General features: G+C 68.9%; 67 protein-coding genes (1 of these 67 only partly in view). 20 read left to right on the forward strand and 47 right to left on the reverse strand.

Features of this window, described 5'->3' with window-relative positions:
- Window positions 1-797 (reverse strand): nitrogenase iron protein (nifH, locus tag YU1_RS0120795; RefSeq protein WP_029005725.1); only part of this gene is annotated, 797 nt, incomplete at its 3' end.
- Window positions 798-1219: 422 nt separating this feature from the next.
- Here nifH and YU1_RS0120800 point away from each other — a divergent pair.
- From YU1_RS0120800 to YU1_RS0120815, 4 genes are all read left to right on the forward strand, one after another.
- Window positions 1220-1654, forward strand: coding sequence for a response regulator (locus tag YU1_RS0120800; protein ID WP_029005726.1), 435 nt, complete (start codon window positions 1220-1222; stop codon window positions 1652-1654).
- 11 nt (window positions 1655-1665) lie between these two features.
- Entirely contained in the window at window positions 1666-2115 is a 450-nt protein-coding gene (locus YU1_RS0120805) for a thioredoxin domain-containing protein (protein ID WP_029005727.1), read from the forward strand.
- Between the two features lie 40 nt (window positions 2116-2155).
- Entirely contained in the window at window positions 2156-3814 is a 1659-nt protein-coding gene (locus tag YU1_RS0120810; protein WP_029005728.1) for a SagB/ThcOx family dehydrogenase, read from the forward strand.
- 65 nt (window positions 3815-3879) lie between these two features.
- Window positions 3880-4593: an ankyrin repeat domain-containing protein gene (locus YU1_RS0120815; RefSeq protein ID WP_029005729.1), complete on the forward strand. Its 714-nt coding sequence runs from the start codon at window positions 3880-3882 to the stop codon at window positions 4591-4593.
- A gap of 51 nt (window positions 4594-4644) precedes the next feature.
- Here YU1_RS0120815 and grxD read toward each other — a convergent pair whose 3' ends face one another.
- Together grxD and YU1_RS0120825 are read right to left on the reverse strand one after the other, a co-directional pair.
- Window positions 4645-4980: a Grx4 family monothiol glutaredoxin gene (gene grxD / locus YU1_RS0120820; RefSeq protein WP_029005730.1), complete on the reverse strand. Its 336-nt coding sequence runs from the start codon at window positions 4978-4980 to the stop codon at window positions 4645-4647.
- A 37-nt stretch (window positions 4981-5017) separates the two neighbouring features.
- Complete coding sequence (locus YU1_RS0120825) at window positions 5018-5251, reverse strand: BolA/IbaG family iron-sulfur metabolism protein (protein WP_029005731.1); 234 nt, start codon at window positions 5249-5251, stop codon at window positions 5018-5020.
- A gap of 272 nt (window positions 5252-5523) precedes the next feature.
- Between YU1_RS0120825 and YU1_RS0120830 the strand changes: the two genes are divergently transcribed.
- The 7 genes from YU1_RS0120830 (at window position 5524) to YU1_RS0120855 (ending at window position 9094) form a co-directional block, all read left to right on the forward strand.
- The gene (locus tag YU1_RS0120830) at window positions 5524-6006 is read left to right on the forward strand and encodes a tetratricopeptide repeat protein (protein WP_035716166.1); all 483 of its coding nucleotides are present in this window, start codon (window positions 5524-5526) and stop codon (window positions 6004-6006) included.
- A gap of 335 nt (window positions 6007-6341) precedes the next feature.
- The gene (locus YU1_RS0120835; RefSeq protein ID WP_029005733.1) at window positions 6342-6653 is read left to right on the forward strand and encodes a DUF59 domain-containing protein; all 312 of its coding nucleotides are present in this window, start codon (window positions 6342-6344) and stop codon (window positions 6651-6653) included.
- A 130-nt stretch (window positions 6654-6783) separates the two neighbouring features.
- Window positions 6784-7554: a dienelactone hydrolase family protein gene (locus YU1_RS0120840; RefSeq protein WP_029005734.1), complete on the forward strand. Its 771-nt coding sequence runs from the start codon at window positions 6784-6786 to the stop codon at window positions 7552-7554.
- Window positions 7555-7644: 90 nt separating this feature from the next.
- Complete coding sequence (locus YU1_RS0120845) at window positions 7645-7977, forward strand: hypothetical protein (RefSeq protein WP_029005735.1); 333 nt, start codon at window positions 7645-7647, stop codon at window positions 7975-7977.
- Between the two features lie 25 nt (window positions 7978-8002).
- Window positions 8003-8398 carry a hypothetical protein gene (locus YU1_RS30485; protein ID WP_156922322.1) on the forward strand — a complete coding sequence of 132 codons (396 nt, stop codon included), beginning with the start codon at window positions 8003-8005 and terminating at the stop codon, window positions 8396-8398.
- Window positions 8399-8568: 170 nt separating this feature from the next.
- Window positions 8569-8814, forward strand: coding sequence for a hypothetical protein (locus tag YU1_RS0120850; RefSeq protein WP_035716170.1), 246 nt, complete (start codon window positions 8569-8571; stop codon window positions 8812-8814).
- 40 nt (window positions 8815-8854) lie between these two features.
- Window positions 8855-9094 carry a hypothetical protein gene (locus tag YU1_RS0120855; protein WP_029005737.1) on the forward strand — a complete coding sequence of 80 codons (240 nt, stop codon included), beginning with the start codon at window positions 8855-8857 and terminating at the stop codon, window positions 9092-9094.
- Here the strand turns inward: YU1_RS0120855 and YU1_RS0120860 are convergent.
- From YU1_RS0120860 to YU1_RS0120900, 9 genes are all read right to left on the reverse strand, one after another.
- Entirely contained in the window at window positions 9091-9621 is a 531-nt protein-coding gene (locus YU1_RS0120860) for a GNAT family N-acetyltransferase (RefSeq protein ID WP_245263395.1), read from the reverse strand. The two genes, YU1_RS0120855 and YU1_RS0120860, sit on opposite strands and share 4 nt — an antisense overlap.
- Before the next feature lie 45 nt (window positions 9622-9666).
- A complete protein-coding gene (locus tag YU1_RS0120865; protein ID WP_029005739.1) occupies window positions 9667-10659 on the reverse strand; it encodes a GlxA family transcriptional regulator in 993 nt (330 codons plus the stop codon).
- Complete coding sequence (locus YU1_RS0120870) at window positions 10656-11222, reverse strand: isochorismatase family protein (protein WP_029005740.1); 567 nt, start codon at window positions 11220-11222, stop codon at window positions 10656-10658. Before YU1_RS0120870 ends, YU1_RS0120865 begins: the two co-directional genes overlap by 4 nt.
- Window positions 11223-11359: 137 nt before the next feature.
- Window positions 11360-11791: a group II truncated hemoglobin gene (locus YU1_RS0120875; RefSeq protein WP_029005741.1), complete on the reverse strand. Its 432-nt coding sequence runs from the start codon at window positions 11789-11791 to the stop codon at window positions 11360-11362.
- Window positions 11792-11801: 10 nt separating this feature from the next.
- Entirely contained in the window at window positions 11802-13913 is a 2112-nt protein-coding gene (locus tag YU1_RS30490) for a thioredoxin domain-containing protein (RefSeq protein WP_051357100.1), read from the reverse strand.
- A gap of 5 nt (window positions 13914-13918) precedes the next feature.
- On the reverse strand, window positions 13919-14086 hold the full coding sequence (locus YU1_RS34075; protein WP_198018999.1) for a hypothetical protein: 168 nt from the start codon (window positions 14084-14086) through the stop codon (window positions 13919-13921).
- Window positions 14087-14131: 45 nt separating this feature from the next.
- Window positions 14132-14470, reverse strand: coding sequence for a DUF6156 family protein (locus tag YU1_RS0120890; protein WP_245263396.1), 339 nt, complete (start codon window positions 14468-14470; stop codon window positions 14132-14134).
- Window positions 14467-14973: a Rieske (2Fe-2S) protein gene (locus YU1_RS30495; RefSeq protein ID WP_084540012.1), complete on the reverse strand. Its 507-nt coding sequence runs from the start codon at window positions 14971-14973 to the stop codon at window positions 14467-14469. The genes YU1_RS0120890 and YU1_RS30495 overlap by 4 nt, the downstream gene beginning before the upstream one ends.
- Before the next feature lie 19 nt (window positions 14974-14992).
- The gene (locus tag YU1_RS0120900) at window positions 14993-15301 is read right to left on the reverse strand and encodes a hypothetical protein (RefSeq protein WP_029005743.1); all 309 of its coding nucleotides are present in this window, start codon (window positions 15299-15301) and stop codon (window positions 14993-14995) included.
- Between the two features lie 174 nt (window positions 15302-15475).
- Between YU1_RS0120900 and YU1_RS30500 the strand changes: the two genes are divergently transcribed.
- Both YU1_RS30500 and YU1_RS0120910 read left to right on the forward strand, forming a co-directional pair.
- Window positions 15476-16156 (forward strand): glutathione S-transferase family protein, encoded by a 681-nt coding sequence (locus tag YU1_RS30500; RefSeq protein ID WP_051357102.1) that lies wholly within the window; start codon window positions 15476-15478, stop codon window positions 16154-16156.
- A gap of 68 nt (window positions 16157-16224) precedes the next feature.
- Window positions 16225-16509, forward strand: a complete 285-nt coding sequence (locus tag YU1_RS0120910) for a hypothetical protein (RefSeq protein WP_029005744.1) — start codon at window positions 16225-16227, stop codon at window positions 16507-16509.
- Between the two features lie 129 nt (window positions 16510-16638).
- On the opposite strand, the gene YU1_RS0120915 is transcribed toward YU1_RS0120910, so the two are convergent.
- The 19 genes from YU1_RS0120915 to YU1_RS0121005 all read right to left on the reverse strand — a co-directional run bounded on the left by YU1_RS0120915 (window position 16639) and on the right by YU1_RS0121005 (window position 30631).
- Complete coding sequence (locus YU1_RS0120915; RefSeq protein WP_198019001.1) at window positions 16639-18321, reverse strand: sulfite reductase subunit alpha; 1683 nt, start codon at window positions 18319-18321, stop codon at window positions 16639-16641.
- Window positions 18322-18407: 86 nt separating this feature from the next.
- Window positions 18408-18635, reverse strand: a complete 228-nt coding sequence (locus YU1_RS0120920; RefSeq protein WP_029005746.1) for a hypothetical protein — start codon at window positions 18633-18635, stop codon at window positions 18408-18410.
- Between the two features lie 167 nt (window positions 18636-18802).
- Window positions 18803-19105: a 2Fe-2S iron-sulfur cluster-binding protein gene (locus YU1_RS0120925; RefSeq protein ID WP_029005747.1), complete on the reverse strand. Its 303-nt coding sequence runs from the start codon at window positions 19103-19105 to the stop codon at window positions 18803-18805.
- Window positions 19106-19309: 204 nt separating this feature from the next.
- Complete coding sequence (locus tag YU1_RS0120930) at window positions 19310-20551, reverse strand: DegT/DnrJ/EryC1/StrS family aminotransferase (RefSeq protein ID WP_029005748.1); 1242 nt, start codon at window positions 20549-20551, stop codon at window positions 19310-19312.
- The gene (locus YU1_RS0120935; RefSeq protein ID WP_029005749.1) at window positions 20548-20817 is read right to left on the reverse strand and encodes a DUF6129 family protein; all 270 of its coding nucleotides are present in this window, start codon (window positions 20815-20817) and stop codon (window positions 20548-20550) included. The genes YU1_RS0120930 and YU1_RS0120935 overlap by 4 nt, the downstream gene beginning before the upstream one ends.
- Before the next feature lie 47 nt (window positions 20818-20864).
- Complete coding sequence (locus YU1_RS0120940; protein ID WP_156922324.1) at window positions 20865-21224, reverse strand: DUF3024 domain-containing protein; 360 nt, start codon at window positions 21222-21224, stop codon at window positions 20865-20867.
- 97 nt (window positions 21225-21321) lie between these two features.
- Window positions 21322-21561, reverse strand: a complete 240-nt coding sequence (locus tag YU1_RS0120945) for a nitrogen fixation protein NifZ (protein ID WP_029005751.1) — start codon at window positions 21559-21561, stop codon at window positions 21322-21324.
- 5 nt (window positions 21562-21566) lie between these two features.
- The gene (locus YU1_RS0120950) at window positions 21567-21872 is read right to left on the reverse strand and encodes a nitrogen fixation protein NifZ (protein ID WP_029005752.1); all 306 of its coding nucleotides are present in this window, start codon (window positions 21870-21872) and stop codon (window positions 21567-21569) included.
- Window positions 21869-22642 carry a 4Fe4S-binding leucine-rich repeat protein gene (locus YU1_RS0120955; RefSeq protein ID WP_029005753.1) on the reverse strand — a complete coding sequence of 258 codons (774 nt, stop codon included), beginning with the start codon at window positions 22640-22642 and terminating at the stop codon, window positions 21869-21871. Before YU1_RS0120955 ends, YU1_RS0120950 begins: the two co-directional genes overlap by 4 nt.
- A complete protein-coding gene (locus tag YU1_RS0120960; protein ID WP_156922326.1) occupies window positions 22632-23165 on the reverse strand; it encodes a tetratricopeptide repeat protein in 534 nt (177 codons plus the stop codon). The genes YU1_RS0120955 and YU1_RS0120960 overlap by 11 nt, the downstream gene beginning before the upstream one ends.
- 18 nt (window positions 23166-23183) lie before the next feature.
- Window positions 23184-23513, reverse strand: coding sequence for a HesB/IscA family protein (locus YU1_RS0120965; protein WP_029005755.1), 330 nt, complete (start codon window positions 23511-23513; stop codon window positions 23184-23186).
- A gap of 126 nt (window positions 23514-23639) precedes the next feature.
- Entirely contained in the window at window positions 23640-23864 is a 225-nt protein-coding gene (locus YU1_RS0120970) for a 4Fe-4S binding protein (protein ID WP_029005756.1), read from the reverse strand.
- A gap of 28 nt (window positions 23865-23892) precedes the next feature.
- Window positions 23893-25452, reverse strand: a complete 1560-nt coding sequence (gene nifB, locus YU1_RS0120975) for a nitrogenase cofactor biosynthesis protein NifB (RefSeq protein WP_029005757.1) — start codon at window positions 25450-25452, stop codon at window positions 23893-23895.
- Window positions 25453-25769: 317 nt separating this feature from the next.
- Window positions 25770-26633 carry an SIR2 family NAD-dependent protein deacylase gene (locus tag YU1_RS0120980; protein ID WP_029005758.1) on the reverse strand — a complete coding sequence of 288 codons (864 nt, stop codon included), beginning with the start codon at window positions 26631-26633 and terminating at the stop codon, window positions 25770-25772.
- Window positions 26634-26638: 5 nt separating this feature from the next.
- Window positions 26639-26857 carry a putative nitrogen fixation protein NifT gene (nifT, locus tag YU1_RS0120985; protein WP_029005759.1) on the reverse strand — a complete coding sequence of 73 codons (219 nt, stop codon included), beginning with the start codon at window positions 26855-26857 and terminating at the stop codon, window positions 26639-26641.
- A 46-nt stretch (window positions 26858-26903) separates the two neighbouring features.
- Window positions 26904-28055: a cysteine desulfurase NifS gene (gene nifS, locus YU1_RS30505; protein ID WP_035716172.1), complete on the reverse strand. Its 1152-nt coding sequence runs from the start codon at window positions 28053-28055 to the stop codon at window positions 26904-26906.
- A 7-nt stretch (window positions 28056-28062) separates the two neighbouring features.
- A complete protein-coding gene (locus YU1_RS0120995; RefSeq protein ID WP_029005760.1) occupies window positions 28063-28347 on the reverse strand; it encodes a NifU family protein in 285 nt (94 codons plus the stop codon).
- Between the two features lie 77 nt (window positions 28348-28424).
- Window positions 28425-28745 carry an iron-sulfur cluster assembly accessory protein gene (locus YU1_RS0121000; RefSeq protein WP_029005761.1) on the reverse strand — a complete coding sequence of 107 codons (321 nt, stop codon included), beginning with the start codon at window positions 28743-28745 and terminating at the stop codon, window positions 28425-28427.
- 170 nt (window positions 28746-28915) lie between these two features.
- A complete protein-coding gene (locus YU1_RS0121005; RefSeq protein WP_029005762.1) occupies window positions 28916-30631 on the reverse strand; it encodes an ATP-binding protein in 1716 nt (571 codons plus the stop codon).
- 213 nt (window positions 30632-30844) lie between these two features.
- On the opposite strand from YU1_RS0121005, the gene YU1_RS0121010 reads away from it, so the two are divergent.
- Window positions 30845-31453, forward strand: coding sequence for a hypothetical protein (locus YU1_RS0121010; RefSeq protein WP_029005763.1), 609 nt, complete (start codon window positions 30845-30847; stop codon window positions 31451-31453).
- An 81-nt stretch (window positions 31454-31534) separates the two neighbouring features.
- Here YU1_RS0121010 and YU1_RS0121015 read toward each other — a convergent pair whose 3' ends face one another.
- Together YU1_RS0121015 and YU1_RS30510 are read right to left on the reverse strand one after the other, a co-directional pair.
- Entirely contained in the window at window positions 31535-31951 is a 417-nt protein-coding gene (locus tag YU1_RS0121015; protein WP_029005764.1) for a Rieske (2Fe-2S) protein, read from the reverse strand.
- An 11-nt stretch (window positions 31952-31962) separates the two neighbouring features.
- Window positions 31963-33606: a flavin monoamine oxidase family protein gene (locus YU1_RS30510; protein ID WP_051357104.1), complete on the reverse strand. Its 1644-nt coding sequence runs from the start codon at window positions 33604-33606 to the stop codon at window positions 31963-31965.
- 305 nt (window positions 33607-33911) lie between these two features.
- Here YU1_RS30510 and YU1_RS0121025 point away from each other — a divergent pair, with 305 nt between their 5' ends.
- From YU1_RS0121025 to YU1_RS0121040, 4 genes are all read left to right on the forward strand, one after another.
- On the forward strand, window positions 33912-34370 hold the full coding sequence (locus tag YU1_RS0121025) for a hypothetical protein (protein ID WP_029005765.1): 459 nt from the start codon (window positions 33912-33914) through the stop codon (window positions 34368-34370).
- Window positions 34371-34452: 82 nt separating this feature from the next.
- Complete coding sequence (locus YU1_RS0121030) at window positions 34453-35307, forward strand: sulfurtransferase (protein ID WP_029005766.1); 855 nt, start codon at window positions 34453-34455, stop codon at window positions 35305-35307.
- Between the two features lie 14 nt (window positions 35308-35321).
- Window positions 35322-35570: a hypothetical protein gene (locus YU1_RS0121035; protein ID WP_029005767.1), complete on the forward strand. Its 249-nt coding sequence runs from the start codon at window positions 35322-35324 to the stop codon at window positions 35568-35570.
- 3 nt (window positions 35571-35573) lie between these two features.
- A complete protein-coding gene (locus YU1_RS0121040) occupies window positions 35574-35888 on the forward strand; it encodes a hypothetical protein (RefSeq protein WP_029005768.1) in 315 nt (104 codons plus the stop codon).
- A gap of 165 nt (window positions 35889-36053) precedes the next feature.
- Here YU1_RS0121040 and YU1_RS30515 read toward each other — a convergent pair whose 3' ends face one another.
- The 5 genes from YU1_RS30515 to YU1_RS33615 all read right to left on the reverse strand — a co-directional run bounded on the left by YU1_RS30515 (window position 36054) and on the right by YU1_RS33615 (window position 39888).
- Complete coding sequence (locus tag YU1_RS30515) at window positions 36054-36842, reverse strand: ATP-binding cassette domain-containing protein (RefSeq protein ID WP_084540013.1); 789 nt, start codon at window positions 36840-36842, stop codon at window positions 36054-36056.
- On the reverse strand, window positions 36839-37723 hold the full coding sequence (locus YU1_RS0121050) for an ABC transporter permease subunit (protein ID WP_084540014.1): 885 nt from the start codon (window positions 37721-37723) through the stop codon (window positions 36839-36841). The genes YU1_RS30515 and YU1_RS0121050 overlap by 4 nt, the downstream gene beginning before the upstream one ends.
- Window positions 37720-38667 carry a sulfonate ABC transporter substrate-binding protein gene (locus YU1_RS0121055; RefSeq protein ID WP_029005770.1) on the reverse strand — a complete coding sequence of 316 codons (948 nt, stop codon included), beginning with the start codon at window positions 38665-38667 and terminating at the stop codon, window positions 37720-37722. The genes YU1_RS0121050 and YU1_RS0121055 overlap by 4 nt, the downstream gene beginning before the upstream one ends.
- 178 nt (window positions 38668-38845) lie before the next feature.
- Window positions 38846-39418, reverse strand: coding sequence for a flavin reductase family protein (locus YU1_RS30520; RefSeq protein ID WP_051357106.1), 573 nt, complete (start codon window positions 39416-39418; stop codon window positions 38846-38848).
- A gap of 248 nt (window positions 39419-39666) precedes the next feature.
- Window positions 39667-39888 carry a hypothetical protein gene (locus YU1_RS33615; RefSeq protein WP_156922330.1) on the reverse strand — a complete coding sequence of 74 codons (222 nt, stop codon included), beginning with the start codon at window positions 39886-39888 and terminating at the stop codon, window positions 39667-39669.
- A 45-nt stretch (window positions 39889-39933) separates the two neighbouring features.
- Here YU1_RS33615 and ssuD point away from each other — a divergent pair, with 45 nt between their 5' ends.
- Window positions 39934-41124, forward strand: a complete 1191-nt coding sequence (ssuD, locus tag YU1_RS0121065) for an FMNH2-dependent alkanesulfonate monooxygenase (protein ID WP_035716174.1) — start codon at window positions 39934-39936, stop codon at window positions 41122-41124.
- 93 nt (window positions 41125-41217) lie between these two features.
- Here the strand turns inward: ssuD and YU1_RS0121070 are convergent, their stop codons facing one another.
- The 8 genes from YU1_RS0121070 to YU1_RS0121105 form a co-directional block, all read right to left on the reverse strand.
- On the reverse strand, window positions 41218-41769 hold the full coding sequence (locus YU1_RS0121070; RefSeq protein WP_035716176.1) for an MOSC domain-containing protein: 552 nt from the start codon (window positions 41767-41769) through the stop codon (window positions 41218-41220).
- Between the two features lie 56 nt (window positions 41770-41825).
- Window positions 41826-43673 (reverse strand): BatD family protein, encoded by a 1848-nt coding sequence (locus tag YU1_RS0121075; protein WP_029005773.1) that lies wholly within the window; start codon window positions 43671-43673, stop codon window positions 41826-41828.
- Window positions 43670-45820, reverse strand: a complete 2151-nt coding sequence (locus tag YU1_RS0121080) for a VWA domain-containing protein (RefSeq protein WP_029005774.1) — start codon at window positions 45818-45820, stop codon at window positions 43670-43672. The genes YU1_RS0121075 and YU1_RS0121080 overlap by 4 nt, the downstream gene beginning before the upstream one ends.
- Window positions 45817-46869: a vWA domain-containing protein gene (locus YU1_RS30525; protein ID WP_084540015.1), complete on the reverse strand. Its 1053-nt coding sequence runs from the start codon at window positions 46867-46869 to the stop codon at window positions 45817-45819. Before YU1_RS30525 ends, YU1_RS0121080 begins: the two co-directional genes overlap by 4 nt.
- Window positions 46866-47393, reverse strand: coding sequence for a DUF4381 domain-containing protein (locus YU1_RS0121090; protein ID WP_051357108.1), 528 nt, complete (start codon window positions 47391-47393; stop codon window positions 46866-46868). Before YU1_RS0121090 ends, YU1_RS30525 begins: the two co-directional genes overlap by 4 nt.
- Complete coding sequence (locus YU1_RS30530; RefSeq protein ID WP_051357110.1) at window positions 47390-48364, reverse strand: DUF58 domain-containing protein; 975 nt, start codon at window positions 48362-48364, stop codon at window positions 47390-47392. The genes YU1_RS0121090 and YU1_RS30530 overlap by 4 nt, the downstream gene beginning before the upstream one ends.
- Window positions 48365-48403: 39 nt before the next feature.
- Window positions 48404-49324: an AAA family ATPase gene (locus tag YU1_RS0121100; protein WP_051357113.1), complete on the reverse strand. Its 921-nt coding sequence runs from the start codon at window positions 49322-49324 to the stop codon at window positions 48404-48406.
- 376 nt (window positions 49325-49700) lie between these two features.
- Window positions 49701-51179, reverse strand: coding sequence for an alpha/beta hydrolase (locus YU1_RS0121105; RefSeq protein ID WP_035716178.1), 1479 nt, complete (start codon window positions 51177-51179; stop codon window positions 49701-49703).
- Between the two features lie 247 nt (window positions 51180-51426).
- Between YU1_RS0121105 and YU1_RS0121110 the strand changes: the two genes are divergently transcribed.
- Window positions 51427-52203 (forward strand): FkbM family methyltransferase, encoded by a 777-nt coding sequence (locus YU1_RS0121110; RefSeq protein WP_029005778.1) that lies wholly within the window; start codon window positions 51427-51429, stop codon window positions 52201-52203.
- 6 nt (window positions 52204-52209) lie between these two features.
- On the opposite strand, the gene YU1_RS0121115 is transcribed toward YU1_RS0121110, so the two are convergent.
- Window positions 52210-52803 carry the 3' portion of an ABC transporter ATP-binding protein gene (locus YU1_RS0121115; RefSeq protein WP_029005779.1) on the reverse strand. 108 nt of this gene lie beyond the right edge of the window, so 594 of the gene's 702 nt are visible here — the last part of the coding sequence; its start codon lies beyond the right edge, outside the window; it ends in the stop codon at window positions 52210-52212.

Raw genomic sequence — 52803 nt, forward strand, 5'->3', positions numbered from 1 at the left:
AGCTCGTCCATGGTGATGGGGGTCGGGATGATGCCCTTGCCGCCATTGCCGTGAACGCGCTGGGCGAGCGTGCGGTAGTGCTGGGCCTGGACGCTGTCCGGGGCNTATTCCAGCACGGTCATGCGGCGCAGCTCGGCGTGCTGGACGATGTTGTCGCGCGGCACGAAATAGATCAGCTGGGTGCCGAGCTTCTTGGCGAGAGCCTCGGCCAGTTCCAGTTCCTTGTCGGTCTGGCGCTCGTTGCAGACCAGCCCGCCCAGGCGCACGCCGCCGGAATTGGCGTATTTGAGAATGCCCTTGGAGATGTTGTTGGCCGCGTACATGGCCATCATCTCGCCGGACATGACGATGTAGATCTCCTGCGCCTTGTTCTCGCGGATGGGCATGGCGAAGCCGCCGCANACCACGTCGCCGAGCACGTCGTAGGAGACGTAGTCGATGTCCTCGTAGGCGCCGTTCTCCTCCAGGAAATTGATGGAGGTGATGACGCCGCGGCCGGCGCAGCCGACGCCGGGCTCAGGCCCGCCGGACTCGACGCANCGGATGTCGCGGTAGCCGACCTTCATCACCTCTTCCAGCTCCAGGTCCTCGACGCTGCCGGCGGCGGCGGCGAGGGAGAGGATGGTGTCCTGCGCCTTGGCGTGGAGGATGAGGCGGGTGGAGTCGGCCTTGGGGTCGCAGCCGACGATGAGGATGCGGTGCCCCATCTCGGCCAGCGCCGCCAGGGTGTTCTGGGAGGTCGTCGACTTGCCGATGCCTCCCTTGCCGTAAAACGCGATCTGTCTCAGTGACGACATCTCGGAATTCCTTCGAACCGTTGCCAATGACCACCTTGCCGGGGCTAAGGTGTTCCTCGCTCACAAACAGGCTCGCCGGTTACGGGAAGGAGCACATCGCTCGTCGTCGCGTCTGCGTGTGCTCAGCCCTCACTCGCCGTGCAGAATGTCCATCAGCAACGACCGTGCCAGTGGCGCGCGTTCCAGCAAGTGGCTGATTCAATGCTCGTTTCCGGATGTCGCCCGGGATGCGGCGCAATGTCTCGAATCTGACAGAGGCAGCCATGCTGTTCGAAACGAAACACGTTTCCCTCACGTGCCCCGGCCGCGCGCAGGCTTGATCCGCCGCGCCTAGCGACGGCGCCGGCCGGGCGGAACGGAACTTGCTTGAGGCAGGTTCGGGCTGCGGACGGCCAAGGCCCGGAGCTGCAAACGAGGCTGCCATGCAGATTGGTGTCGAGACGTCAAAGGCCGTGGATCAGCGGCGCGTGTTCGTTGTCGATCAGGATGAGATCACCCGTGCCGCATTGCAGTTCATGCTGCATGACGAGATCGAGACGCACGAACTCGCCACCCTCGACGAGGCGTATGAGAAGGGCACCGGTTGGCTGAAGCCGGACGTGCTGCTGCTCGGCGTTTCCTTCCTCGCCCAACAGGGCGCTGCGCTGATCTCCGAGATCAATGCCAAGTTTCCCGGCGTGCGCATCCTCATCGTCTGCGAGAAGGCCGACGAGGCGGTGGCGGTGGACGGCATGAAGGCCGGGGCGCATGGCGCGCTGGTGAAGCCGCTGACGCTGGAGAGTGTGCGCAAGAAGGTGGACACCATCCTCGGGCGCGGCGGGGCGGCGCCGCTCGTCCAGCTCGGCATGATGCGCTAGGCGCCGCGACCTTGGCCAAGATCATCTTCTACGAGAAGCCGGGCTGCGGCACCAATGCCCGGCAGAAGCGCCTGCTGGAGCAGGCCGGCCATCAGGTGGAGGCGCGCAGCCTTCTCGCTGAGCCGTGGACAGCCGAGCGCCTCGCCGGCTTCCTCGGCGACCTGCCGGTACCGGCCTGGTTCAATCCGGCCGCGCCGGGCATCAAGTCGGGCGCGGTGGAGCCGGAGCGGTTCAGCCCCGCCCAGGCGCTCGCTCTGATGCTGGACGAGCCGCTGTTCATCCGCCGTCCTCTGCTGGAGGTGGAGGGCGCGCGCTGTGCCGGCTTCGATGGCGTCCTCGTGGCGAGCCTGCTCGGACCGCGCGACGGCGACCTGCCGGACGCGTGCAGTCGCCCGGCCGCGCAGGGACCGTGTCCGACCCCCGAGGCGGCTCCCGAGCCGTCGGATCCGGTGCGCCCGTGAAGACGAGGCGGACCCGCGAGAGCCCACGCGCGAGGCGCACATGACGTCCGCGTCCGCCAAGCCGGCCGTGACAGGGGATTCCAGCGCGGTGGTGCTGGCCTATCATGCGCGCACCAAGCACACGCTGAAACGCTATGCCGCCGGCCCCGAGACGCTGGACTGGGACCTGCAGCCCAATCCGTTCCGTGAATTCTCAGGCTGCCCTCGCACGCCGCTGGAACCGGCGGCCGAGGGGCTGGCGACGCGCTTCGGCGAGGCGATCATGCCGGGCGGGGTTTCGGCCGCGCCGCTGACTTTGCCGTCCGTCGGCCTGCTGCTGGAACTCTCCCTCGGCCTTGCCGCCTGGAAGGAGCTGGGACCGGACCGCTGGGCGGTGCGCTGCAATCCGTCCAGCGGCAACCTCCATCCCACGGAGGCCTATGTCATCGCCCGCGGTGTGGCGGGGCTCGATGACGGCGTGCATCATTATCTCAGCCGGGACCATGTGCTGGAGCATCGCTGCCTGGGCGCCACCCCAGAAGGCGCGACACCAGGCCTGTGGATCGGCCTCTCCTCCGTCCATTGGCGCGAGGCGTGGAAATATGGCGAGCGGGCCTTCCGCTATTGCCAGCTCGACCTCGGCCATGCGCTCGGCGCGCTGCGCTATGCGGCGGGCGCCATTGGCTGGCGTGTGCGGATGGTGGAAGGGCTCGACAGTGCTGCTCTGGCCGCGCTGATGGGGCTCGACCGCACGGAGGATTTCGCCGGCGTGGAGGCGGAGGAGGCGGATGTCCTGCTCGCCGTCGACACGGGCCCTGGGCGCGCGCCGCCCGCTGCACCGCCCATGCCCGCCGGTCCCTGGACCGGACGGGCCAACCGGCTCGATGCCCACCCCATGTACCGCTGGCCGGTGATCGACGAGGTGAGCGCCGCCACCCGCAGCCTCGGCCTGCCGGCGAACCCGCCCCTTGCCGAGGCGGCGCTCGCGCCGCCGCCGGAGCGCGATGCACGGGCAGCCGATATCCTGTTGGGTCGGCGCAGCGCGCAACGCTTCGATGCGCGCTACCACATGCCGGCCGAGACCTTCTTCGCGCTGGCGGAGGCCCTGCTGCCGCGGGCGTCGGTGCCGTGGGACGTGTGGAACTACAGGCCGCGCCTCCACCCGGTGCTGTTCGTCCACCGCGTGGAGGGGCTCGCCCCCGGCCTCTATGCGCTGCCGCGCCATCCCGCTGCGCTCGGCGACCTTAAGGCGGCGCTGCGGACGGATTTCGCCTGGGCGCCGGTGGCGAACGCCCCGGCGCATCTGCCGCTCCACCGGCTGGTGGAGAGCGACGCGCGGGGCGTCATGCGTACGGTGAGTTGCCACCAGGCCATAGCCGGGGACAGTTGCTTCGCGCTCAGCCTGCTGGCGGAGTTCGCGCCGCGCGTCTCAGCCGATCCCTGGCGCTACCGCCAGCTCCATTGGGAGGCCGGCCTGATCGGCCACGTGCTCTATCTGGAGGCCGAGCGCGCCGGGCTGCGCGGCACCGGCATCGGCTGCTTCTTCGACGATGCCCTGCACGATCTGCTGGGGGTGGAGGGAGACCGCTTCCAGTCGCTCTATCATTTCACCGTCGGCCGTGCGCTCACTGACGCGCGCATCTCGACGCTGCCCGCCTATCCCGGCCGCCGCCCGCCGCCGGGTGCTTCCCCGTCCCTCAGCGAGGATCAGACCCCATGAGACAGCGCGTGCCCTTTCGACGCATTCATCCCGGTGAGGCGGATGTCCTGCTCACCCGCGAAGACCTGCTGATCTTCGATACGCGGGATCCTGATGCCTATGCGCGGGCCCGCATGGCCGGCGCGGTGCGGCTGTCGCAGATCAACCTGTCGGAGGTCATCACCGGGACGCCCAAGCACCGGCCGGTGCTGATCTATTGCTATCATGGCAATGCCAGCCAGGAATATGCCCAGACCTTCTCCGACTTCGGCTTCTGCGATGTCTCCAGCCTCGATGGCGGCTACGAGGGCTGGCGCCTGCGCCATGAAGTGCTGGCGACCCCGCCGCTCGATCCCGACCTGTCCGCCTGGCTTGCGGCCCACGGCTTCCCGCCGGACGATGTGGACGGGGTGATCGCCAATCTCACCACCCCGCTGATGACGGCGGCGCATGTGGGTGACGTGGAGGCGGTGTGCCAGTTGCTGGCGGCCGGCGCAGACATGAACGCGCGCAATGCGGACGGCAATACTGCGCTCTGGCTCGCCTGCGTCGGTCGGCACCTGGAGGTGATCGACCTGCTGGTGGCGGCGGGGACAGACATCGACAACCAGAACGACAATGGCGCCACCGCGCTGATGTACGCCGCATCCGCGGGCCTCGCGGGCGTGGTGGCGCGCCTGCTGGCACGCGGCGCGGATATGCGCGCCCAGACGCTGGATGGGTTCAGCGCGCTGGATCTTGCCGGCACGCTGGAATGCCTTGCCCTGCTGCGGCCCGCCCGCGAGGTGGTGGCCGGCTAGATGCGCGCCATGGCCAGCCCGTCGCCGGGCCGGCCATGGCCGAGGGATGTGTCAGAGCGCGCCGAGGGGGACGCCCTTCTCGCCAAGCATGGCGGTGAGCTCGCCGGTCTGCGCCATCTCGCGGACGATGTCGGCGCCGCCCACGAACTCGCCCTTGATGAACAGCTGCGGGATGGTGGGCCAGTTCGTATAGGCCTTGATGCCTTCGCGGATATCGTAATCGGCGAGCACGTCCACGCTGTGAAAGGGCACCTCGAGACGGCCGAGGATCTGCACCACGGCGCCCGAGAAGCCGCACTGCGGCGCGGCGGGGATGCCTTTCATGAACAGGACCACGTCGTTCTGGGAGATGATGCCGGCGATGCGGTCCGCGGTTGCATTGGACATGAGAAGAACCTCCAGGAATGGGCTGCTGATCAGCGGGTTAGGCGGGAACGAGGGTTTCGAGGGCGAGGGCATGCAGGGCGCCGCCCATGTGGCCCTGCAGGGCGTCGTAGACCATCTTGTGCTGCTGGACGCGGCTCTTGCCGCGGAACTGCTCGGAGGTGACACGGGCGGCGAAATGGTCGCCGTCGCCGGCCAGGTCCACCACCACCACATGTCCCTCGGGAAAGGCGTCCTTGATGAGGCGTTCGATTTCCGATCCGACCATTGCCATCATATTGCTCCGGTGCCACGCGGCCATGGCGGCGGGCGTGCGTCCGGCCGTTCCTTGCAATGTTCAAACCAGTTGTGTGGACGGCGGGGAAGGCGCTGTCGCGCGGGTTTTTCGATCCGGGCCGTGGCCGCGCTGTCGGACTTGCGACAGCGCGGCCACGGGCGCAGGTCGGACAAAGGACACGCCCGGGGCGGGGGCACGGCGCCTGCAGGCTTGATCCGGCCCGTTGCCGCGACGTGCCGCGCGGCCCCGCTCTTGCATCGTGGCGGGCCATGATTGTCGAGCTGTTCCCCGATCCCGATCTGATCAATTTCGGCGCGCTGCCGGAAGAGATCAATTCCCTCCTGCAACAGGGCGTGGCGGCCTATCGCCAGGACCATGTCCGTGCCGATGCTCTGTTCCGCCAGGCGCTGGCGGCGGCCCCGACCCAACTGCCCACCTATTTCTGCCTCTATAAGATCCACACCTACCGGGGCAACCTGGAGGATGCCGAGGCCGCCGCGGAAGGCGGGCTGAAGGAGGCGGCGCGGCAGGCGGGCTGGGATCCGGACTGGCGCGCCTGGCAGCCGGCGGATCCCCTGCCAGAGGGGCCGGGGCGGTTCGCGCTCTATACGCTCAAGGCCTTGGCCTTCATCCATCTGCGGCAGAGCCGGCCGGAGGAGGCCGAGCGCAAGCTTACCGCCTTGCGACGGCTCGATCCAACCGGTGCGGTTGGCTGGATGGTGGTGGCGGCGCTGGCCGAAGGCCTGGGCTGAGCCGCCGGCGGGCGGCGCGGGTGTGAAGGCCGTTCCGACGATCTGGCTCCGACCTTGCATGTCGCCTTCCAGAGACTGAATGGCGCGCCCGGGTCCAGGCGCATGCATCCCGGCGCGCGGAAGCGGCTCGGAGGCACCCGATGGACGCGCAGACCCACATGCCGGCAGGAGGCGGGATCAAGATGACGACCCCTGACCATTGGAGCGAAGCTCCGGAGCGTGCCTATGCCGACACGGCAGGCGAGCCGCCGCACGGTTCATATGAGGCCGATGTCGCCCATGCCCCGGTCGACCCGGGGGCGTCGCTTGCGGCGGCTTCCTCCGCCGGCGGCGTCATGGACGCCGGGAGCCTGATGGAAGAGGTGATCGCCGCCCTGCGCACTGTGCATGATCCGGAAATCCCGGTGAACATCTATGACCTGGGGTTGATCTACAAGATCGACCTTGCCCCCGTGGCGAACGTGGAAATCGACATGACGCTCACGGCTCCGGGCTGCCCGGTGGCGAGCGAGATCGTGACATGGGTGCAGAATGCGGTGAACGCGGTGGCCGGCATCGGCGCGGTGAAGGTAAACCTCGTGTTCGATCCGCCGTGGGACACCAGCCGCATGAGCGACGAGGTGAAGCTGGAACTCGGGCTTCTGTAAGGCTTGATCGCAAGAAAGTACCGGCAGCAGAGCCGACTGGCACTTTGTCTGCATTGCCTGTCGGACCGATCGCTTGAGATGCGGAATGTCTTGCCGCCCGCAAGACAAAGCGAAGCATTGCGAGGATGCCATGATCCAGCTGTCCACTGCCGATGGCCATACGCTTTCGGCCTATCGCGCCGATCCCCCAGGGGCTCCCAAGGGAGCGGTCGTTGTTCTCCAGGAAATGTTCGGTCTAACCGACCATATCCGCAGGACGGCGGATGATTTCGCCGCGCGCGGCTATGTGGCCGTGGCCCCGGCGCTGTTCGACCGGGTACAGCCGGACGTGGAGCTGAGTTATGACGAGGAAGGGTTCGCGCGTGGCGTGAGCTTGATGGAGGAAGTGGGTCGCGAGCGCGCGCTCAACGATATCCAGGCTGCGGTGGACGCGGTGAAGGACGCCGGCAAGGTGGCGATCGTTGGCTTCTCCTGGGGCGGCTATCTCGCCTACGAGGGCGGGAACCAGATCCGCAACGTGGCCTGCACGATCGGCTATTATGCCGCCGGCGTGGTCGCCGGCATGGCGGAGAAGCGACGGGTGCCGACGCTGCTGCACTTCGCCGAGAACGACCCGCTGCTGCCGATGGATTTGGTGGGCGAGTTCCGCCAGCGCCGGCCGGACGTGAGCGCCTTCGCCTATCCGGGCGCTACCCATGGCTTCACCTGCGCCGAGCGCCACACCTACCATGCGGAGGCGACCGGCAAGGCGTTGGACCGCACGCTGTCCTGGATCTCGCAATATGTGGAGGGCCAGTCGCCCGTCCTGCTCAAGAACGCCGGGGCTTATGCCCAGGCCAAGACCGAAAAGAAAAAGTCCAAGAAACCCGAGGCCGACGACCTCGGTCCGCCCATGGATTGAGGGGCCGGGCGGGGCGGCGTTTCGCCGCCCCTCTGTCCTTTCCGAGACCTGGGCCGCTGCCGGCCCGATCCGGCCTTCTCAGGAGGAGATATGAGCGTCATTCCGCATGATTTTGGCGCCGATGCTCTTTGGGCGGCGCGCCGACTGCGCGGGCAGCTCGGCCTCGATGCCCTCCACGAGGCCAATGTCAGAGCTAATCCGCTGCCTTACCTGGAGCGCGCCAGCGAACAGATCTATCAATTGGAGAAGGCGTTGTTCGAAGCTGCGGAAGCGGGCCGCGGCCGGCCGGAAGGTCCGTCTGTCGGGGCGAGCGTCACCATCGATGTCGTCGAGTATGATCGTCTTCTGGCTTGCCGCGCGGCGGTCGAGACGGCGCTGAAGGCATTGGTGACAACCCCGGACGAGGCAGGGGCGGACGCTTGATGATGATCGCTCGACCGCGACGGGCGTGATCGGGATCGATCCGAACTTGCTCAAAATATCCAAAGCCCTAGGCTGCGTTCCCGAAGTGGGGGGCGAAAGTCGAGAGTCGGGGCCAGCTTACGGCTGTTGGTCGCTCGTTTTCGCCAGGATCGAGCGCCGTGCCATGATCAAAATGTTTCCGATTGCGCTTTGCTGTTTTATACTTGTGTCCTGTTCTGAAAAGGTCCCCGACTATGATTATGAGCGGCTTCTGAGCAAGGTTCAGAACGTAAAGGACATCAAGGCGGTCAGCTCGGATTGGATTCGCTTCGCCTGTGGCGAGATCAAGAGACGCGAAGGTGAAAAGCTTGAGGTGGCGCGGAAGTCGGGCTCGTTCTACTCGCCGCCTCCGGCGCAGTCTGTCTGCCTTCAGGTAAGGTGAGATCTTCATCTGGCGGGCTCCGAGCCTGTCGCAATGGTGCCATCGCGACACGGCGCCCTGTTCCCTTCCCGACAGCAGTTCCCGGCGCCCAAGGCTTTCTCGTTCGGCAAGGATCTTGCTCCCCCTGAGCCGAGGCCCGGCGCCGCCGGGCGGAGCGGAAAGGTGCAGGGATGACGGTGGCAGAGGGCTTCTTCGTGGATTGGGACGGCAACGCGCGGGCCACGCAGGATCCCGGCGGCGGCTATCTGTGCGAAGCCGACAGCGTGGCGCGCTACGTGGCCATCACCACGCGCAACGGCACACTGGTGCATGAGGCGACATTCTACAAATCCCTCGCCGACATCGCCAAGGCCGGCATCACGGCGCCGCTGGTGCCGGGCTCCCACCCCTGGGGGTCGCAGCGCGACGGCTTCTGAGGACGCTGCATCCGATCTCGTTCAGCACAGGAGACTGGCGATGCTTCCCACCACCATCCTGATCGACGAAGCCCCGCGCTGCGTGGTGCGGCCCACCGACACCAAGGATCTCAACCGCTTCCTGCGCAACGGCAAGGCCTATCTGCTCGGCGACAAGCCGGGCGGGGTCATCTCCCATCGCACGGCCGAGCCGTCGGAACTGGAGAAATGGTCCAGCGGCCTCGCCCTGCACCGGGCCTGGGGCGGTTCCGAGGATGAGTTCTTCGGTATTCCGCTTTAGGGACGTTCATCGCCCGTGGCCGTCGGGCGGATCGGTTTGCGCATGTGGACGATCACGCCGCCGGCCCACGTCTCCTCGTGGTCGATGGCGTAGCCGGCGCTGGCGTAGAGCCGGATATTTTCGGCGAAGAGGCGGTTGGTGTAGAGCCGCATTTCGCCGAGCCCCCGCACGCGGGCCTGATCCTCCGTGTGGGCGAGCAGGCGGCGACCGAAGCCACGGCCCTGGAAAGCGGGGGAAACCGCGAGATTCTCGATCAGCAAATAGTCGGGTGCCGGGATCATCTCGACGAGCGCGGCGAGGGTGGCGCCCGCGAACAGCAGGTCAATGGCGTGCCGCTCCACCGCCGCGTGATAATCCGCCATCATGGGTCTGGGCTCGCGCCCGACGACGGGCACCCATTTGGCATAGGCCGCGCGGGTCAGGGTGCGGATGGCGTCGGCATCCGCAAGGCAGGCGGGCCTCAGGGATACGTGCTCTTCCTTCATCGTGCCCCCTTCCAGACGGCCCGTTCGGTGTCGGCAGGCCATCCCATGTCCGATGGATGCCTGTCCAGCGTGGGCGGCCGATGTGCTTCAGCCATCCGCGCGCAGGCGGCTCGGCGGGGTGTCATGGAGGCGGCTCCAGGCCCGGCGGAACTGCCGGGTGGAGCCGAAGCCTGCGCGCTCGGCGACGCGCTCCATGTCGAGGGTCGAGCCAGTGAGGAGTTCGCGGGCGAGCGCGATGCGCATGCGGTTCACATAATCCGTGACGGTGAGGCCGGTGTGGGCGTTGAACAGGCGCGAGAGGTTGCGCGGGCTGGCTCCGGCGATGCGGGCCAGCGTCTCCACCGGCCAATCACGCGACGGGTCCGCGGCTACCGCATCCTGCGCCCGGTGAATGGCGGGGTGGATGTGGTTGCGCCCTTCCAGCCAGGGCGACAGTTGCGGGTCGGCGCCGCCGCGCCGGAGATAGACGACGAGATAGCGCGCCACCTCCAGCGCGGTCGCCGGCCCCGCCGCCTCGGCCACGATGTGCAGCATGAGGTCGACCCCCGCGGTGATGCCGGCGCTGGTGAGGCGCTCGCCATCTTCCACATAGAGCCGGTTCTCCAGGATGCGGGCCGCCGGGGCGAGGCGGGCAAGGTCCGCCATGCCGGCGTGGTGGGTGGTGCAGGCGTGCCCGTCCAGCAGCCGGGCGCGGGCGGCGAGCAGGGCGCCGGAGCAGATGGAGACGAGGCGGATGCCCGGCCGCACCGCGCGCCTGAGCCAGTCCACGATGGCGGCTTCGTCCGTCGCATCCGCCGCCCGGTCCGGCGGCGGGCCGAGCGGCTCATCGGCGTTGCCGGATACCACCACCATGGCGTTGTCCGGCAGATGGTCGGGCAAGGGGGCGATACCGGCGAGGGCGATGCCGACGGAGCTGCCGACGGAGGGGGAAGGCCCCACATAGGCGATGGAGAAGTGCACCGCCGCCTGTTCCAGATTGGCCTTGCGCAGCACCTCCATCGGTCCGGCGACGTCGAGCAGCAGCACGCGCGGCGGCACCACCACGAAGACCGGAATGTCGCGCGGGACCGGGGCCGTCATGCGGCGATCTTCTCCGGCCTGCCGGCCAGGGCTTCCGCCACGGTGGCGATGCGGGCGAAGCGGCCGGCGAGCACCAGTTCGGTGCGGGCGCGGATTTCCGCCGGGCTCCACTCCCGGCCCGTGGCGTCGGTCATGGGGAAGGTCAGCGTTGCCGCGGCGACGAAATCCACCGCGTAGCCGAGATCGGAGGCGTGGCGGGTGGTGGTCTCGCAGCACTGCTCGGTGCGGATGCCGGACACGATGATGCGGCGGATGCCGTGCGCCACCAGCCACACGTCGAGCCCGGTACCCACCAGGGCACTGTGCCGGCGCTTGCGAAACACGGCATCGGCGGCGATGCGCAGCGGCTCCAGCACGGTGACGAAGCCGGAGGCCTCAGAGAAGGGGCCGGTGTCCTCCACGTGGAAGACCTGGAGGACGGGGATGCCTGCGGCCTTCGCGCCGTCCACCAGAGCCTGCTGCTGTTCCACGTAAGAGGCGAGATCGTCGGCACGGAAATAGGGCCGGTGGCGGAACGAGGTCTGGGCATCGATCACGATGAGGGCGGTATCGGCTACGGACATTTCGCGGTGCTCCCAATGGCTGACATTGGAGGAGCTTAGGGCCACGGTTTCAAGCCGAAATACCCGTTCCGGACGAAGAGGGGACAGTTTGCGCCATTCGGGCTGGCGGCTCGCGCGGCCTCCGCCCAGCGCCTGACTCAGGGGCGGTGGCCGTGGCCGGTGTCGTGCGGGTTGCCGGCAGTGTTGCGCATCCAGTCGGCCAGCTTGGTCATGGCGTCGTCGATACTCTGCCGGGCCTCCGCGTCAGCCACCGTCTCGGCCAGCGCGCCACGCATGCAATGCATCCAGGCGTCGCGCTCCGCATTGCCGATGGCGAAGCCTAGATGGCGCTGGCGCAGGCGCGGATGCCCCTTCTCCGCCGAATAGAGCTTCGGGCCGCCCAGCCATTCGGTGAGGTAGCGCTTGAGCACGCTCTTGGTGTTGGTGAGGTCCGGCGCATGCATGGTGCGGATGTGCGCGGCCTCCGCCTCGCTGTCCATGCGGCGGTAGAAGGCCTCCACCAGCCGGTCGATGGTCACCGGCCCGCCGATGCGTTCGAAAATGGACACTTGAACGTCTGCCTCGGACATCATGCGCTCCCTATCGGCTCTCATCTACCATGGCGCGCATGGCGGGTTCAGCATTCACATTGTCCCACCGGCGCGCCGGCCCAGGCAGGAGACGCAGCAGCGCCTGCGGGTCGGTGACCGGCAGCGAGCAGGTCTCGCCCCTGCAGACATAGGCGGTGGCCCGGCCCGCGACGGCGGCCTTGCCGGCGGCGGGATGGCCGCCCGGCAGCGGCGCATCGGCGGGCAGCACGGTGAGCACCAGGTTGGGCAGGCTCGCGCCCGCCACCATGTCCAGCAGCGCCTCCAGCCCGTCGCCCGCGCGGATCACCACCGCGACGGCGTTCAGCAGCATGTCGAAGCCTGACAGCAAGGCGGCGAACGGCACCGCCTGCCGGGTTAACTCGCCGGCGAAGGCGGCGACGATCGCGTCAGCCTTGTCGCGATAGGCGGCTTTGCCGGTGAGGTGGAACAGCGTGGCGAACACCTCCACCATCACGCCGTTGCCCGAGGGCGTTGCATTGTCGGTGGCGGTGCGGATGCGGGTGATGAGGTCTTCGGCATCGTCCGGGGTCAGGAAATAGCCGGGATGGCCGGCATGGGCGAAATGGGCGTCGAGGCAGGCGGGCCAGCCCTCGGCGCGGGCGAGATCGGCACCCTCACCGGTGGCCTGATGCAGCGCCAGCGCGGCGCGGGCCATGGCGGCGTAATCGTCCAGCGTGCCCGGATGGATGCGTCCATCGCACCAGGAATGGGCCAGCCGCCCGTCCGGCAGGCGCATGCGCGTGGTCACGAAGGCGAAGGCCCCACGTGCCGCCGCCAGCCACTCCGGCCGCCGGAAGGCGGTGCCCGCGCGGCAGAGCGCGGCGATGGCGAGGCCGTTCCAGTCCGCCAGCACCTTGTGGTCGCGGCCGGGCCGGACACGCCCCGCCCGCGCGGCGAGCAGGATGTCCCGCGCGGCTGCGAGCCGGGCTTCCACCTCCGGGGCGGCGCGCTCGGGTTTGTCCGAGCGATTGAGGATGGACTTGCCCTCCCAATTGCCGATGCGGTGGACATCGTAATGGCGCTTGAAGAGGGCGGCGTCGGCGCCGAGCAGCGCCTCCACCTCGGCCGCGGTCCAGACGTAGAACTTGCCTTCCTCATGCTCGCTGTCGGCATCGAGCGCGGCGGCGAAGGCGCCGCCGTCCACCCGCATCTCGCGCAGCAGGAAGCCGATGGTCTCGGCCACCCGTTCGGCGAACAGCGGGTTGCCGGTCTCCTGCCACGCCAGGGTCAGCAGTTCCACCAGCTGGGCATTGTCGTAGAGCATCTTCTCGAAATGCGGCACCAGCCATGCGGCGTCGGTGGCATAGCGGGCGTAGCCGCCGCCCAGATGGTCGTAGATGCCGCCCTGCGACATGCGCTCCAGCGTCAGCAGTACGGCATCGCGGAAGGTCGCGCGGCCGGTGCGGTGCCAGGCGCGCCACAGCAGCGACAGCACCGGCGAATGGGGGAATTTGGGCGCCTGCCCGAGGCCGCCGTCCACCGGGTCGATCAGGGCGCAGAGCCCCTCGCAAATGTCATCCAGCCGCTCGGGGGTGAGGGGGGCGTCGGGCGGCGGGGCGGAGAGCTGGCGCAGGCCCTCGCGCAGGGTCCGCATGTTCTTCTCCAGTGCCGGCCTCCGGTGGCGGTAGACTTCGGCGGTGCGGCGCAGGATATCGGGAAAGGCCGGGCGGCCGTAGCGGCGCTCCGGCGGATAATAGGTGCCGCCCCAATAGGGCTCGCCGTCGGGCGTGAGGAACATGGTGAGCGGCCAGCCGCCGCTCTGGCCGAGCAGCGCCAGGGCGTTCTGGTAGATGGCGTCGATGTCCGGCCGCTCCTCGCGGTCCACCTTCACCGGGATGAAAAGCGCGTTCATCAGCGCGGCGGTGGCCGGGTCCTCGAAGCTCTCGCTGGCCATGACGTGGCACCAGTGGCAGGCGGCATAGCCCACCGAGAGCAGGATGGGCTTGTCCTCGCGCCGCGCCCGCTCCAGCGTCTCCGACGCCCAGACCTGCCAGTGCACCGGATTGTCTTTGTGCTGGAGCAGATAGGGGCTGGTCTCGCTCCCCAGCCGGTTGCCGACGGGGCTGGCCTCCGAAGGCGTGGTGTCCGGCGCGGCATCCATGGGCGCTACTCCTCCAGGCTCGGCTGGAGGATGACTTCCGCAGGAGCGCCTGGGCCCTGGCCGGCGATGAAGTCGAGGCTGTCCACGCGCGAGAGGCCGCCGTCGCTGTCCATCAGCACCACGGCATCGTCCGGCAGGGTGGAGAGGGCGGCGATGAGCTGGGCGACCGTCATGCTGTGCCTCCTTCGGGGCGGGTTGGGGGCGGGTCCGTAAGGGAATCAGGCGGTGCCGGCGGGCTGGCCGGAGGGATCGAAGGCGAGTTCCGCCGGGTCTTCGTCCAGCATCACGATGGCCGCCCGGCTGAGCACGCCGTCGGCGTGATAGTCGTAGCGATGGGCGAGCTCGATCTCGCCATAGACCACCTTGTCGAAGCCGCGCAGCACGCCCGCCCCATCGAAATAGGCGCGGATGAAGGTGTTGCGGTTCGACAGCGCTCCGGGATCGATGGCGTTGACCAAGGTGAAGGGCAGCTTCACGCCGGTATAGGAGACGAAGAAGCGGCAATCGGGCCACAGCTCCTGCATCGGGGGGGCTTCGCTCGGCGACGCTTCGGTCATTGTCTCTCCGCCATTGGCGCGCCGCTTGACGCACTCCCGTTGATCAGCATTCGCTCATCACGGATGGATGTGATCTCCATGGTCTCGTCCGGCTCATCGAACGGATTGCGCGGCTGATCGTCCTCGGCCAGCGGCACGCCGCACAGGCAGACGTCGCCACCGATGACGGTGAGCGCCAGCGGGGTTAGGCTCTTGCCCTTGCAGCCGCCCTCGACGCACAGCCCGCTCTCGATGTCGAACTGTGCCTTGTGCCGCCCGCACTCCAGATGTGTGCGTGCGCGGTTGAAGAAGCCGCCCGTGCTGATGTTCAGCCAGGTGCCGTTGTGCGGGCAGGCGTTTACATAGCCGAAGAAGTCGCGGCCGCCCCGGCGCACCACGAAGATGGGGAAGGGCCGCACCTCGCCATCCTCGGTCCGGCGCGACAGGCGGAACGACCTGGCCTCGCCCGGCGCGATGGATTCCGCGTGGCAGATGGCGAAGACTTCGATCTGGTCCGCCGACATGCTGGCCTCGTATCGCGGCTCAGAGCGCCGAGAGCGTGCGTGCGCCCTTCAGCACCGGATAATTCTCCCGCAGGCTCCGCTCAAGCTTGCCGCAGAGCTGGCCGTCCGAGGCGGCGTCGGGGCCGACGAAATCGGTGCCGCACTCCCACACCTCGAAGAAGCAATGCAGCGCATCTTCATAGGCGGCGTCCGGCACGGTGGTGAGGTCGGTGAGCTGCGCGATGCCGCCCCCGGTGACCTCCAGCCGCCAGCTGCGGTCGTCCACCACAGAGGCCAGCAACGCGCTCACCTCCGCCTTGCCCCAGGGGCTGTTGAGATCGATGACCATGCTCGCTCCGTCGCAAAGCCGACGCGCCCCTGTCGCGCATGCGCCAGAAGGACCCGTCGAGACACCATCTGCGCCGATATTTGCATGAAGCATGCCGCGCGGCGGCAGAGGCGGCGCGGGGATGAGGCTGGCGCGGCATCCCGCGAGCGCCCTCCAGGCCCCAAAGGAGAGCCAATGGCCAACATCCAATTCTACATGACGCCCGGCTCGTGTTCCACGGGCATCCATGTCCTGTTGGAGGAGGTGGAGGACGTGTTCGAGGTCACGGTGGTGAACCTGCCGGCGGGCGACCAATTCAAGCCCGACTATGTCGCGATCAATCCAAAATCGACAATCCCGACACTGGTGCGCCGCGACGGCACCGCGCTGACCGAGGTGCCGGCCATCGCCTTCTGGCTGGCCCGCACCCACCCGCGCGCCGGCCTGTGGCCGCAGGATGCCGAGCGCGAGGCGCGGCTGATCGAGGCCATGGCCTATATGGCCGCTACCGTGCACGGCCAGGGTTTCGCGCGCATCTTCGCCACCGCCACCTTCGCCCGCAATCCCGCCGACCATCCCGCGGTGCAGGCGCTGGGCCGGGATATCGTGCGCCAGGGCTTTGCCGTGCTGGCGGCGGCGCTGGGCGACAAGCCCTATCTCGATGACGGATTCTGCGCCGCCGACCCTATCCTGTTCTATCTGGAATTCTGGGCGGACAAATTGGGCATGGCGCTGCCCGAGGCCATCGCGGGCCATTACCGGCGCATGCTGGCACGGCCCGCCGTGCAACGGGTGCTGCGGGAGGAGGGCTACAATCTGGCCACCCTCGGCAATGTTGCCATCCTTGGCGCGGAAGCAGCGGCGGCGATGGCATGATCGTCGCGCACGAATCTTGCACCGGTCCGTCCGGTGCCATGGCCGGCGCCCCGGCGGAGAGACAGACGATGAGCGAAATGGTGCTGGTGGAGGAACGCAACCAGGATGATCTCTCCCGCCTCGCAGGCTGCTATCTCTATACGGACACCAGGCTTTGGCTGGAGGGCCGGACGGTGCATCGCGGCGAGGGGCCGGCGATCATCGGCCCGGACGGCGTCGAGCGCTGGTACATCCATGGCCGGCACGTGACGCGCGACGTCAGCACCTTCTTCCTCACCCGCCGGTGGTCGCCGGCCAAGGGGCTCGACACGCCGGAGAAGCTGGCCGCGTTTCAGGCGGAGTTCCTCGTCTGAGATGGGGATGGATCCAAAGCACTGGCCAAGTCCGCCCTGCCTGCCTGAAGCGCACGTTCCGATCGGCCCGGAGGTCTGGACCGATCGGAACGGCCCTCGCTGCGGCGCCCCCCGCCGCCGCACGTCTGGTCAATAGACGTCGAGATGGCAGCGCCCGGCGGCCTTCATGCCGTCGAGATAGGCGCGGGCGGCATCCGGCTCACGGTCTCCCTGCTCGACGATGATGTCGATGATCGCCTGCTCCACGTCCGCGGCCATGCGCTGGGCGTCGCCGCAGACATAGAGATGGGCGCCGTCGAACAGCCACTCCCACAGCTCCTCGCCATTCTCGCGCATCAGGTCCTGCACATAGGTCTTGCGCGCGCCGTCGCGCGACCAGGCGAGCGACAGGCGGGTGAGCGTGCCCTGGGCGCGGAAGGCGCGCAGTTCGTCCTCGTAGAAATAGTCCTCCGCCGCGCGGCGGTGGCCGAAGAACAGCCAGGAGGGGCCGGTCTCGCTGCGCGCCCGGCGCTCCTGCAGGAAGGCGCGGAACGGCGCGATGCCGGTGCCGGGGCCGACCATGATGATCGGCGCGTCGCGAGTGTCCGGCAGGCGGAAATGCGGCGCCGGCTGGAGGAAGGCGCGCAAGCGCGTGCCCACGGGCGCCCGCTCGGCCAGCCAGGAGGAGGCGACGCCCTGGCGCAGGCGCCCGTCGAGCGTGTAGCGCACATGGGCGACGGTGAGCGCCGCCACGCCGGGCTGGATGCGGGCGCTGGAGGCGATGGAATAGAGCCGCGGCTGGAGCGGATCGAGGCTCTCGACGAAGGCTTCCGGGTCCGGCCGCACGCCGGGGAAGCGCTCCAGCGCGCCGAGCACGTCGAGGCTCGCGCCCTCCGGGTCCGCGCCGGATGCGAGGCGTCGGGCGTTCTGCCGCCGCTCCCCGCCGGTGAGGCAGGCAATCAGCGTGAACAGCGCGTCCGGCGCCGTGCCGAGCGAGACCGAAGTGGTGAGGATGTCGCGCAGCGGGCGGCTGCCGAGGCGCAGGCCGGGCGGAGCCTGGAGCGCGGCGAGCACCGCATCTACCAGCACCGGGTCGTTCTCGGGATAGATGCCCAGCGTATCGCCTGGCAGGTGCTCGATGCCGCTGCCGGACAGATCCAGCTCCACATGCACAGTGGATTTGTCCGAGCCGGCGCGGCTCAACCGACGGCGGGATTTCATGGCCACCAGCACCGGGTTGCCGCGGTCATAGCCGGGGCGGGTGTCGCGCGGCGGCGGGGCGGCGGCGGCGCGGGCTTTGGCCAGATGGGCGTCGGCGTCGAAGGCGCGTGCGCCGCCGGCGTCCTCGTCCAGCAGCGCGCGTATCATGCGCGCGGTGTCCTTGCCGCCGGGGGCGCACAGGTCCATGCGCGGCTCGCCGCCGGCGGCGAGGGCGTCCGCATAGGTTTCGCAGACATAGCCGCACTGGCGGCAGTCCTGCTGCGCCATGGCCGCCATGAGGCGGCGGGGCAGGGGGCGGCCTTCCGCCAGCACCATGCGCTCGGCGAGCGGCAGGTTCGGCTTGTGCCAGGGGGCAGCGTCCCCGGTGAGCCCGTGGGCGGCGAGCAGCAGGGCCACGTCCGCCTGGGCGGCGGGCGGCAAGGCCGGCAGCGCCAGCAGGTCGGCCGCCAGCCCCTCCAGCCAGCGGCGCTGGGCCGGAGAGAAGCTCTCGGCCGGCGGCAGCGGGGCGGCATGCCGCACCGCCCCGGCGGGGGCGAGCGGCAGGGCTAGGCTGCCGGAGGGGGCGGGAACCGGGGTCCCCGCCTGGGGCCAGGGGGTGAGCGAATGGTTCATGGCGCCTTACCCCATGGGGCGGGACGTGCCGTCGCGGCGCGGCGGCGATGAGGATCGAGTGCCATGACGCGCCCCTCCGCGATGCGTCAGGCGGCAGCGGCCGTGCTTGCCGCCTTCAGCCCATCCAGCGCGTCGGGCGGGATACGGAACACGCCCCGGCCGCCGGCGAGCGCCTGATAGGTGTCGCCGGCATTGTCGCTGAGGAAGTTGAACCACTCCTGCGGGTTGAGCGGCGAGGGACGCTCGCCGATCTCCACCACCGAGCCGTTGGGGACGAAACGCACGTGAATGATGACGTTGGTGTTGGTGGTCATGGGTCCACTCCGTCTGCTGGGGGTCGGATGAGCGGATCGCCCGGGCTGGCGGAGGTCCGGGCGGTCTATGAATGTGTGAGAGACGGATTCTTCCGATCAGGTCGTTTCAACCTGATCGGATCCGGCTCCACGTGCGCGGGCGGCACACGCGGCCGATGACCGATGGCTCAGAAGCCGGCGTCCAGAAGCTCGACCTTGATGTTCTCGGTACCGAGCACCTTGGCCTGGCAGGCGAGGCGGGACTTCGAGCCGACGCCGACGATGGTGTCGAGCTTCTCGTTCTCCTCGCGGGCGATCTTGGAGACGCCCTTGCGCCCTTCCACCAGGGAGATGTGGCAGGAGCCGCACGAGGCATTGCCCTCGCACTTGTGGGGGATCTCGATGTTGCCGCTGCGCAGCACGTCGAGCAGGCTCATGCCTTCCGACGCTTCGATGACCGTGCCTGACGGCATGACTGTGACTGTGGACATGGTACCGCTCCTTGGATTGGAGTTTGCAGGCAAAGCCATGCCTGTCCCGGCCAGCCCGCGGCGCGGACGGGACGGGTTCGGACCTGGCTCCGGTTTGAGAGACGGGAGGACCCACGGGGAGACTGTGCTCCGAGGGGCCCCGGCTCCAAGCGTTCAAGGGCGCCCCGCGCCGTGCCGCCGCAGCGGCCGGGCGCGTGGCCGGCCCTAATAGATGGCCGCTCCCGCGCCCACGTTGATGGAGGATTCCTTCATCGTCTCGACGATGAAGGCGATCTGGTCCTCGCTCAGATGGGTGTGGAAGGGCAGGGCGACCGCGCGGTCGGAGACCTTCTCGGTCACCAGATAGTCGCCGCGGCGATAGCCGAGATCGAAATAGTGCCGCTGCAGATGCAGCGGATGGCAATAGGCCGCCGCCTCCACCTGTTCCACCTTCAGGTCCTCGACGATGGAGTCGCGGCTGGACCGCGAGAAGCGGTTGCCCAGGTGGACGAGATAGAGAAACCAGTTCACCTCGGTCACGTCCGGCCCCACGTAGGGGTCCTTGATCCCTTCGAAGGATTTGACGTGCTTGTAATAGAGGTGCTCCGTGGAGCGCCGCCGCTCCAGGATCTCGTCGACGCGCTTCAGCTGCGCGAGGCCGAGGGCGGCGGAGATGTCGCTGATGCCGGCCTGGAACGGCGCGGTGCCGCTGACCACCACGGATGACCGCTCCTCCAGCCGGTGGGAGCGGTGCCGGCGGATGGCCACGGCGAGGTCGATGTCGTCCGTCACCACCATGGCGCCCTCGCCGCAGGTCAGCGGGAAAGGCTGGGAGAAATCGAACACCGAGGCATCGCCGAAGGTGCCCACCAGGGCGCCTGCGTAGCGCGAGCCGATGGCCTCGGTGGAATCCTCGATGAGCCGCAGGTTGTGCTTCGTGACCAGCGCGCGCAGGCCGTTCCACGGCGCCGGATGGCCGTTGACGTTGGCCGCGAGGATCGCCTTGGTCTGCGGCGTGATGCGCGGCTCGACCTTCTCCGGCACCAGCGTTCCGGCCCAATAGTCGATGTCGGCGAACACCGGCCGCGCGCCCGAAAGGCTGATGGCGTGGGCGGTCTCGCGGAAGGAATAAGGCGAGGCGATCACCTCGTCGCCGGGGCCGATGCCATAGGCCTTCAGCGCCAGCAGCAGGCCCAGCGTGCCGCTCGGCACCGCCACCGCATGCTGCCGGCCGAGATACTCCGCGAAGGCGGCTTCGAAGGCGGCGACCGTCGGCCCGCCGGACAGGCGCGGCGCGCGCAGTGCGGCGTCCACGGCGGCCAGCTCCACGCCGCTGATGTCCGGGTCGGACAGCGGGATGAAGCTGCTGTCCACCTCCTCCAGGGAGGCTTCCGGGCCGAGCGCGTCCGCGCGCAATTCGTCGGCGTCGATCAGCGGCAGGTCGGAGATGAGTGCCGGCTCAGTCATGGCTTCACCTGTCGCGCGGCCACCACGATGCCGGTGGCGCGGGCGGGATCGGTTGTGAGCTGGACGCAATGGTCGGCGGCATCCAGCAGATGCACGTCGAAGCGCGGAAAGGCGCGGTAGGGCTCCTCGCTCACGTCGGAAGCGTCGCAGCGCGACCACGACAGGTGCGGAAACCGACCGCGCAATGTCGCGATCACGCCGCTGTCCACTTCCGGGGCGGACAGGATTTTCTCGATCTCCGCGAAGTCTGTCTCAGCCAGCGCCATGTCCGTGACCCAGGGGTTGAAGGGCTCCAGCTTGGAATGATGCAAATTCATTGCCAGAAGGTCCGCTCAGGGTCGAGATTGAGTTCTTCCAACAGGTCTGCCATGCGGTCATGGATGCTGTGAAGGCTCCAGCGGTTGGCCTCGTGGTCCTTCGCGAACAATTGCCAACGGCCACTGTCGGGTTCGTGCACGAGAAGCGCCACGTCGATGATGCCGCCTTCGGGATCGACCTTGCGCGAGCAGCACGGGCTGGTGATGCGGTAGCCGCCCTCGGCCCGCTCCACGCTGGGCGAGACGTAGCGGTAGCGCTTGCGGCGCGCGATGGCGCGCTCGATGCGCTTGCGGTCCAGGTCATTGGGATGGGCCGCCGGACGCCCGGCCAGGGCCATCACCGCTGCGGAACTCATCGCCGGTTCCCTTTCCGGGGCGCGCCGGCCCCGCTCATGCGCGGGACAGGCCGCCGCCTCTTCGATCCCTCGCCTCCGGCAGATTCGCCGGGACGGGTCAGAGCGGGGAGATCTCCTCCTCAAGGCACCCCACCACCAGATTCTCGCCGAATTCCACCAGATAGACCGGCATGTTCGCTTCCGTGTGCGTGCCCACCTGGACGATCTCGCCGAGGCCGCCGGCGCGCACCAGCAGGGCTTCCAGCGGCGCCTGCGGGAAGGAGCCGTCATTGACGAGGTCTATGGCCGCCTTGACGCGCTGGCCCCATTCGTATTTCGGCAGTCTGGGTTCGAACACGGCGCTCACTCCGGCAGGGGAAGGTCGATGTCTTCGCGCGACACCACGGGGTCCAGCTCCTTGCGCTTCATGCCCACGCGGTTGCCGCTCTCCATGAATTCGACGCCGTAGATGTAGAATTGCTGGAGGAAGGTTCCGATGCTGACCACGTAGCCCTCCTCGCCCTTCTTCGCGAGCACGTCGCCGATCTCCTTGCCGGCATAGGTGCCGTCGTTGCGGATGGTGCGCTTGGCGCGCACCTTCTCGCCGAAGGAGAAGAAGGGCGGCGCGGTGATCTCCACCACGTCGCTGTCGCGCACAATGTTGCTCATCGGGGGCTCCCCATGGTTTGGCCGTGCGGCATGGCGAGGCGCGCCCGCGCCGCCTCCCGCACCAGAGAGTCGCTGTCCTCGGCGAGGTCGTGGATGTCTTCCACCGCGCTCTGGCTCGCCACCTCGTAGCGCACCCGCCAGTCCGGATCTTGCTTGAGGCGGGCCAGGAGATCCGGCGACAGGCGCCGCGCCACCTCCAGCCGCACCGTGGCGTCGGCATCGCCCGCCATGCGCAGCAGCCAGTCGCGGGGCAGGCGCTGGGCCACCACGCGGCGCACCTCCGGCTCGGCGTCCTCGACCATCCGCGCCAGCAGAGCCGGGGTGACGCGCCGGGCGATGACGAGGCGCACGTAATAATCCGGATCGCTCATCATGGGGACGAGCTCGGGATCGTCCAGCAGTGAGACGATGCGGATGCGCACTTCGCGGTGCGGATCGGTGCGCAGCCGCAGGATCAGCCGCTTGGGCAGCCGCCGCGCCGCGTTCCAGCGCACCGTCTCCTCGGGGTCGTCGAGCAACGGCGGCAGCAGGAATGCCGTGGCATGCTTGGCGGCGATCGCCCGCACCTCGAAATGCGGGTGGGACACATAGCTGTTGGCCTGGCCGGGGTTCCAGTTGAAGAAGCGGTCGATGCGGCGGGCGTATCGGTCGTGCACGCAGGCATGCTTCAGCCGGCACAGGCCGGCGGCGCGCAGCTCCAGGTGGGTGCAGGACGCGCAGTCGATGTCGTTGCCCAGCCAGTCGCAGGCTTCGTCGATGTCATCCGTCATCGTCCTGCTCCGCTCGGTCGAGGATGTCGAGCAGCACGCGTGCGCCGATCTTATCGGTGGGGTCGAGCTGCAGGAGCTTGGTGGCGGCGGCCCGCCCCTCGTCCAGCTCGCCGAGGCGCATCTGGAGATAGGCATAGCCCTTCAGGCTGAAGAGGAAGAAGCGGGGCTTCAGGCTCTCATAGCGGCCGAACGCGGCGTCGGCGGCGCGCACCTCGCGCCAGTCCGTGGCGAAGTTGTTGTCGCGAGCTGCTTTGGTGATGCATTGTCTGGCCACGTCGAGTGCCTCCGCGAGGCGGCCCTTGTAGAAATAGAAGCGATAGAGGCCGATGAGCACCGCGGCGTGGCCGGGGGCGATCGCCTCGGCCTGCCGCAGATGCGCTTCGGCCACCGGGCCGTTGGCATAGGACAGGCTCGCCGCCGTGAGGTGGTGCTCGGCCGCCGGCGGCAACCCTCCACCAAGGAGGGCATCCGCCAGGATAGCTTGATCAAGCCCCGCGTCAGGCATGTGACGAGCCGCATCCATGGGTGGTCCCGCGCCGGCTCAGCTCAGCGGCGTCGGCGCCGCGTGCGAACTGCACGTGGTGGCCTTGGGGTCGCGGAACACAAGGCCGGTCTGCGCGGCGGTGTCGGCAAAGTCGATGGTGACGCCATCCAGAAGCAGACGGCTCTCGGCGGGCAGGAACAGGCGCACGCCGTTGCGCTCCACCACGGCATCGCCGCTCGCCGGGGTGCGGCTCACGCTGATCTCGGCGGAAAGGCCCGAGCAGCCGCCGGGGCTCAGCACCAGGCGGAAGCCGCTGGCGGCATCGCCATCCGCGCGCAGCATGAGGCGGATGAACTTCTCCGCCGACGGTGTCATCTCGAAATTCATGGCTGTCTCCTCAGGCCGGCGGCATCGCTGTTGGGACGGATGCCGCTTGGTTTCGCTCGATCCGGCGCCCGCACCGCTGGGGCGTGGCCAAGGGCCGGCGAGACAGGCTCGCCGGCCCCCACGGGGTCACACCGCCGGCTGGTAGCGCGGGTAGGACGTGTCGATGACGCAGGTGTCGTCGACGGGGCACACGGCGGCGCATTGCGGCACGTCGTAATGGCCGATGCATTCCGTGCACTTCTTGGGGTCGATGATGAAAGTGCCGTTCTTTTCGCGGATGGCGACGTTCGGGCACTCCGGCTCGCAGGCCGAACAACTGGTGCACTGCGAGGCGATAATCTTCAGGGTCATGCTTGCCTCCTGAGTGATGCGTTGCGGATCACGCGGCCGAGATGAGCGCGCCCTGGCGGATCTCGGCGTCGCCGCGCACCACGTGCTCGATCTCGCCGCTGTTCACTTTGTCGAGATAGGCCTTGAACCAGGCGATGGCCGACTTCTCGATGAACTCGTGCGCATACTGGTCCACCGGATCGATGCCGGCCTTCTGAAGGTCGCCCTTCGGGCAGCCGCCGATCTTGGCCACGAACACCGCATGGCAGTCGTTGATCGCCCGGATGACCGTTTCCAAGCTGTCCTCGTCGCCGAAGCCGCCCTGGCAATACAGGTCGACGCGGCGATGGCCGACGAACTTGGCGCCCGCGGTGGACAGTTCGTAGACCTGGAACTCCTTGGCGTGGCCGAAGTGCTCGTTGATGAGACCCGAACCCTTGGTGGCCACCGCCACCAGCAGCTTGATGTCGCTCATCTCGCCGGCGAGGGTGGACAGCTCTTCCTGCTTGGCCACCACCTTGGCGATGCGCTCTTCCTCGACCTGGGCCTGGTAGGCCTTGCGGCTCTCGAGGTCGTAATTGACCTCCATGGCCATGATCTTGTCGGTGGTGAACTCGGCGCTGCGATCCTCGCCCAGCAGGCCCACCGCGTCGGCGCGGCACTGGCGGCAGTGGCGCATCATGTTCATCTCGCCCTCGCAGCTGTCCTGGAGCGCTTTGAGCTCCTGGGCGGACGGGCCGCGCTGGCCGGTAAGGCCGAACACGGTGCCATGCTCCGGGGCGGAGATGAGCGGCATGATGTTGTGCAGGAAGGCGCCGCGCGACTTCACCGCCTTGTTGACCTCAACGAGATGCTTGTCGTTGACGCCGGGGATCATCACCGAGTTGACCTTGCACAGGATGCCGCGCTCGGTGAGCATTTCCAGGCCGAGCATCTGGCGGTCGGTGAGGATCTTGGCGGCTTCGACGCCGGTGTAGCGCTTGTGCTTGTAGAACACCCACGGGTAGATCTTCGCGCCGATCTCCGGGTCCACCATGTTGATGGTGATGGTCACATGGTCGACGTTGAAGCCGGCGATGGTGTCCACATGGTCCGGCAGGGTGAGGCCGTTGGTGGACAGGCAGAGCTTGATGTCCGGCGCCGTCTTGGCGATCAGCTCGAAGGTCTTGAAGGTCTTCTCCGGATTGGCGAGCGGGTCGCCGGGACCGGCGATGCCGAGCACCGTCATCTGCGGGATGGTGGAGGCCACGGCCAGCACCTTCTTCGCCGCCTGCTCGGGGCTGAGCTTCTCGCTCACCACGCCGGGGCGGCTCTCATTGGCGCAATCGTATTTGCGATTGCAGTAATTGCACTGGATGTTGCAGGCGGGGGCCACCGCCACATGCATGCGCGCGTAATGGTGATGAGCTTCCTCGCTGTAGCAGGGATGGTTCTTCACCTTCTCCCAGATTTCCGTGGGCAGATCGCCGGCGCCCGCGCCCGATCCGCAACTCGCCTTGCCGCTGCCGCCAGACGTGCCGCAGCCTTTGTGCTCGGCAATCTGCTGCATGATCTCCCCGACATTCGGGACGCTAACGGCGCTGCCGTCCTGCTGTGCCAACCCGTCCATGTCTGATCCTCGCTGCTGGCTTATCCGCAATTGTACTGAGGTCTCTCCAGCAACAGCCGTGCCACCGCGAAGAAGATCGGCAAAATCATTTGACGGCAATTGGTTATGCCGGAGGCACAGGCTGTCGCTTTGCCAACATAGAGCGACGCGACACCAGCCCCATGTTGGAAAGATTACAGACACCGGAAGCCGCTCGAAGCCGCTTGCACGGGTGCGCGAAGGCGCTGGCGGGGCATCCTCCGAAGGTGCCGACGCAGAACCGCCGCGCGGGGCTCGCGCGGCGGCTTCCGGGTCCTCTGGACAGGCGGATCGGCGTCTCAGGCGCAGAGGATCTCCGCCGCCCGCTCCAGCGGGATGGCGAGCGGCGTGAGCCCCTGCGAGATGAGGAACCGCAGCTCGTTTTTCGACAGAGCGGACGGTTCCACCACGGCGAAGTGGTTGCCGGCCGAGCGCTTGGTCACCTGCCGCGCGTAGGTGCGCAGCAACTGGTCGTTGAACCGGCAGCCGATGAACAGGAAGCTGCGCTCGGTGCGGCGGTCCTTCACGATGTCCGGGATCGGCGTCTGGATGTCGATCTCGGTCAGGACCTCCACATAGTCGGCGTCGGAGATCAGGAAGTTCTTCGCCGGCGCCACGCTGCCGTGCGGCTTGTAGAGCACGGTGCCCCAGCCCTCGGCAGTGGCGCGGTCGCTCTCCGCGCCCGCGGCGTCGTAGAAGCGATACCAGCGGTCCTCGCCGATGCCGGCACGCGTGATGCCCTGCACCTCGCCCCAGCTGGCGGTGTCCGCCAGGGCGGCCCGCATGGCGTCGTCATACCAGGTGTCGACGATCATGGGCAGCGCCAGGGTGGCGAGGTGCCGGTGCAGCGCCGTGGGCTCCACTTTGGGCGAGAAAGCCTCCGTCATGTAGGCGGTGACGGTGGAGCGGTGCTTGTGGCTCTCGATATGCTGGGCCGCCGCCCAGGCATTGCCCTTGGCCCGCCGGGGCAGCGCCGCCTTGGTGGCGAAGAAGTCGGCAAGACCCTCCGGGCTGGTAGGAATGGCCGGCTTGGCGAGCTCCGTCAGGCCGGGCCCGAGATAGGGGACGACGGCCCCGCCGCGCAGCCTGGCGGCGATGTCCGCCAGCACCTTTTCGGCATCGGCGGGGTTTGCGAACTCGATGTGCGGGGTCGGGGCGTTCATGGCGTTCAGCCTTCGTCGTCGCCGCGCTTGCGGGCGTTGATGGTGATGGGCAGAGTGGTGTCGGCGGCCATCTCCGGCAGCTCCAGCACCCAGCCGTTGGCGATCTTGATCCAGCCGCCCCAGAGGGTTTCGTGCTCGGTCTCGACGATGGGCTCCTCCAGGTCCTTCTTGGGGACATAGATGGAGAGACCGGTCTCCGGTGAGCGGCGGATCATGATCTTCATTCGGTTGGCTCCGTGGCGATGGGACAGGGTGGGGTGGCGCGCCGGCTCAGGCCGGAACGGTGGCCCGCAGCTTCGCCGTGATCTCCGGCAGCACCTGCAGAACCCGGTCAACGTCATCGACCGTATTGTCGCGCGAGAAGGAGAAGCGGATCGCCCCGCGCAGGGCGCTCGCCGGCACCTGCATGGCCCGCAGCACGTGCGACGGCTCCATGGAGCCGGACGCGCAGGCCGAGCCGAGCGAGGCGGCGATGCCGGCCTTGTTGAGATTGTGCAGCATCGCCTCGCCCTCCAGGTGCTCGAAGGCGATGTTGGCGGTGTTGGGCAGGCGGTTGTCGCCGTCGCCCAGCACCAGGCAGGGCGCGGCCTGCTGGCGGATGCCCTCCTCAAGCCGGTCGCGCAGGGCGCGCACGCGGGTCAGTTCCTCCGGCAGCTTTTCCAGCGCCAGGGCTGCCGCGGCACCGAGCCCGATGATGCCTGGCACGTTCTCGGTGCCGCCCCGGCGGCGGCGCTCCTGCGGGCCGCCCCAGATCAGCGGCCGGAACGGCGTGCCCTTGCGCACATAGAGCGCGCCGATGCCCTTCGGCCCGTGCAGCTTGTGCCCGGATAGCGACAGGATGTCGATCTCGGTGAACTTCAGGTCGATGGGCACCTTGCCCACCGCCTGTACTGCGTCGGTATGGAACAGCGCGCCGGCGGCATGGGCCATCGCCGCCAGTTCCGCCACCGGGAACAGGGTGCCGGTCTCGTTATTGGCCCACATGACGCTGGCGAGCGCGGTGCGCGGCCCGAGCGCCCGGGCATAGGCGTCCAGGTCCAGCCGACCCCGGCCGTCCACGCCGATGCGGTGGACAATGATGCCGCGCGTGGCTTCCAGATGGTCCGCCAGCGACAGAACGGCGGGATGTTCCACCGCCGTGGTGACGATCTCGGTCCGCCCCTCCTGGGTGGCGAGCGCCGAAAGCAAGGCGGTATTGTCCGCCTCCGTGCCGCCGGAGGTGAACACGATCTCGTGGTCGAAGGCTGTGCCCAGCAATGCCTGGAGGCTCTTGCGGGCCGCCTTCACGCCCCCGGCGACGGTGGCGCCAAAGGCGTGGGAGGAGGAGGCATTGCCGAACTGTTCCGTGAAATACGGCAACATCGCCGCGACCACGGCGGGGTCCACCCGCGTGGTCGCATTGTTGTCGAGATAGATCGGCACGGCGGGCTCAGTGCTTGGCCGGGCCGGCCACGGGGACGATGCGCACCAGCTCGCCGAGGCGCTCCACCACCTTGGACTGGATGCCCTCAAGCGTCATGCTGGCGAGCTTGCAGAAGATGCATGCCCCGGTGAGGCGCACCATCACCTTGTTGCCCTCGATGCCGAGCAGTTCGCAATCGCCACCGTCGCGTTGCAGATTGGGACGGATCTCGTCGATCACGGCACGGATGGTCCGCTCGCGCTCGGAGATGGCAGCGGGCGGGGCTTCGGTGGTCTCGGTTTCGATCAGCATGACCTTGGGATCTCCGTGGGTGGGGCGGGGCGGCGCCGCCTGGAGGCGGCGCCGCTGCGGGCCGGATCGCCGGGGCGTCAGCCGAAGGATTTGCCGCAGGAACAGCTGTTGGTGGCGTTGGGATTTTCGAAGGTGAAGCCGGAGCCTTCCAGCGCCACCACGAAGTCGATGGTCGTGCCGGCAAGATATTCGTGGCTCTTGTTGTCCACGAACACCTTCACGCCGTCGCGCTCGATCACCGTGTCGTCGGCCTCGGCATCGGGCACCAAGCCCATCTGGTATTTGTAGCCGGCGCAGCCTCCGGCCTCGACCTGGATGCGCAAACCGCCCACCGGTGCCGGCGCGGAGCTGATCGCGGTGCGCACGGCGTTCAACGCGCTGTCGGTCAGATTGATCATGGGATGCCCCTTGCTGAATGAGAGCTGGCCTGAGGCTTAATCAGCAAGTCCCATGCCACGGGGCAATGAATTGGAAAGACTAAAGAATTGGATCGAATCCTGTCCCGAACGCGACGCTTGTCGCGTTTCCGACAGGGGCGGTTTGCGTCACTCGCGCCCGCCCGCCGGGTTCACTCCGCCGCGTGGCGGACGGGCGGGGCGGCGAGGTCGAGGCCGCGGAAGACGGCGCAGCGCTCGAACACCGCGAGGCTCGCCGGCACCTGCTTGTGCCGGCAATATTTCGATACCAGCTTGGCCAGCCCCTTGATGTCGCGGCCCGATGCGGCGGGAAAGACATCCACCAGGGCGTCCAGCAGCGCACCGTCGGCGTCCAGGGCGAACTGCGCCGACATGACGCCCCAGATCTTGCGCCGGGCCAGGGCATCGGGGGCGTGGAACTTGATCAGCGCGATGCAGCGCGAGACGATGGCCTCGTCGATGTCGTCGATGCGGTTGGTGGTGAGGAACAGCAGGCCGTTGAAATATTCCAGCACGCGCAGGAAGACGCCGACCACCGCATTCATGGTCATGTCATCCTCGCGCCGCTTGATATAGACGTCGGCCTCGTCGATCAACATCACCGCGCCCCAGCGCTGGGCGCGGGTCAGCGTCTCCTTCAGCGCCGCCTCCATGGCCGCCGCGTTCAGCCCCAATTGTCCGGAATGCACGCGGTAGAGCGGGCGCTGGATGATCTCCGCATAGACCTCGGCGGTCAGTGTCTTGCCAACCCCCGGCGGGCCGGCGCACAGGACGGTGGTGCCCCCCGACTTGCCGGCCACGATGTCGTCCATCAGCACGTCCATCTCGGCGGTGAGGATGTCGATGAGGTCGGTCTGTTCCTCCGGCAGCACCAGCTTGTTCTTCAGGTCCGGCTGGTAGGCATAGGGCGCCATGTCGTCCGCATGCACCCACAGGTAGTGGTGCAGGTCGAGATGGAACATCAGGATGTAGGGATGTACCGGAATGCGGCTGAACAGGCCGGCGGGCATGTCCGCCTTGGAGCGTTCCACCTCGTCCTCGGCGTCATAAAGATTGCTCTTCGCCGCCTTGCGCAGGTAGGCGCCGAGGATGTCGCCTGGCACGTCGAGGGTGAGCGCCCGCGAGGTCAGGATGCTCTCGTCATTCACCAGCCGCGCCGGCCCTCCGCTGGCGGAGAGCACCACTACGTCCTTGCGCGACCAGTCGGTGTCGCGGTGCGAGGAATTGGGATCCTCGGTATAAAAGCCGGTGCCGCTGCCGGTGAACTGCGCGCCGTAGCGCCCGCGCCAGTCGAAATAGCGCGCCTCGGTCTCCTCATGGGCGGCCACCAGCTCCGGCGTCTCCTTGACGAAGCCCTTACCGGCGAAGATCTCCGCCACCGTCTTGCCGGCGATGTCGGCGGCCGAGATGCGCAGCGTCTGGCTGGTGATGGCGCCCTTGGCATTGGCCTTCAGCTCCACGAACAGCCGCCCGGTCTCCTCGTTGGAAGGCGGGGTGAAGTCGAGGCGGGTGACCACATAGGGCAGGGGGCGGCTGGTGATGCTGGCGGTGAACATCCAGCCATGGATCGCGCCCTCGGCGAGATAGCGGGCCATGGCGGGCAGGACGGCTTCCAACGCGTCCGACGTAAACCGGACACTTTTGTCGCTGAACGCGCGTTGCAGCGTCGCGATCTGGGCCGAGCGGGTGTGTAGGTCCGGGCCGGCTGTGCGGTAGAGATCCCGCAGGAAGTCCAGTTCGGGCGTTGAAAGCTGGGCGAAGGCCACCTCCACGGTGTCGCCGAAACGCAGTTGCTCCTTCAGCGGAGAGAGCCCGGGAAAGCGCGTCACCATGGCCTCGAGGTGCGGCCGTGCGATCTGGATCTTCATGGGCGGGCGAAGCCTCGCGGCATCGGTGGTGGAGGGCCGAATGGGGTGACCGAATGGGGCGGCCGACTGGGGGATGGCCGGTGAAACCGCCGATGCAACCATCGCGCCATTCGTCGCGTCTGGAGGTGAGGAGAACCGGCCCCCGATTTGCATGAGGGGGTCCAGCCGGCGTTTCCGCCGCATTTTTCCGGGCCTGAGATCGAGGATGCTGCCATGACGACGCTTGAGAAGACGGTGACCATCGAGGACACGGCCCTCGCCCGGCTGGACAGCGAAGGGCGGTTGCTCAATGCGGTGCTCAAGGGGCCGACCAAGGTGGCGGGGCGCTTCGGCTTTCGCGGCGATATCGCGCTGAAGTTCCAGCAGCAGGTGGCCGATGAGAAGCGTCCGCCGGATTTCTCAGTCGAGCAGGTGCTCACCCTGGTGCAGGCCGGCGCGCCGACCATCGAGATCCTGGTGGGCTACATCCACTCCTTCGCCTATCTGCCGGTGGCGGCGGAAGTGCTGTCCGGCCTGCTGAGCCCCACGGGTACCTATTTCCTCTTCTGCAACAACATCGACCTCCTGGCGAAATACCGCGTGGAGGTGAGCGGCATCACCTTCTTCGTCCTGCCGTGCGACGAATCCACGGTGTGGAAGGAGATGACGGACCTGCTCTCCATCGACAAGAACGACATCAAGAAGCTCGATACCGCCGGCAAGCTCGACTACGTGCTGGACCGGGCGAAGGGCTTCAGCGAGACCTATCCCGTCATTACGGTGGAAGAGGGCCTCGCCCGCATGGAACCGGTGAAGAACCGCAACGCGAACCGCCCGGTCTGAGGCGGGCGGCCTCCGTCGTCCCTCGTTTCGGCTCGCCGGAGCGGGGGACGCGCACCGCGCTTCCGACCCTTCGCTCGTGCCTCAGCCTGCCTCCTCGCAGGCGTCTGGCCCATCCTCCTCCGCGTCTTCCGCCAGCTGGACGCCGACGACGCAGATGTCCTCGTCCAGCACCGCCAGCGGAACGGGGTTGAGCCAGTGGCCCTTGCACGGCCCGTCCACGCACATGCCGGTGCCCAGCTCGAACAGCGCGCCATGCTTGCCGCACATCAGCCGCATGCCGTTGGGATCGAGGAACTGGTTGCGTTCCCAGTCCAGGTTCACGCCGTCGTGCGGGCACTTGTTCTCATAGCCGAACACCTGCCGCCCCCACCGCACCACGATGATGGGCCAGGCACGCTCCTTGCCGTCGTCCCCCACGCGCATGAGCTGGAAGCCCTGCGCGCGCTGGCTGGGAATGTCACTCATGCGGCAGATGGCATAGACGAGATCGGTGGCCATGGGGTCCTCATTCACGGCGAGACGGGCGCGGCCGGGGGCGCCGGCCGTGGGAAGGGAAGCGGAGCGGTGCTGGACGGTACACCCTTGGCCAGCAACAGGCGGTTGGCGCCGAGCGAGAATTCCTGCCAGGCGGCGGCCACGTCGCGCAGCATGGCCTGCATGTAGTCCTTGGAGGGCTTGTGCTCGTCCGGGAAGTTGGACAGCGCGCAGGAGGTGCGGTTGAACGCCGCCACGTCGTCCATGATGGCCTGGAGGAAGGGGCCGAACGGCTTCTGCACCTCCGGCGTCAGCGCCGAGCGGCCGCGCTCCACGCCGACGCGCGCCATGTCGAACGGCAGGCTGTCCAGCAGCGCCAGTGCCTGGTCGAACACCCCTTCCACCGCCGCCAGCACTGCCCGCTGGGTTAGCTGGTCGCGCTGTTGCACGGAGAGGTCGGCGGTGAGGTGGCGGCGGTAGGCATCGAGCGCGGGGTCGCTCTGGGCGGCCACCCAGGCGGCGAGGCGCGCAAGACTCGCTGCATTGGCGTCGGCGGCGTCGGCCGGTGGGACGGCAGCGAGGGGGACATCGGCGCCGGGGCGCAGCAGCGCCCGCTCGATGCGCCGCGCCGCCTCCAGCGCGCCTTCCAGATAGCCCGCCCCGCGCGCCGCCGTCTCGGAGCCACCGAGATGCAGGCGGCCTTCCCATAAGGGCCGGCGCAGCAAGGGATGGCCCTGGTCCACATGCTCGCCGGCGGGAGCGGCGCGGTCGCGGGCGCCGCAGGTGAAAGGCTCGCGCGCCCAGTCCTGATAGTGCTGCACGCCGTCCGCCAGAGCGGCGCCGAACAGCTGCGTCATCTGGTTGTCCATCAGGATGGGCAGGCCGGTGGCGAAGCTGTCGCGCAGCTCCGGGCTCAGCGCCAGGAAGCCGCCGAGGGCGGCTTTCCCGCCATCGGTGTCGCAGGCGTCGTAGATCTCGCCGATCACCGCCTGTTCGTGGGTGACGAAGGCATTGCCGGACTGGCCGGCCTCGCGCCAGAAGGCGCGCTCATAGGCGATGGCCACCTTGGCCTGCGACGCCATCCAGGTGGCGGTGCCCTGCAGCGCCTCGCGCGTCGCCTCGTCCAGGGCCGGAGTGCAGGCGATGGTCTCCTCCACCAGGCGCGGCGGCAGCGCCAGCACCACTTGCCGGGCGGCGACGTCCCGCGTCTCCGCGCCGGTCTGGAAGGTGAGGACCACATGGTCGCCGGTGTCGCGCACGGCACGCAGCACATGGCCGAGGCGGAGGCTGCCCGGCGGCAGCGCGCGGTAGAGCGCTGTGGCCAGCGGGCCGAAGCCGTCCGCCAGCCGGCGGGCATCGCCATGTACGGGCTTGTCGTCGAGCCGCTCCGGCGTCTTGTCCGGGTCGCGCAGGTGCAGCACGCTGCCGTCGTCATGTTGCGGCAGATGGTCGAAGCCGAACTCGGCCACGAGGCCGGAGATCAGCGGCTGGCTGCCGGGCCAGAACCAGGCTGGGCCGAGATCGAGCGCTAAGCCCGACCCCGGCGCTTCGGCCGTGAGGATGCGTCCGCCGAGCCGTGTGCGGGCCTCGAACACGGCGATGGGCCGCCCCTGGCGGGATAGGCCGCGCGCCAGCGCGAGGCCGCACAGTCCGCCACCGATGATCGCCGTTTCCAGCATCGCTTGTTCCAGCATGGCGTGAGCCTCTGCCCGTTCGCGTCCAGGCGAGCCACGCAAGATTCGTGCAACTGCTGATGAGGCGCTGGTTCTGTGCGCAGTTCCAGGTCGGCGGCGGGCGGCGGAGCGGCGCGGCGGGAGGCCGTGTTGCGCCCCCGCCCTTTCGCATGTGCGAAATGCGACGTGGTTTTGTCCGGGACCATGCGCGCCGCCTGTCGGGGCGCCCGCGGAAGCTGCAATCGGCAGGGCCGGCGCGAATGGCACGGTTCTTGATGCAGGTCTCCCAACACTTGAGTTGGAGATACCACATGAATGTTGCCCTGGAGTTTGCCTCCGCCTCCCTCGACGAACTGAAGGCGACGCTCGCCGGCGGCACGCTCACCCTCTATTCCGTGGCCCGGCCTATGACCGCCGACCACAAGGTGGAGCGTTCCGGCGTGCTCGCCACCTTTACCTTCGCCTCGCCGGCCTTTGGCGAGGCGACCGATGCGGGCGAGGCGCCCCAGTTCGTGGCCAATCCGGCCCTGGGTGTGAGCACGGGAACCTTCGGCTTCGCCCGCGCCACCACGGCCGACGGCACGGTGGTGGGAGATTTCTCCGCCGGCCCGGGGCCGCGCGAGATTAAGCTGGCGGAAGTCTCGGCCGCGCATGGCGTGCCGATCCGCATCACCGGCTTCAAGTTCCTGCCCGAGGGTGGCTGGCCGGAGCGGCCTGACTATTTCGACACCCATCCGCGCACCGGCTACCCGCTGCCGAAGGCGCCCTGATGGACCATTCCGACGTCGGCCTTCATCCGCCCGACCATGCCAGATTCTATCGAGTGACCACTCAACAAGGAGATCAGCCCCGATGACCCTTGAGACTCCCCTGGTCAGCACCGCATGGCTCGCCGCCCATCTCGGGGACGCGGATCTGCGCATTCTCGACTGCACCTGGCACCATCCGAGCACCAATCTCGACGGGCGCACGCAATATCGCGGTCGTCACCTGCCGGGGGCGGTGCATTTCGACATCGACCACGTGGCGGACAAGACCAATCCCTTGCCGCACATGCTGCCGGGCGCCGCCGACTTCGCCACGAAAATGGGTCTGCTCGGAGTGGGCAGCGGTGACCGCGTGGTGGTCTATGACCGGCTCTATGGAGGCTCGGCGGCGGCTCGCGCCTGGTGGATGTTCCGTGTATTCGGTCACACCAATGTGGCCGTGCTGGACGGGGGCTTCGGCAAGTGGAGCAAGGAAAAGCTGCCGGCTGAGATGACCCCGGTGCGGCCCGAGGCGCGCAGCTTCAGCGCCAGCTTCGATGCCGGTCTGGTGCGCGGGCTGGCCGAGATGAAGGCCAATCTCGCCTCCGGTGCCGAGCAGGTGCTGGATGCGCGCGGGCCGGGCAAGTTCGACGGCACGCAGGAGGACATCTACGCCTTCTCCAAGCTCGGCCACATGCCGAACGCCATCAATCTGCCATGGGCTGATCTCGTCCACCCCGAGACCGGCGCGCTGCTGGATGCCGCGGCACTCGCCGCACGCTTCGTCGCTGCGGGCGTGGATCTCGACCGGCCGATCGTCGTCACCTGCGCCTCGGGCGTCACCTCCTGCATGCTGGCCCTTGCGCTGGCGGTGCTCGGGCGGCCATTGGGCGCGGTCTATGACGGCTCCTGGGCCGAATGGGAAAGCGCCGACGACACCCCTGTCGCCGCCGCCGCATAGGCTGGGAGGGCAGCATGGCCGAGGCGTCCCACCTGGTACTCGGCGGTGAGGACTATGAACTCCTCACCGAGGGTGCCGCGTTCCGGCTGCGCTGCAAAGGCGAGCAGCGCGCCGCCTATCTGGATGGAGACGAAGCCGCCCGCTTCCGCTCCGACCTTGAGATCGTGCAGCAGCAATTTCCCGGCTGCACGGCCGATCACGCCCTGGCGCAGCTCTGGGACCAGGGTGGCTACGGCTGGCTTGCGGTGGACGAGGAGGCTTGAAACATGCCCGCGCTGATAAAGACGACCCTCGATGGCCGGAAGCTGGAAGTGATCGGCCTCGCCATTTGCCTTGACGGTCAACTGGAGGCCTTTGAACTGATCGAGGTGAAGCTGCACCCGAACCGGCACGCCATTCTGGAAGCGGTGCCCGACGCCACCCACATGGCCGGCCGCCTGCCGCTGACGCAGGCGGAAGCTGACTTGGTGGCGGAGGCCTTCAAGGTGGCCGAGGCCCAGGTGCTGGCGAGCCCCGCCGCCATCAACGAGCGCTTCCGCATTGCCGCCATGTGGAAGGCCCGCGAGCAGGGCATCGAATAGAGGTTCGCTCAATCCGGACTTGTTCCCCCCAGACTGCCGGCCCGGCGATCATGTCGGGCCGGCATTTTTACATCTGGGAGCGATTGCATCGCGAGTCATCCCGGGGTGATGCTCGGTTGCCTTCCAGGGCCCGCTCCGTTCAGGGTGCCGCTTGATGCATTCTCTCTAAACCGCGGCCAGGATCCGCGCCTGGAGTGCCGCAGCGGCGGGGTCGCCGGCTTCCCGCCGGGGGCGGGGCAGGTCGATGGGAATGTCGAGGGCGATCTCGCCCTGGCGCAGCACCACCACCCGGTCGGCCAGAGCCACCGCCTCGGCCACGTCGTGGGTGATGAGGACGGTGGTGAAGCGATGCTCCTGCCAGATGCGCTCAGTCAGCCGGTGCATCTCGATGCGGGTGAGCGCATCCAGCGCGCCGAACGGCTCGTCCAGCAGCAGCACCGACGGCCGGCTGACCAATGCGCGGGCGAGGGCTACGCGCTGCTTCTGGCCGCCGGACAGCACCAAGGGCCATTCCCGGCCCCGGTCGCCGAGGCCGACGTCGCGCAAGGCCCGCGCCGCGGCGTGGCGCCAGTCCGGCCCGCGCGCGATGCCGACATTGCCCAGCACGCGCTGCCAGGGCACGAGGCGGGCATCCTGGAACAGCAGGCGCACCTGCGATTGCAGGCCGGTGACGATTTCCCCGCCCACGGCGACCCGGCCCGAGGTGGCGCCGTCGAGCCCGGCGATGAGCCGCATCAGCGTGGTCTTGCCGCCGCCGGAGCGGCCGACCACGGCGAGGAACTGGCCGGCCGGAACGGCAAGGTCGAGGCGGCGCAGTACCGGGCGCTCACCGAACGCCTTGACCACGCCGCCCAGCGTGATGTGGGCGCCGCAGCGCGCGCCGGCGGCCGCGGGGGGCGGCGGCCGGGGGCTGGTCAATGCGCCGTCGCCGAAGGCCGTGAGCGGGGTGCTCATGATGCCAGCCCCGCCCGCCTGCCCTGATAGGCCGGATGCCAGGCGAGCATACGGTGCTCGATGGCGCGGGTCAGGCTGTCCGCGGCCTTGCCGAGCAGCGCATAGGCCAGCACGCCCAGCACTACGACGTCGGTCTGCAGGAATTCCCGCGCGTTCATGGTCATGTAGCCGATGCCCGAGGAGGAGGCGATGGTCTCCGCCACGATCAGCGTCAGCCACATGATGCCGAGCGCGTAGCGCAGCCCCACGAGGATGGAGGGCATCGCGCCGGGCAGCACGATGCGCCAGAACAAGGCGGCGGGGGAGAGGCCATAGACCCGGGCCATCTCGACGAGGCCCCGGTCCACCGTGCGGATGCCGTGGAAGGTGTTGAGGTAGATGGGGAAGGCGACGCCGATGGCGACCAGGAAGATCTTCGCTTCCTCGCCGATGCCGAACCACAGGATCACCAGCGGGATGATGGCCAGATGCGGCACGTTGCGCAGCATCTGCAAGGTGGAATCGAGCGCGGTCTCCGCCGGGCGCCAGATGCCGTTGGCTATCCCGAGGGCGAAGCCGATGCCACCGCCGATGGCGAGGCCGATGAGCGCGCGCCGGGTGCTGACCAGGACGTTGGCCAGGAGTGAGCCGTCGTTCAGCGTCCGCCAGAAAGCCAATGCCACGTCGCCGGGTGCCGGCAGCACGCGCGACGACAGGAAGCCGAGGCTGGCGGCCGCTTGCCACAGCAGGATCACCGCTACCGGCAGGGCCCAGGGCAAGGCGGCGCGCCCGAAGCCAGCGGCCAGCCCGCGCAAGGAGCGGACGCGCCTCGCGGGGCCGGATTGGGCCGCGATGCCCGGCACCGCCCCGAGGGCAACGCCTTCGGAGGCGCTGCCGCTCATGATTTCGGCGCCCGCACGGCGTCGGATATGCGGATTGCCTTGGGGATCAGGCCGAGCTTGAAGAAAGCGTCCGCCACCTCCTGCTGCTGCGCTGTCACCGCCGGGGTGATGGGCTTCACGTCATATTGCTGGCGGGCGAGGGCGACTTCCAGGATCGGGATGGGAATGCCGATGAGCGGCGAGAATTCCGCTGCCGCCGCCTTGGGGTTGGCCTTCACCCAGGCGCCGATCTCGGCCACGCCGGCCAGCACTGCGTCCACCACCTGCGGCGCCCTGTCGGCGAAGCTCTGAGTGGTGAAGTAGAACTGGTAGTTGGAGACGATGCCGGTGCCGTCGGCCAATTGGCGCGCCTCGATGGTCTTCTCGGCGGCGGCCTGGAAGGGATCCCAGATGGCCCAGGCGTCCACCGAGCCGCGCTCGAACGCGGCGCGGGCATCGGCCGGGGTGAGGAAGGCGGGCTTGATGTCGGCATAGGCGACACCGGCCTTCTCCAGCGCCCGCACCAGCAGGTAGTGCACGTTGGAGCCCTTGTTGAGGGCCACCGTCTTGCCCTTGAGGTCGGCGACGCTCTTCAGCGGGCTGCCCTTCGGCACCAGGATGGCCTCGCCCTCGGGGGCAGCAGGCTCGTAGCCCACATAGACCAGTGGCGCGCCGGCGGCCTGGGCGAAGATGGGCGGGGCTTCGCCGGTATTGCCGAAGTCGATGGCGCCGGCATTCAGCGCCTCCAGCAACTGCGGGCCAGCGGGGAACTCGCTCCAACGCACGGAATAGCCGAGCGGCTTCAGCTTGTCCTCTAGCAGGCCCTTGTTCTTCAGCAGGATCAGCGTGCCGTACTTCTGGTAGCCGATGCGCACCACCTTTTCCTGCGCGCAGGCCGCGCCCGCCCACCCGGCCACGAGGCCGGCGGCGGCCAGGGCCGCGAAGCCGCGGCGGGTGAGGGACAGGCGGGAAGAGGCGTCTGGCATGGCGTGATCCTCGATGAGGGAGGCGCAAAGGCAGCGCCCGTCAGATTATTGAAATTAACACATTGATTTTATCAAGTTAAATTTCAAATCCAGACGTTGAATGTGAAAAGGGCGCCGCGCGGGTGCCATTACCCCAGCTTCCGAATGGTGCGCTGGGTCAACGCTGGGCGGCGAGGCCGCTCAGTGTGCGGTAGCCGCCGGCCCAATAGAGCAGCGGCTCAGCGTCCTCGGTGATGCGCGCCGCCGCCACGCGGCCCAGCACGATGATGTGGGAATGCCGCTCGATGGTCTCTTCCAGATGGCAGTCGAAGGCGGCGAGCGCGTCCGCCAGCACCGGCGCGCCGGTCTCCAGCCGTGTCCAGTCGGCGCCCTTGTAGCGCTCCGGGCCCTTCTCGCCGTTGCGGCCGGCGAACTGGTCGGCCAGCGCCTCATGGTGCGGGCGCAGCACGTTGATGGCGAAGCGGCGCTCCTCCAGCAGCAGGGCGCGGGCCGAGGCGTTGCGGTTGACGCAGATGATGAGCGTCGGTGGGTCCACCGACAGCGAGGTGACGGAGGTGGCGGTCAGCCCGGTGCGGGCCTCGCCCTCGCCCAGGGTGAGGATGCTCACCGCCCCCGCCAGCTTGCGCATGGCGCCGCGATAGGCGAGCGCGGTTGGAGAGAGTTCTGCCGGCCGCAGGGGGGCGGCGGGAGCGAGGCTGGAGGTGGTGGCGAAGGCAGTGTGAGCGTTCATGACGGCCTCGTCGGATCGCGGCCGTGGCGTTCCGTCGTGGCGCGGGCGGCCCAGTGGGCGGGCATCATCCCATGCGTCCACGCAGGACACGCGGTCGCTGCAGATGGCAATTGCACACGCCGCTAAAAGCACATGCAATCTATGTGGTGTCTCATGATAGGCAAGTCAGGTTCTTTTAGTCAACAAAATCTATCAGTTTTAATATTGTTGAATGCGCCCCGCGTTGGCCTTCGCGCTCGCTCGCGCCTTCAAGAACAACGATTGTTGCGCGTTTCCACATCGACGCTGCCGATTGACGCAGCCAGAAGGGATAGACGGATTGTCAAATTAATCGATAATAATAGTAGAAATTGTGGATTGAAGCGGCCTTCCGCTTCCTGCTCGTCGGCACCACGCGCGGATGCTCCTCGCCGGCCGTCGGCAGGGCGCGGCTTGGTGTCGTGACCGGACGATCCTGCCGCCGCTTCCATGCCCTGGCCCGCCGTCGCGGCCGCCCCTTGCGAAGAGAGTCTGACATGAGTGTCGTTACGGATCTGGTGCCGGCCCGAGAGGCCAACGTCCTGTGGTTCCTGCCGACCCACGGCGACGGGCACTATCTCGGAACCTCGCACGGCGCACGCTCGGTGTCGCTGGGCTATCTCAGGCAGATCGCCCAGGCGGCGGACCAACTCGGCTATTACGGCGTGCTCATCCCCACTGGGCGCTCCTGCGAGGACAGTTGGATCGTCGCTTCCGCGCTCGCCCCGGCCACCGAGAGGCTGCGCTACCTTATCGCTGTTCGCCCCGGCCTGCTGGAGCCGGCGGTGGCCGCGCGCATGACGGCGACGCTGGACCGCATCTCCAATGGGCGCGTGCTCATCAATGTGGTGACTGGCGGCGACCCGGTGGAGAATCGCGGCGACGGCTTCTTCCTCGACCACGCCGAGCGCTATGAGGTGACGGAGGAATTCCTCGATATCTACACCCGCCTCCTGAAGGGCGAGGATGTGACCTACACTGGCAAGCATCTGAAGGTGGAGGACGGCAAGTTGCTCTATCCGCCGGTGCAGGAGCCGCACCCGCCGCTGTTCTTCGGCGGCTCGTCGCCGGCGGCGCACAAGGTGGCGGCGCGGCAGATCCAGAAATACCTCACCTGGGGCGAGCCCCCGGCGGCGGTGGCGGACAAGATCCGAGACCTTAAGGCCCGCGCGGCGGCCGAAGGGCGCGAACTGTCCTTCGGCATCCGCCTGCACGTCATCGTGCGCGACACCAACGAGCAGGCCTGGGCGGCGGCGAACGACCTCATTCGCCATGTCGACGAAACCACCATCGCCGAAGCGCAGAAGGTGTTCGCCCGCATGGATTCGGAAGGCCAACGGCGGATGAGCGCGTTGCACGGCGGCCAGCGCGACAAGCTGGAAGTGGCGCCGAACCTGTGGGCGGGGGTCGGCCTCGTGCGCGGCGGTGCCGGCACGGCGCTGGTGGGCGATCCTGAGACGGTGGCCGCGCGCATGAAGGAATACATGTCGCTCGGCATCGACACCTTCGTGCTGTCCGGCTATCCGCACCTGGAGGAGGCCTATCGCTTCGCGGAGAGCGTGTTCCCGCTGCTGCCGCTGGCCGCCACCACCGGCACGGCGAAGGGCGAGATTCTGCATCGCGGCCCGTTCGGCGAGATGATCGGCAATTCCATCGTCCCGACGGAGCGCCGCGTCTCGGCGTCCTGACCGGGCGCTGATCGGAGGATCAGCGCGCCGTCGTCCGCTCCGTCCCGTGGATGCCCGGCCCCGTGCCGGGCGTCCACGGCCGGGCCGCTAGTGCTATACCGGCTCCAGCTTCAAGTGCGGTTCGGCGGGCCATTCGCAGGCGATGGTGTCGCCCACGCGTACCGGGCCGCCGGCGAGGACGATGGCCATCACGCCCGCCTTGCGGATCAGGGCGCCGTCGGCGTCCCGGTCCAGCACCGCACGGGTCAGGCCGGGTTGGAAATTGTCCAACTGCTTGCAGGGGTTGCGTAGGCCGGTTACCTCCACCACGGCGGCGGTGCCGAGGTGCAGCCGGGTGCCGCGCGGCAAGCCCAGCAGGTCGAGGCCGCGCGTCAGGATGTTCTCGCCGATGTCGCCGGGCCGGATGGCAAAGCCGTTGGCATTCAGCTCGTCCAGCAGTTCGGCATGCACCAGATGCACCTGCCGCAGGTTGGGCTGGGTGGGGTCGGCGGCCACCCGCGAACGGTGCTTCACCGTCACGCCCTCATGGGCGTCGCCCTCCACGCCGAGGCCCGCCAGCAGGCGGATCTCCGGCCGGGTCGCCTTGCTGAAGCTGTGCGTCGCGCTGACGCTGACCGAAAGAACCTGCGCCATCTCGTCCGGCATGACCGCTCCTGTCTCACCTGCTCCGGGCGAGGGGATAGCCGGTTTCCGTCCGTCCGTCAGGAGGCCGTGGGATAGAGCGGCGCGAGGCGGGCGCCGCGCGGCGTCTTTTCCCTACGCGCCCGCGCCTTCTGCTCCGCCCGGAAGGCCTTGAGAAAGCCCGCGCCGTCGAAGCGGGCAGGCGTCGCGCCATAGAGGCGCTCGCGTAACTGGCCGAGCGCCTGCTCCAGCTCGGCGCTGCGCGGCGCGGCGGGCTCCTCGCGCACGGCGACAAGCCGCAGCCAAGCGAGCACGGCGCGGTGGGCGGCGCCGGCGTCATTGGCCTTGCACGCGGCGATGAGCGCCTGCTCGGCCTGGGCCGGATCACGTGGCGGGCGGGCGCTGCGCGCGGGCAAGGGGGCCTCCAGCGGGCCGGGCATTCCGGCGCGCGTCGGGTCGGAACGCCCCTTCCGCTTCAGCCGCGGCGCCAGTCGGCGGCCGATGGCGGACAGCACGAACACCGCGGCGATGAAGCCGAGCACGCCGGCCAGCGTCTCGCGGTGCCGCAACAGGAGGGCCGTGGCTCGCGTCCAGGCTTCTGACAGCGCGTCGGGGCGCGGCGTCTCGGCCGGCGGCGGCACGGCCGCGGACGAGGCACCCGTAGCGGCGGTGGGCGGCGCGGCGGGCTCGGCGGCGCGCGGATTCGGCGCCACGGTGAAGCTCTCGGCGGGCAGCACCGCCGTCTCCTGCGTCTGCGTCGCGGTGTTCCACCACGCCACCTCGATGGCCGGCAGGGTCACCGGGCCGGGGCGGGTGGGCACCACGGACACGGTCTTGGTGAGCAGCGCGCCGGCCTCGCCGCGCACCGGGGCGCTGTCGGCACGGCTGGTCTCCTCATACTGCCGCACGCCCGGCACCTCGGGCAGGGTCACCGGCGGCAGCTGGTTGGGGCCGGCGCCCTGCGCCTCCAGGCGGATGGTGCGGGTCAGCACCTCCCCGACCTTGGCGCCCTTGAGCGGGGTGGACCAGTCGCTGGAAAGCGTGACGCTGCGGGCGGGCAGGAACCAGCCCTTGGCGTCCGCCGGGCGCTCGCGCACCTTGATCGCGAGCGGGTTGGACTTGACCGTGACGTCGCGCGTGTAGTCCGGCTGGCCGCTCAGCCAGGGCGAGGCGTTGGGGTTGCGGCCCAGCATCTGCGCCATCTCGGAGGGCAGGGCGCCGCCATTGTAGCCGGGCACCTTGGCCTCCAGCGTCACCGGCGGGATGTCGATGGTGCCTGAGCGCTGGGGGCGCATCAGATAGCTCTGCTCGATCACCTGGTAGCGATTGCGGCCCACGGTGCGGAAATAGGCCCGCTGCTCGCCCTGCGGGGTGAAGGTGGCGCCCTCCGCGGCGATGCGCGAGATGCCGCCGGCGCGGATGCCCAGCCGGTCATAGACGCGGATGGTCACCGGCACATCGCTCTGCACGAAGGGGGCGACGTCGCCGGCGTCCAGGCGCACGAACAGCGGCCGGTCCTCCAGCTCCGCCGTATTGGCAGCGGGGACGACGGTGAGGGTCAGCGGCGCGGACACCTGCCCGGCCACCGAGAGCGCGGGGATGGTGAGCTTGCCGGAGCGCCTTGGAGCGAGCGTGATAAGCCATTCGTTCACCGGCACCTTGCGGCCGTCCACGGTGAGCGAGCGGCTGCGGCGGCCCTGCTCGATGATGTCGAAGTCGCGGGTCAGAGCCGTGAGGTTCGGCGGCTCCTTGCCGTCGCCGTCGGTGAGGGTCAGCACCATCTGCACCGTGTCGCCGGCGATGATCGTGCCGGGCGATACCGTGGCGCTCAGCCGCGCGGCGGCAAGGGCGAGGCCCGGCGCCAGCACGAGGGCGAACAGGAGCAGAAGACCTGGGAGGGAGCGCATGGCCCGGGAAGCGGCCGTCATGGCTGGTCCACCCCCGCCACCGGCACGACGCGGCCGGTGTAATGGGCGCGGATGCGCGCGCGCAGCAGGCCCATGGGGTCGTCCGGCACCATGCGTAGCGCTTGTTCACGGCTCTGGTCCTGCTCGGTCATGGGCCGCGTGCCGATGGCGATGGGCGGCGCGCCGTCCTTGTCGCCATCCGGGTCGCCGTCCTGCGGCTGGCCGAGCTGCACCGGTTGGCGCGGGCCGGCGTCCGCCGGCCGAGGCTGCGGCTGCGGCGGGGCGTCCGGCTGCGGCTGAGCCGGCTGGGGCTGGGCGCCGGGCTGGCCGTTGCCGGCCTCCTTCTGCGGCTCCTGCTTGGCCGGGTCCGGCTTTGCGGGTTCCGGCTTGGCGGGCTCGTTCCCCGCGCCCTTCGGCTCGGGCTTGGCTGGCTCGGGCTTGGGCTCCGGCTTCTGCTGAGCCTGCTTGTCCTGCCCTTGCTTGTCCTGGCCGGGTTTGGGCTGGGCCTTGGCCTGGTCGTCGCCGTCAGGCTTCTGGTCCTTCTGGTCCTTGCCCTGGTCCTGTGGCTTGTTCTGCGCGCTGTCCTGCTTCTGGTCGGCCTTGTCCTTGTTCTGGTCCTGGTTCTGGCTTTGATCCTGGTTCTTCTGGTCGTTGGAGCCGCCCCCGCCGCCGGAGCCGCCGCCTCCGCCGCCCTGGCCCTTCTGGTCCTGCGGCGGCTGCGGCAGGTCCGGCTTGTTCTTGTCGTCGAGGATCTTCTGCACCAAGGCGCGATTGTAGATGGCGTCCGCATTCTCCGGATCGGCCTTGAGCGCGGCGTCATACGCCTTCAGCGCGTCTTCCAGCTTGCCCGCGCGGGCCAGGGCGTTGCCGCGGTTGTAGTCGCCGTCCGGCGTGCGGGCGAAGACGTTCGCCGCCCGGTCGTAGTCGCCGTCCTTGTAGAGCGCGCTCGCCTGCCAGTTGGGATCGCGGAAGCTCTGCGTCGCCCCGGTATAGTCCTGCTGTTTGAAGGCGCTGGCGCCCTGCTGGTCGGGCGTCTGCCAGAGGTCGCGCCAGCGCTGCTCCAGCGTGGGCGTAGCGGTCTCCGCCCGTGCCTCGCCGCCGCTGCCGCCGGCCGCCAGCACCGCGAGCGCCAGCACCGCGATCCAGCCGCGCCGGAAGGCGAGGGGCGCGAGCGCCAGCACGGCGATCAGGAGCCAGGGTCCCATGTCCATCCATTGGTCGGCGGAAAGGCCGGTGTTCTGCAGGTCGGACTTGGCCGACCCTGCTGCAGGCTTGGCGAAAAGCGTGTCGAGATCACGGTCGCCGGCGGTAAGCGGGGTGAAAGCTCCGCCGCCTGCCTCCGCCACCTGCTTCAGCCCCGCCTCGTCCAGCCGCGTGGTGAGGGGCGTGCCGTCCCGCGCGCGCAGGATGCGGCCGTCGAAGGCGAGCAGCGGCGTCGGCGCGTCGGCCCCGACGCCCAGCACGTTCACGCTATAGCCTGCCGCGGCTGCGGCTGCGGCGGTGGCGCGGGTCTGGTCCGGCCGGTCGCCCAGCCCGTCGGTGATCAGTACGATGCGGCCGGCAGGCGCGCCGGTGTTCTTCAGCAGGTCTACGGCGGCGCGGATCGCCATGTCCGGACGGTTGTCCATCACCGGCATCAGGTCGGTGGCGATCTCCGGCAGCATCTGCCCGACCACCCGCGCGTCCTCGGTGAGCGGCGAGGCGACGAAGGGCGCATCGGCGAAGATGATGAGGCCCACCTGTCCGCCGCGCATCCGGCGCAGGATGTCGTCCACCTTGTGCCGGGCGGCGCCGAGCCGCGTCGGATTTTGGTCGGTGGCGTTCATGGACTGGGCGAGGCTCAGCACGATCACCGTGGGGTCGATGCGGTCGAGCGCCGGCGTGGGCAGCTTCTGCCAGGCGGGGCCGGCCATGGCGACGGCGGCGAGCGTCCAGGCCGCGAGCAGCAGCACCACCGGCCATTTGCCCGCCCGGCCCTTGTCCTTCAGCGCCAGGTGCCGCAGCAGGTGCGCGTCCACCAGCCCCTGCCAGGCACTGCGCCCCGCGCCCATGCGCCGCCACGCGAGGATGGCGAACAGCACGGCGGGGACCAACGCCAGCAGCCACAGCGGGCGCAGGAAATGGAAATCGGCTGGGATGAAGCCGGGCAGGGCGAAGGGCAGCGTCATGGACGGGCGCCCTCGGTAGCCGCCCCTTCGGGCGCGCCGCCCTCGGCCGGAAATGCCACGGCGGGCGCGCGGGACAGGCGGGGCAGCAGCAGCGCGAGGCCGAACAGGAAGCTCAGGCCCAGCGCCGCGCCGAGCGGCCATTGGAACAGCGACACCGTGGGGCTGAGATAGACCGGATCGCCGGTGACCGGCTCCATGCGGTTGATGTCGTCATAGATGCCGGCGAGCCCGGCGGCATCGCGGGCACGGAAATAGCGCCCGCCGGTCGCGTCGGCGATCTTGACCAGGGCTTCCTCGTCCAGGTCGGCGGAGGGGTTGACCATGCGCTGGCCCACGGCGAAGGCGTCGGCGCCGACCCCGATGGTGTAGATCTTCACCCCGTTGGCGCGGGCGATCTCGGTGGCCTGAACCGGGTCCAGCATGCCGGAATTGTTGGCGCCGTCGGTGAGCAGCACCAGCACCCGTTCCTCCTGCGGCCGGGTGCGCAGCGTCTTCACGGCGAGCGCGATGGCGTCGCCGATGGCGGTTTCCTGTCCGGTGAGGCCGATGCTGGAGGTGCGCAGGAGATCACGCACCACGTTGCGGTCGAAGGTCAGCGGCGCCTGTACATAGGCCCGGCTGGAGAACAGGATCAGCCCCACCCGGTCACCCTTGCGGCGGGCGATGAAATCGTCGGCCACGCCCTTCACCACGGTGAGGCGGTCCACCGGAACGCCGTCGTGGGAGAAATCCTGCCGGGCCATGGAGCCGGAGAGGTCCACGGCCATCATCAGGTCGCGGCCTTCCACCGGCACGGCCACCGGCGTGCCCACATAGGCCGGGCGCATGGCGGCTGCCACCAGCAGCAGCCAGATCATCGTCAGCAGCGACAGGCGCAAGAGGCGCCGCCGGCGCCCCCCGTCGGAGATGAGGCCGGCACCAGCGATTTCCTGGAAGAAGGGCAGACGCAGCGCGCCGGCGCGGGTCTTCGGGGCCGGACGCATCAGGACCCGCGCGATCAGCGGCAGCGGCAGGAAGAGGGCGGCCCAGAGCCACTGGAAGCTCATCATGCGTTGCCCCGGATCCAGCGCTTCAGGGCGCGCACCAGCGCGGCCCGGTCCATGGCCGTGGCCTCGGGGGCGGCGGGGGGCAGATAGGGGGCGATGCTGAGAAAGCGGCCGACTTCCTGTGGCAGGCCGGACTTGCCTTGGCCGAGGAAGGCCTGCCAGCCGTCGCCGGTCAGCACGGCGGCGCCGGGATGGTCGGCACGGGTCAGCAGGATGCGGCGCACCAGCACGGCGGCGGCCGCGCCTACTGCGCGGGCATCGCCGTAGCGCGCGGTGTCGGCGGCGATGGCGTCCAGTTCGCGCAGTGCGCGATAGCCCAGGGTCTGACGCCGCCGCCATTCCAGGGCGGCGGCCAGCAGAGCCAGCAGCACCAGCAGGACGGCCAGCATCCACCAGCCCGGTGCGGGCGGCCAGAACGGCACCGGCGGCGGCAGGTGGATGTCGCGCAGGGCGAGCAAAGGATCGGCGGCGCTGGGGTCCAGCGTGAGGGCGGGGGCGCCCGGGGGGGGAGGGGTCTGCGGGTTCATGCGGCGTTGTCCCGCGCCGGCTTGCGACCCATGCGGGCCGGGTGCAGCAGTTCGGCCGGATCCTCGCCGGTGCGCAGCGGCACGAAGCCCATGCCGCGCTGGCGGGCGGCGGTCTCCACCGCCAGCCGCCGCGCGGCGAAGCGCCGGGCGTAGGCCTCGCGCACCGCGAGGCTGTCGGCATCCAGCGTCGCCACGGCGGTGCCGTCGCTGACCGGATAGGCGCCGCGCGCCGGGGTCGCGGCCTCCAGGGCGTCATAGATGAAGACGTTGGTGATGTTCGCCTGGAGCGAGAGCCGGTTCAACTCGCGCGCCGCCGCCGCGTCGAAATCGTGGAAATCGCTGACGATGAAGACCAGCGCGCCCGGCCGCGCGGTGAGGCGCAGGCGGGCGATGGCCTCGGCGAGGCGCGGCTCGGACGCGGCGCCGGCCGCCTCGGTACCGAAACGATCCTGGGTGGCGTCCGCCAGCGCCTTGACGAAGCCCAGCACCCGGGCGCGGCTGCGCTGCGGGCTGAAGGAGAGGACGCCGGAGGGCGAGAGCACGGCGCCGCCGACCCGGTCGCCACCGTCCATGGAGGTCCAGGCCAGCACGGCGGCGGCCTTGGCGGCGAGCACCGACTTGAAGCTGGCGCGGGTGCCGAAGCGCATGAAGCTGCGGGCGTCCATCAGGATGAGGACGGGGCGCTCGCGCTCCTCCTGGAACAGCTTGGTGTGGGTGCGGCCGGTGCGGGCGGTCACCCGCCAGTCGATGGTGCGGATGTCGTCGCCCGGCTGATAGGCGCGCACCTCGTCGAATTCCATGCCGCGCCCGCGGAACGGCGAGCGGTAGCCGCCATTCTGCTGGGTGCGCACCTTGCCGCGCGCGCCGAAGCCGTCCCGCCCGCCGGGACGCATGGCGATCAGCTCGTCGAGGCGCGCGACGAGGCCATGGAAGTCCGGGCTGGAGAAATCGGGAATGGTCCCTTTGCTCATGTCCCAATGCTCATGGCGCGTTCGCCGACCCGCTCCACCTCAGGCCACCGGCACCCGGGCCAGCAGCGTGTCGAGGAACAGGTCCGCCGTCATGCCATCGGCCTGGGCCTCGAAATTCAGCAGGATGCGGTGGCGCAGCACAGGCTTCAGGATGGCCTGCACGTCTTCCGGCACCACATAGTCCCGGCCGCGCAGCCAGGCATGGGCCCGCGCGCAGCGGTCGAGCGCGATGGTGCCGCGCGGGCTGGCGCCGAACGAGACGAGGCCGGCGAGATCCTTGCCGTAAAGCTCCGGGGTGCGCGTGGCGAAGACGAATTGCAGCAGATATTCCTCCACGGCCTCCGACATGTAGGTGGCCAGCGCCTGCCGCCGAGCGGCGAAGATCACCGCCTGGCTGACGCGCTCGCCGAAGGCCACGCTCTCGCCCTGCGCCTCACCGCGCACCAGGCGCAGGATCTCGCGTTCCGCCGCGATGTCCGGATAGTCGATCTTCACATGCAGCAGGAAGCGGTCGAGCTGCGCTTCGGGCAGGGGATAGGTGCCCTCCTGCTCGATCGGGTTCTGCGTCGCCATGACCAGGAACAACTTGGGCAGCGCATAAGTGGCGCCGCCCACCGTCACCTGCCGCTCGCCCATGGCCTCCAGCAGCGCCGCCTGCACCTTGGCCGGGGCGCGGTTGATCTCGTCCGCCAGGATGAAATTGTGGAACACCGGCCCCGCCTGGAAGCGGAAGGAGCCGTCCTCCGGCCGGTAGATGTCGGTGCCGGTGAGGTCCGAGGGCAAGAGGTCCGGAGTGAACTGGATGCGCTGGTCGTCGCAGTCGATGGCCTTGGCCAGCGCCTTGATGGCCTTGGTCTTGGCCAGGCCCGGCGCGCCTTCCACCAGCAGATGCCCGTCCGCCAGCACCGCCACCAGCAGCAGGTCCACGAAGGCCGGCTGCCCGAGGATGCAGCTGTTCATGTAATCGGCGAGGCGGTGGAACACCCGGTGATAGCCGTCCTGGGCCAGCGGCGGCGGTGGGGCGGGCACGGCAAGGGTGTCGGGGATCAAGGTCATTACTGGCGTTCGTTCCGATTGAGCATCCACCGCGGAACTCTATAACCCAGAGCACCCGCCCGCCGAAAACTTTCAATGCGGGTGATCACATACCTGTGGCTTCCAGTCGCTCCGCGCAGCGTCCCGCCGGCCGCCCGCGGCACCATGCGGGTGGGGCTCGGGAGAGGATGGCATGGTGCCGCTAGGGTAGGCGATCAGTCTCGCAGCATTGGCTGGCGGGGGCCTTGCACCGCGATGCCGAGCGCTCGTCGTTGTCAAAAGGTAATATACAACGGCACGGCTAGGGCCGCGTCGCCTCGGCTTTCGCTGCAGATCCCATGCCGTCTTCGATCCGGCCCAGCAGGTAGGGATAGAAGGGGTTGGACGACATACGCAGCAGCGAGTCGAGATTGACGATCAGCGTGCCGCGCTCGCCCCGCGCGGCGAGACTGCCGAGGTTGAGCCCGAAATTCTCCGCCGGGTCCGGATTAAGCCCGTAGAGACTGTCGCTGGTGGGGAAGGGCAGGGCCACGTGGGACAGCGAATAAACGTCGATGGGATAGGCGAGGCCGAGGTCCACCACCTCCTCGGCGGTGCCGCCCGCCGGAGTGATGCGCGCGACCACGGCGGCGGTGTCCGAACTGGCGTTGGTGATGACGGTGGTGGTGAAGGCCCGCGGCGCCGGCGGCAGGATGCGGTCGAGCAGGGTGTCGGAGGCCGCTCGCAGCAGCGGCCCGAACTTGGTGTTGCGGTTGATGTCGAACAATACCAGCTCGCTGCCGTTGGCCGGCAACTGGCTATAGAGCGCCGAGACGATGGCGCGGGTAGAGACCGTGAAGTCCATCACCGACTGGAAGGTGAGCACCGGCGGCAGGCCCTGCCAGCGGTTGCTGCGGGCGTGGTCGGCGATGCGCTGCTGGAGGGCCTGGGTCAGCAGGTGCGACTGGCGCGCGCCGTTGATGGGAAAGGAATTGTATTTGAACGGGTTGAATTCCGGCAGCACGCCCAGCCACGCCGCCTTGGCGAAGGCCGGCAGGATGGCCGGTATGCCGGCGAGGCCGGCGAAGCGGGCGAAAGCGGTGATGCCGACCATGGGCGAGATCAGCACCACCCGCTCGGGCTGGGCGAGCTTGGGGTCGTCGATGGCGTCGAGCGCATACATCAGCGCCAGCGCGCCGCCGTTGGAGAAGCCGACGATCTGCAGCGGCTTCGGCGCCGGCACGCGGCGGCGGGCCTCGCGCACCGCCAGCCGCGTGGCGGCCAGCCACTGCTCCCAGGTGGCGTCGGTGAGCGCGCCGGGCACGGTGCCGTGCGCCGGCAGGCGGATGGCGATGGCGAGATACCCGCGGTCGCGATAGCGCCGGGCGATGTGGCGCAGGCTGTAGGGCGAATCGGTAAGGCCGTGCAGGAACACCGCCACGCCGACCGGTGGGCCGTCCGGCTCCAGCACATACGAGCGGTTCCAGTCCTGCGCGAAATGCCCGGGATAGACCGGGCTGCCCTCGAAATAGCGGTTGACCGGAACCCGGTCCTTCGGCGGCAGCTTCTGCGTCACCTCGGCCCGGACGTCGTCGAAGATGCGCTGCTCGGCCTTCAGGTAGCCGGCCCAATCCGCCTGGTCGAGCGCAGCGATGCTCAGTTCCTTGGGCACGTAGGAATGCCAGGGCTCCAGCGGGTCGCCGCGCTGGGAATCATAGGCGCGGATGGCGAGCAGGGTGAGCGCGCTGACGGCGATGGCCGTGGCGCTCCACTTCAGGATCTTGACGAGGCGTCGGCGCATGGGCGGGAACTCTCGGCCGTGTCGGTCGTGTGGCGGGGAAGGCGGATCGGCAACCGGAGGCTGCGCCTGCCGTTGCGCGATCAATCCAGGGAAATCGCATTGCTGTCCAGCCGGATCCGGTGGGGTTCCCCGGCTGTCTCACGGCAGCCGGAGGGTGCTATGGTGCGCCGATGCGGAAGCGGATGTTGAACCTCCGGGCCGGGCGCATAGGCCTTGCCAGCCTTGGATCTGGCCGATGAGGGCGCGCGTGCAGCGGGCCGTCAACGGCCTGCTCGGCCATGCCGGCCTCAGCCTTGTCCGGCAGGCGCGCCTGGAGGCACTGATCGCCGACAGCGCCGCCGCGCGGGATCTCGCCCTCCTCCAGAGCGCGCCGCGCGATCAGGCGGCGCTGTTCCTCGATCTGCTGCCCCATGCGCGGGCCCAACTGCGGCAGGACCTGTTCGTCTGCGCCGAGCTGGGTTTCAAGCGCGGGGGCTATTTCGTCGAGTTCGGTGCGACCGACGGGGTGGAGCTTTCCAACACCTGCCTGCTGGAGCGGCAGCTCGGCTGGCGGGGCATCCTGGCGGAGCCGGCGCGGTGCTGGCACGGGGCGCTGGCGGCCAATCGCGCCTGCCATGTGGAGAGCGCCTGCGTGTGGTCGGCGAGCGGGGCGCGGCTGACGTTCAACGAGGCCATCGACGCGAAGTTCTCCACTATCGACACCCATAGTTCCACAGACCTGCACCGGGAGATCCGCAGGGACGGGACGCGCTACGAGGTGGAGACCATCTCGCTGAACGACCTGCTCGACAGGTACGATGCACCGCAGACCATCGACTACCTGTCGATCGATACCGAGGGCAGCGAGTACGACATCCTGGCGGCGTTCGACTTCGGCCGGCGGTGGTTCCGGGTGATCACCTGCGAGCACAATTTCTCGCCCGCCCGTTCGAAGATCCACACGCTGCTGACCGGCCACGGCTATGTGCGCCGGCACGAGAACCTGTCGCAGTTCGACGACTGGTACGTCCTGCCCGGCGCCTGACCCGGCTCAGGCGCCGAGATAGGCCTCGCGCACCTTGGGGTGGCCGAGCAGGAAGGCGCCGGTGCCCTGGAAGGCGATGCGCCCGGTCTCCAGCACATAGCCCCGGTCGGCGATGGCGAGCGCGGTGGAGGCGTTCTGCTCCACCAGCAGGATGGTCATGCCCTCGCCCTTCAGGGTGACGATGGCGTCGATGATCTGGTCGATCAGCACCGGCGCCAGGCCGAGCGAGGGCTCGTCCAGCAGCAGCAGCTTGGGCGCGGCCATCAGCGCCCGGCCGATGGCCAGCATCTGCTGCTGGCCGCCGGAGAGGCCCATGGCCGCCAGATGGCGCTTTTCCCGCAGCACGGGGAACAAATCGTAGATGCGCGCGAGGCTCGCCTGCGCGCCGCCGTCGCGGCGGCGGTAGGCGCCGAGCCGCAGGTTGTCCTCCACGCTCAGGGGGCCGAACACCTGCCGCCCCTCCGGCGACTGCGAGATGCCGAGGCTCACGCGAAGGTGTGCGGGTACGGCATTGATGGTGGCGCCCTCGAAGGTGATCCGCCCGCCGCGGATCGGCTGTACGCCGGAGAGCGTGCGCATCAGCGTCGTCTTGCCCGCGCC

Source organism: Azorhizobium doebereinerae UFLA1-100, assembly GCF_000473085.1.
GTDB classification, from domain to species: Bacteria; Pseudomonadota; Alphaproteobacteria; order Rhizobiales; family Xanthobacteraceae; genus Azorhizobium; species Azorhizobium doebereinerae.

Coding starts and splice junctions, on each gene's coding strand:
- YU1_RS0120800 (WP_029005726.1), top strand. CDS start 1,220: ATGCAGATTGGTGTCGAGACGTCAAAGGCCGTGGATCAGCGGCGCGTG.
- YU1_RS0120810 (WP_029005728.1), top strand. CDS start 2,156: ATGACGTCCGCGTCCGCCAAGCCGGCCGTGACAGGGGATTCCAGCGCG.
- grxD (WP_029005730.1), bottom strand. CDS start 4,980: ATGTCCAATGCAACCGCGGACCGCATCGCCGGCATCATCTCCCAGAAC.
- YU1_RS0120825 (WP_029005731.1), bottom strand. CDS start 5,251: ATGGCAATGGTCGGATCGGAAATCGAACGCCTCATCAAGGACGCCTTT.
- YU1_RS0120830 (WP_035716166.1), top strand. CDS start 5,524: ATGATTGTCGAGCTGTTCCCCGATCCCGATCTGATCAATTTCGGCGCG.
- YU1_RS0120835 (WP_029005733.1), top strand. CDS start 6,342: ATGGACGCCGGGAGCCTGATGGAAGAGGTGATCGCCGCCCTGCGCACT.
- YU1_RS0120840 (WP_029005734.1), top strand. CDS start 6,784: ATGATCCAGCTGTCCACTGCCGATGGCCATACGCTTTCGGCCTATCGC.
- YU1_RS0120845 (WP_029005735.1), top strand. CDS start 7,645: ATGAGCGTCATTCCGCATGATTTTGGCGCCGATGCTCTTTGGGCGGCG.
- YU1_RS0120850 (WP_035716170.1), top strand. CDS start 8,569: ATGACGGTGGCAGAGGGCTTCTTCGTGGATTGGGACGGCAACGCGCGG.
- YU1_RS0120855 (WP_029005737.1), top strand. CDS start 8,855: ATGCTTCCCACCACCATCCTGATCGACGAAGCCCCGCGCTGCGTGGTG.
- YU1_RS0120860 (WP_245263395.1), bottom strand. CDS start 9,621: ATGGCCTGCCGACACCGAACGGGCCGTCTGGAAGGGGGCACGATGAAG.
- YU1_RS0120865 (WP_029005739.1), bottom strand. CDS start 10,659: ATGACGGCCCCGGTCCCGCGCGACATTCCGGTCTTCGTGGTGGTGCCG.
- YU1_RS0120870 (WP_029005740.1), bottom strand. CDS start 11,222: ATGTCCGTAGCCGATACCGCCCTCATCGTGATCGATGCCCAGACCTCG.
- YU1_RS0120875 (WP_029005741.1), bottom strand. CDS start 11,791: ATGTCCGAGGCAGACGTTCAAGTGTCCATTTTCGAACGCATCGGCGGG.
- YU1_RS30490 (WP_051357100.1), bottom strand. CDS start 13,913: ATGGATGCCGCGCCGGACACCACGCCTTCGGAGGCCAGCCCCGTCGGC.
- YU1_RS34075 (WP_198018999.1), bottom strand. CDS start 14,086: ATGACGGTCGCCCAGCTCATCGCCGCCCTCTCCACCCTGCCGGACGAT.
- YU1_RS0120890 (WP_245263396.1), bottom strand. CDS start 14,470: ATGACCGAAGCGTCGCCGAGCGAAGCCCCCCCGATGCAGGAGCTGTGG.
- YU1_RS30495 (WP_084540012.1), bottom strand. CDS start 14,973: ATGTCGGCGGACCAGATCGAAGTCTTCGCCATCTGCCACGCGGAATCC.
- YU1_RS0120900 (WP_029005743.1), bottom strand. CDS start 15,301: ATGGTCATCGATCTCAACAGCCCCTGGGGCAAGGCGGAGGTGAGCGCG.
- YU1_RS30500 (WP_051357102.1), top strand. CDS start 15,476: ATGGCCAACATCCAATTCTACATGACGCCCGGCTCGTGTTCCACGGGC.
- YU1_RS0120910 (WP_029005744.1), top strand. CDS start 16,225: ATGAGCGAAATGGTGCTGGTGGAGGAACGCAACCAGGATGATCTCTCC.
- YU1_RS0120915 (WP_198019001.1), bottom strand. CDS start 18,321: ATGAACCATTCGCTCACCCCCTGGCCCCAGGCGGGGACCCCGGTTCCC.
- YU1_RS0120920 (WP_029005746.1), bottom strand. CDS start 18,635: ATGACCACCAACACCAACGTCATCATTCACGTGCGTTTCGTCCCCAAC.
- YU1_RS0120925 (WP_029005747.1), bottom strand. CDS start 19,105: ATGTCCACAGTCACAGTCATGCCGTCAGGCACGGTCATCGAAGCGTCG.
- YU1_RS0120930 (WP_029005748.1), bottom strand. CDS start 20,551: ATGACTGAGCCGGCACTCATCTCCGACCTGCCGCTGATCGACGCCGAC.
- YU1_RS0120935 (WP_029005749.1), bottom strand. CDS start 20,817: ATGGCGCTGGCTGAGACAGACTTCGCGGAGATCGAGAAAATCCTGTCC.
- YU1_RS0120940 (WP_156922324.1), bottom strand. CDS start 21,224: ATGAGTTCCGCAGCGGTGATGGCCCTGGCCGGGCGTCCGGCGGCCCAT.
- YU1_RS0120950 (WP_029005752.1), bottom strand. CDS start 21,872: ATGAGCAACATTGTGCGCGACAGCGACGTGGTGGAGATCACCGCGCCG.
- YU1_RS0120955 (WP_029005753.1), bottom strand. CDS start 22,642: ATGACGGATGACATCGACGAAGCCTGCGACTGGCTGGGCAACGACATC.
- YU1_RS0120960 (WP_156922326.1), bottom strand. CDS start 23,165: ATGGATGCGGCTCGTCACATGCCTGACGCGGGGCTTGATCAAGCTATC.
- YU1_RS0120965 (WP_029005755.1), bottom strand. CDS start 23,513: ATGAATTTCGAGATGACACCGTCGGCGGAGAAGTTCATCCGCCTCATG.
- YU1_RS0120970 (WP_029005756.1), bottom strand. CDS start 23,864: ATGACCCTGAAGATTATCGCCTCGCAGTGCACCAGTTGTTCGGCCTGC.
- nifB (WP_029005757.1), bottom strand. CDS start 25,452: ATGGACGGGTTGGCACAGCAGGACGGCAGCGCCGTTAGCGTCCCGAAT.
- YU1_RS0120980 (WP_029005758.1), bottom strand. CDS start 26,633: ATGAACGCCCCGACCCCGCACATCGAGTTCGCAAACCCCGCCGATGCC.
- nifT (WP_029005759.1), bottom strand. CDS start 26,857: ATGAAGATCATGATCCGCCGCTCACCGGAGACCGGTCTCTCCATCTAT.
- YU1_RS0120995 (WP_029005760.1), bottom strand. CDS start 28,347: ATGCTGATCGAAACCGAGACCACCGAAGCCCCGCCCGCTGCCATCTCC.
- YU1_RS0121000 (WP_029005761.1), bottom strand. CDS start 28,745: ATGATCAATCTGACCGACAGCGCGTTGAACGCCGTGCGCACCGCGATC.
- YU1_RS0121005 (WP_029005762.1), bottom strand. CDS start 30,631: ATGAAGATCCAGATCGCACGGCCGCACCTCGAGGCCATGGTGACGCGC.
- YU1_RS0121010 (WP_029005763.1), top strand. CDS start 30,845: ATGACGACGCTTGAGAAGACGGTGACCATCGAGGACACGGCCCTCGCC.
- YU1_RS0121015 (WP_029005764.1), bottom strand. CDS start 31,951: ATGGCCACCGATCTCGTCTATGCCATCTGCCGCATGAGTGACATTCCC.
- YU1_RS30510 (WP_051357104.1), bottom strand. CDS start 33,606: ATGCTGGAAACGGCGATCATCGGTGGCGGACTGTGCGGCCTCGCGCTG.
- YU1_RS0121025 (WP_029005765.1), top strand. CDS start 33,912: ATGAATGTTGCCCTGGAGTTTGCCTCCGCCTCCCTCGACGAACTGAAG.
- YU1_RS0121030 (WP_029005766.1), top strand. CDS start 34,453: ATGACCCTTGAGACTCCCCTGGTCAGCACCGCATGGCTCGCCGCCCAT.
- YU1_RS0121035 (WP_029005767.1), top strand. CDS start 35,322: ATGGCCGAGGCGTCCCACCTGGTACTCGGCGGTGAGGACTATGAACTC.
- YU1_RS0121040 (WP_029005768.1), top strand. CDS start 35,574: ATGCCCGCGCTGATAAAGACGACCCTCGATGGCCGGAAGCTGGAAGTG.
- YU1_RS30515 (WP_084540013.1), bottom strand. CDS start 36,842: ATGAGCACCCCGCTCACGGCCTTCGGCGACGGCGCATTGACCAGCCCC.
- YU1_RS0121050 (WP_084540014.1), bottom strand. CDS start 37,723: ATGAGCGGCAGCGCCTCCGAAGGCGTTGCCCTCGGGGCGGTGCCGGGC.
- YU1_RS30520 (WP_051357106.1), bottom strand. CDS start 39,418: ATGAACGCTCACACTGCCTTCGCCACCACCTCCAGCCTCGCTCCCGCC.
- YU1_RS33615 (WP_156922330.1), bottom strand. CDS start 39,888: ATGGAAGCGGCGGCAGGATCGTCCGGTCACGACACCAAGCCGCGCCCT.
- ssuD (WP_035716174.1), top strand. CDS start 39,934: ATGAGTGTCGTTACGGATCTGGTGCCGGCCCGAGAGGCCAACGTCCTG.
- YU1_RS0121070 (WP_035716176.1), bottom strand. CDS start 41,769: ATGCCGGACGAGATGGCGCAGGTTCTTTCGGTCAGCGTCAGCGCGACG.
- YU1_RS0121075 (WP_029005773.1), bottom strand. CDS start 43,673: ATGACGGCCGCTTCCCGGGCCATGCGCTCCCTCCCAGGTCTTCTGCTC.
- YU1_RS0121080 (WP_029005774.1), bottom strand. CDS start 45,820: ATGACGCTGCCCTTCGCCCTGCCCGGCTTCATCCCAGCCGATTTCCAT.
- YU1_RS30525 (WP_084540015.1), bottom strand. CDS start 46,869: ATGATGAGCTTCCAGTGGCTCTGGGCCGCCCTCTTCCTGCCGCTGCCG.
- YU1_RS0121090 (WP_051357108.1), bottom strand. CDS start 47,393: ATGAACCCGCAGACCCCTCCCCCCCCGGGCGCCCCCGCCCTCACGCTG.
- YU1_RS30530 (WP_051357110.1), bottom strand. CDS start 48,364: ATGAGCAAAGGGACCATTCCCGATTTCTCCAGCCCGGACTTCCATGGC.
- YU1_RS0121100 (WP_051357113.1), bottom strand. CDS start 49,324: ATGAACAGCTGCATCCTCGGGCAGCCGGCCTTCGTGGACCTGCTGCTG.
- YU1_RS0121105 (WP_035716178.1), bottom strand. CDS start 51,179: ATGCGCCGACGCCTCGTCAAGATCCTGAAGTGGAGCGCCACGGCCATC.